Raw genomic sequence first — 57,671 nt, 5'->3', positions numbered from 1 at the left:
GACCCGAATCGGTGGCCCCGGGCGAGCAACAGGGCGCGCAGCTCGACGTGGTTGAAGATCTCGCCGTTGCACACCATCGTGACGCTGCCGTCCTCGTTGGACATCGGCTGCCCGCCGCCGGCGAGGTCGACCAGACTCAGTCGGCGGCAGGCCAGCGCCACGCCGTCCCGGATCAGGGTGCCCGCCGCGTCCGGGCCGCGGTGCGTCAACGTATCGCTCATCCGCTCCAGTACCTCGGCCGTCGTCGGTCGAGCGTTGTGCAGGACCATGGACCCGGTGATGCCGCACATGTCAGATCCGCTCCTTGATCGCCGGCGACAGGGGCATCGTCGATCGCAACGCCCGGGCGAGGACCGGTCCGATCACGCGCAGCGCCGCGGGGCGCATCATCCGCAGGTGCTCGCTGTCCACCGGCACCACCGCGATGTCCCCGCCGATGCAGGACCGCCACCGTTGCCCGGCCTGCGTTCCTCGGCCGCCGGGCGCGGCCTCGAAGAGCAGCAGCGAGCCGTCGAAGAACTCCGGGACGATCCCCGGATCCTGCAGGAGGCGGATGTTGTTGCCGGTGGCCCGCAGCAGCGCGGCCACCGACTCCTCGTCCAGGGCCGCCATCGCCTCCCCGCCGTCGAAGGCCACCAGCCGGACGTCGGAGGGCTCTTCGGTGTCGCGATCGGTACGGGCGCCCGCCGGCCAGGCGTCGATGGCGGCGAGCAGAGCGACCGCATGCCCCGACGCGCGCAGTCGGACCGCGACGGCATGGGCCGCGGCTCCGCCGAAGGACCAACCGGCGAGCAGATACGGCCCGTTCGGTTGGATGTCGACGATCCGCGCGCAGTAGTCCCGGACGAGCTCGGGGAAACTGCCGGCCAGGGCGGTGGAGCCGTCGAGGCCGCGCGCCTGGAGGGCGTACACCGGGTGTCGGGCCGGAATGTACGGCAGCAGGCCCGCGTAACTCCAGCCCAGGCCACTCCCCGGATGGATGCACCACAGCGGCCGACCCGTTCCGCCGCGTAGGCGGATCAGCGGGCCGAGCAGGTCCGCCGTCGCGGGCTGGTCCCGGAGCAGCTGCGCCACGGTGGGTCGCACGAACAACTGCTTCAGGGTCAGTTCCAGCCCCAGGGCCTCCTTGGCCCGGGTGAGCAACCGCGGCATGAGCAGCGAGTGCCCGCCCAACTCGAAGAATCCGTCGTCGATGCCGACCGTGTCGACGCCGATCACCTCGGCGAACACCTGGCACAGCGACGCCTCCGCCGGGGTACGCGGCGCCCGCCGGTCACCGACCGGTGCGTCGGTCTCCGGCGGCGGAAGAGCGGCGCGGTCGAGCTTGCCGTGTGGCGTGACCGGCAGTTGGGCAAGGACCACGACGGCCGAGGGGACCATCGGCGCGGGCAGTGCGTCGGCGAGGGCCGCCCGGACGGCTGCCGGGCTCACGCTCGCGACCGGACCGGTCGGGACGACATACCCGATCAGGCGTCTGTCGTCGGAAGAACGCTCGTGGACCACGACCGCGCACCGGGAGATCCCGGGCAGGGCCAGCAGCGCGGCCTCCACTTCGCCCGGCTCGATGCGGTGGCCGCGCAATTTGATCTGGTGGTCCGCCCGCCCGACGTATTCGAGTTCGCCGTCGGAGCGCAGGCGGACCAGATCACCGGTGCGATACATCCGGGTACCGGCCCGGCCGAACGGATCCGCCACGAAACGCTCGGCCGTCAGCGCGAACCGGCCCAGATAGCCTCGCGCGAGGGCCGGACCCGCCACGTACAGTTCGCCCGCAACGCCGCTCGGCACCGGGCGCAGCCGCTCGTCCAGGACGTACATGCTCAGGCCCTCGTGGGGGCCGCCGATGGGAACCGGTCCGGGCGGTGTGGGCTCGCCCGGGTCGAGCCGGAACCGGGCGCAGTCCACGGTCGCCTCGGTGGGGCCGTAGAGGTTGTGGACCACGACGTCCGGGTGTTGCTCCCGCCACCTGGCCAGCGACTCCCCGCGCAACGCCTCACCGCCGATCAACAGGCATCGGGTCGGCGACGGATCCACCGGCATCGCCGCCATCAGGTCGAGATGGCTCGGCGTGACGTCCAAGAGGGAGTGGCGGAGCGGGCCGGTGTGGGGCCCGGCCAACTCGTCCAACCGCGCGTGCCCGCCGCTCACCAGCGGGGTGTACAGGGCGGTCACCGTCAGGTCGAAGGACAGCGAGGTATGGACCAGGCTCGACCCGGCCGCGCTCGGATACGCCGCCCGTGCCTGTTCCACATAGGCGGCCAGGGAACGGTGTTCCACCACCACGCCTTTGGGGCGGCCGGTGGAACCGGAGGTGTAGATCACATAGGCGGCGTTCGCCTCGTGCGGCACACCGGCCCGCGGGCTGCGGGTCGGTCCCGCTTCGGGCGGCACATCCGCCGCCTCGTGCTGCCAGGCGGCGATGTCCAGAACGGGGACGGTGCCCGCCCCGGCCGGGCCGGCCGCGCACCCCGTGGTGATGAGCAGCGTGGGCGCCGAGTCCGTGAGCATGAAGGCGATCCGGGCGGCCGGGTAATCCGGGTCCACGGGCAGGTACGCGGCGCCGGCCTTGAGCACGCCGAGCATGGCGACGACCGCTTCGATGGAGCGGGGCAGCAGCAGCGCCACGATGTCCTCGGCGCCGATACCCCGGCCGGTCAGCCATCGGGCCAGCCGGTCGGCCCGCGCGTTCAGTTCCCGGTAGGTCGTCCGTGCCTGTCCGGCAATCAGTGCCGTCGCCTCCGGAGTACGCGCCACCTGCGCCTCGAAGAGCCCGGGGAGCAACTGCTCCCGGGTTCGAGCCGGGGCCGGGCGGCACGCGCCGAGGAGGGCGCCGCGCTCACCGGGCCGGAGAATCTCCACGTCGCCGATGGAGCGGTCCGGGTCCGCAGCCATGGCCGCGAGCACCGACTCCAGCCGTTCGACCATGTGTTCGGCGGTGATCGAGTCGAACAGATCGCGGGCGAACTCCAGGCCGCCTTCCAGGCCGTCGGGGCTGCCGTCGTCGGTCTGTCGCTCCCGGAGATGGAGCGACAGGTCGAATTTCGAGTCCGGGTTGTCGATCGGTTCCTCGGTGGCCGGCAGGCCCGGGAGGTAGGGGAGGTTGGTGGTGCGGTCCTCCAGGACGAGCATGACCTGGAACAGCGGGTTCCACGCCGCCGAACGGGAGGGGGCGAGCACGTCGACGAGCCGTTCGAACGGCACGTCCTGACGTGCGTACGCCGCCAGATCCGTCTCCCGTACCCGGGCCAGGAGTTGCCGGAACGACGGATTACCGCCGGTGTCGGTGCGCAGCACCAGCGTGTTGACGCACATCCCCACCAGATCGTCCATCGCCTCGTCGGACCGGCCGGCGACGGCCGAGCCGATGGGGATGTCGGTGCCGGCGCCCAGCCGGGTCAACAGGGCGGCGAGCCCGGCCTGCAACACCATGAAGAGACTGACCCGCTCCTGTCTGGCCAGCTCGATCAGGGCCAGGTGCGTTCGCGGTGCGATCAGCATCGGGATCGTCTCGCCGCGATGGGAGGCCGCGGCCGGCCGCGGCCGGTCCACGGGCAGCGACAGATTCTCCGGGATGCCGGCCAAGGCGCCGCGCCAGTAGGCCAGTTGCTCGCTGATCAGACTGTTCGGATCAGCCTCGTCGCCGAGCAGTTCACGCTGCCACAGGGTGTAGTCGATGTACTGGACCGGCAGCGGATCCCAGCCCGGCGCCCGCCCCGCGCACCGCGCCCCATAGGCGGTCGCCAGGTCGCGCAGGAGTGGTTCTCGCGACCAGCCGTCCGCCGCTATGTGGTGCAGGAGGATCAGCAGGACGTGCTCGTCCGGTCCGAGCGAGAGCAGGGTGAACCGCACGGGCGCTTCGGTGGTGAGGTCGAAGACGTGCGCTCCCGCGGCTCGAAGGACCGCGGGCAGTTCCGGCGGCCGAATTCGTTCGACCGCCAGGACGGGCCAGGCCGCGGAGTCCTCCAGGACCACCTGGCGGGGGGTGCCGTCGGCCTCGGGAAAGACCGTGCGCAGGCTCTCGTGTCTGGCCAGGACGTCGGTGAACGCGGCCCGCAGCGCCGCCACGTCCGGCTCCCCGACGAGTCGATACACCAACGGGATGCGGTAGCCCGTCCCGTCGTCCAGCTTGTTGAGGAACCAGATCCGGTGTTGCGCGTACGACAGCGGAATCATCAGCGGTACCCCATGTGGGTGCGGTCCGAGTGGATCACGAGCCGTCGCTCCGTTCTTCGGCCGCGGGCCCCGGGCGGGGCATCCGCCGCAACGCCGGCCGGCGCGAACGTTTCGTGCCCTTGATCCGGGCGGCCAGCGCCGCCGGCGTCGGCGCCTCGAACACCGCGCCCACCTCGACGTCGATGCCCAGCACGGTGCGGATCCGGCTCGTCAGTCGGGTGGCCAGGAGCGAATGACCGCCGAAGTCGAAGAAGGAGTCGTCCGGTCCGACCCGCTCCAATCGCAGTACGTCCGCGAACAGCGCACACAGGGCCTCCTCTTCCGGCGTATCCGGTGTCCGGGTCGAGGCGAACTGCGTGAAGTCCGGGGCGGGCAGCGCCCTGCGATGGACCTTGCCGCTCACGGTCAGCGGCAGGTCGGCCAGGATCAGCACCGCGGTGGGCACCAGGAAGTCCGGCACCGACTCGGCCACGAAGCGGCGCAGCGCGACCGGATCCGGACGGGTGCCCGCGGCCGGTACGACGTAGGCGACCAGCCGCTTCTCTCCCGCCTGGTCCTCGCGCACGACGACCGCGACCCGGTCGACATCCGGGTGCCGGGCGAGCACCACCTCCACCTCGCCGGGCTCGATCCGAAACCCGCGCACCTTGACCTGATCGTCGACGCGGCCCACATAGTCCAACCGGCCGTCGCCGGACCAACGCACCAGGTCGCCGGTGCGGTACATGCGCTGGCCGGGGCCGTCGAAGGGGTTCGGCACGAACCGGTCGGCGGTCAGGCCGGGACGATTCCAGTACCCGCGGGCCAGGGCCGCGCCGGCGATGTACAACTCACCGGTCACGCCCGGCGGAACCGGCCGCAGGGTCCGATCCAGCACGTACATCCGGGTGTTCCAGATCGGCGCTCCCAACGGCGCGGTCGAGGACTCCCAGTGCGTCAGGTCCGCCGGCAGCGAGAAGGCGGTCACCAGATGCGTCTCGGTGGGGCCGTAGAGATTGTGCAGCCGCACCTTCGGCCGCGCGGACAGGAACTCCCGGACCCCGGGGGTCAGTCGCAGCACCTCGCCGCCCTGTCCGATGTCGCGCAGTGCCGGCAGTGCCAACCCCTGGGCCAGGGCCGCCTCGCACACCGCCTCCACCATCACGTTCGGCGCGCAGAACTGCTCCACCTCGTGCTTGTCCAGCCATCTGGTGAACGCCGCCGGGTCGCGCCGGACCTCGTCGTCGGGGACGACCAGGTGCCTGCCGGAGGTGAGGGTCTCGATGATCTCCCAGGCCGAGACGTCGAAGCTGATCGCCGCGAACTGCGCCACCGGACCGCCGATGCCCGTCCGCTCCCGCCGGACCCACCGGGCGTGCGCCTGCACCAGGTTCACCATCGCACCCGTACCCATGGTGACGCCCTTGGGCCTGCCGGTCGAGCCGGACGTGTGGATCACATACGCCGGGTGCAGCGCCGACAACGGCCCGGTCCGTTCGTCGTCGCGCAGGTCGTCGGCCGACTCGGCGGCCGCCGCGGCGCCGGTCCGCGGCTCGTCCAGGAGCAGGCGCGGGACGCCGGGCGGCAGTTCCGCACTCGTGCGCACGGTGGTCAGCAGCAGGGCCGGCCGGACGTCGTCGAGGAGGAAGGCGATCCGCTCGGCCGGATACTGTGGATCCAGCGGCAGGTACGCCGCACCCGCCTTGAGCACCGCCCACACCGCAGCCACCAGGTCGAGCGAGCGCGGCACGGCCAGGGCGACCACGGATTCGGGCCCCACCCCGGCGGCCACCAGCAGCCTCGCCAGCCGGTTCACCCGGGCGTTGAACTCGCGGTACGTCATGCTCCCATCGGGCGCGGTGACCGCCGTGCGCTCGGGGCCCTGCTCGACCCGGGACTCGAACAGGGCCGGCAGCGTGGTCTCGACGACCGGGTGATCCGTGTCGTTCCAGTCCCGCACCACCCGCTCGCGCTCGCCGGGCGCCCACAGTTCGAACGCGCCGATCCGGCGGGTGGGCTCGCTCACCACCTGTGCGATCAGGCGCCGCAGCCGGTCCGCGATGGACAACGCGGTGCTCCGGTCGAACAGGTCGGTGCCGAAGAGCAGGGCGCCGCTCAGTCCGGTGGGGCCCTGCGACCCGGCGGACTCGTCGTCGAACTCCACCACCAGGTCGAACGGGGACATGCCGGTCCACACCGACTCGGAGTGCACCTCGATGCCGGGCAGCACCAGTTCGCCCGAGCGAGTGTTGCGCAGCACGAGCGCCACCTGGAACAGGGGATGCCGGGCCAGGGAACGCTCCACCGCCAGGTCGCCGACCAGCAGTTCGAAGGGGACATCCTGGTGGGCGTAGGCGTCCAGGCAGGTTTCCCGCACCCGGGCGAGCAACTCGGTGAAGGTCGGATCTCCCGACAGGTCCGTACGCACCACGAGGGTGTTGGTGAAGAACCCCACCAGGTCCTCCAGCGCGTCGTCCAGACGTCCGGCCACCGGCGCACCGATGGGGACGTCGTCGCCGGCTCCGAGCTTGGACAACAGCACGGCCAGCACGGCCTGGAGCACCATGAACGTGCTCGCGTCGTGTGCCCGGGCCAGGTTCACCAGCCCCAGGTGCACGTGCGCCGGGATCTCCAGCGGAACCGAGTCGCCCGCGTAGGAGGGCAGGGCGGGCCTGGGCCGGTCCGACGGGAGGCTGATCTCCTGCGGCAGCTCGGCCAGGGCCCGCCGCCAGTAGGCCAGTTGTTTGGCGTGGACACTGTCCGGATCCGCCGCCGAGCCGAGCCGGTCCCGCTGCCACAGGGTGTAGTCGGCGTACTGGACCGGGAGCGGCGCCCAGCCGGGTTCCCGTCCTGCGGCGCGCTCGGTGTATGCCCGGCCCAGATCAGCCAACAGCGGACGCAACGACCAGGCGTCGCCGGCGATGTGGTGCATCACCAGCAACAGGACGTGTTCCCTGGGCGACAGGGCGACCAACCGCGCGCGCAGCGGGATCTCCGACTCCAGGTCGAACGCCCGCCGGGTGGCCCGGGCCAGGTCCTGTGCCAGGTCGGCCGGGTCGATCGGCACCACGGGCAGGTCGAGGTCGACCGAGTCGGCGCAGAGCACATGCTGATACGGATGGCCGTCGTCGGCCGGGAACACGGTGCGCAGTACCTCGTGCCGGCCCACCAGGTCGCGCAGCGCGGCGCGCAGGGCGGCGACGTCCAAGGCACCGAGCAGACGCAGCCCCATGCCCTCGTTGTACGTGGCGACCGGCCCCTGGAATTGTCGAAGGAACCACAGTCGGGACTGGGCGAACGACAGCGGGATCCGGTCGGGCCGCACCGCCGGGACCAGTGCGGGCCGGGCCGGGCCGGCCGTGCCGAGCCGGGCGGCCAGCGCCGCGACGGTCGGTGCCTCGTACACGGTCCGAATGCCCGTCTCCCGGCCGAGCACGGTCCGGATCCGGGTGAGCAGGCGCGTCGCCGACAGGGAGTGGCCGCCCAGCGCGAAGAAGCTGTCGTCGACGCCGACCGAGGTCAGGCCCAGCACCTCGGCGAAGATCGCGCACAGCGCCTTCTCCGCGGGTGTGCCGGGCTCGCGTCCGCCGCTCGGGGCCTGGCGGGAAGGTGCAGGCAGGGCGCGCTCGTCCACCTTCCCCGCGGTGGTCAACGGCAGCGCGTCCAGCACGACGAAGGCGGCGGGCACCATGTAGTCGGGCAGGAAGCCGGCCACCTGCGCACGGATCGCCGCGATGTCCGGCCGCGCTCCCGCCGCGGGCACCAGGTAGCCGACCAGGCGCTTGTCGGTGCCGGGGTCCTCGCGCACCACGGCGAGCGCGGCGGCGACGCCGGCGCACCGGGCCAGGGCGGCCTGCACCTCGCCCGGCTCGATCCGGAAGCCGCGGATCTTGACCTGGCGGTCCGCCCGCCCGACGAAGTCCAGATCGCCATCCGACGTCCAGCGCACCAGGTCCCCGGTACGGTACATCCGCGATCCGGGCGCACCGAAGGGGTTCGGGACGAAGCGCTCGGCGGTGAGACCGGGGCGCCGCAGATAGCCCCGGGCCAGGCCGGGTCCGGCGATGTAGAGCTCGCCGACGGCGCCCGGGGGCAGCAGGTGCAGACCGGCGTCCAGCACGTACGCCGTGGCGTGGGTGACCGGTGGGCCGATCGGCGGCGATCGGCCGTCGGAGGGCGCGACACACAGTTTCTGCGCGGCGTCGACGGTGGTCTCGGTGGGTCCGTATCCGTTCCAGAACTTTCGTCCGTCCGCGGCCCACTGGTCCACGAGCGTTGCCGGCACGCGCTCGCCACCGGCGGACACCGTGCGCAGCGCGGGCAGTTCGTCGGGCCGCAGCAGATGCATCAGGGCCGGGGACAGATGCGCGACGGTGACCCGGTGGGCGGCCATCAGCCGTTGCAGGGCTTCGGCGTCGAGCCGTTGGTCGTCGTCGGCCAGCACGATCTGCGCCCCGACGGCCAGGGAGACCCACAGTTCGAGCATGGAACCGTCGAAGGTGAAGGCGTACGCCGCCAGGACACGGTCCTGCTCGCCCACGCCGTACGCCTGGACGGCGTGCGCCACGTACCGGGCGATCGACCGGTGTTCGATCACCACCCCCTTGGGACGTCCCGTCGACCCCGAGGTGTAGATCACGTACGCCGGATGCGCCGGGAGGAGGTCGGGCGCGGGTGCGTCGCGTGACTCGGCGAGGGGCGTCTGGTCGGCGGCGCCGGTGACCTCGTCCACCACCAGACACCGTGGCCCGGTCCAGCCGGGTGGAAGTCCCCGCGCCAGGTCCGCCGTCGTCACCACCAGAGCCGGTCGCGCGTCGTCGAGCATGTACGCGATGCGCTCCGGCGGGTACCCGGGATCGATCGGCACGTAGGCGCCTCCGGCGGTGAGCGTGGCCAGGAAGGCCACCACGCCCGCCGGGGAGCGGGGCAGCAGTACGGCCACGAACCGCTCGGGTCCGACGCCCCGCTCGGTGAGCACGCGGGCCAGCCGCCCCGCCCGGGCCCGGAGTTCGGCATACGTCAAGGAGGTGTCCCCGTACACCAGCGCGGTCCGCTCCGGGGTGCGCAGGGCCTGCTCGGCGAGCAGCTCGGACAGGGTGCGCGGGGGGAGCGGTGCGGACGGCGGGTTCCACCGGGTCAGGAGCAACCGCCGAACGGCGGCCGGCAGCACGTCGATTCGGCCCACCGGGGTGTTGCCGGGCGTGTCGACGACGCGGTCGAGCGCTTCGTCGAGCAGGCGCGCGCAGCCGGCGTGCGTGCGCTCGTCGAACCGGTCGGGGTCGGTGTCGACGGCCAGTTGCAGGCTGCCGTCGCGCGAGATGTCCCACAGGTTCAGGGAGATCTCCTCGAAGGGCCCGGTGGCGAGGTTGTGGGCGACGAAGGGCCGGCCGGCGAGGGTGACTCGGTAGTCGAACGGCATGACGTTCAGGGAGACCGCCCAGGGCACCTCCCCCGGGGCGAGGCCGAGGTCGTGGCGGATGTCCTCGTAGCGGTATCGCTGGTGGCGCATCGCCTCCAGGACCTGGACAAGGCTTCGGTCGACCAGGTCCGCCAAGGTCGTCTCGGGATGCACCGACAGGCGGATGGGGACCACGTTGGCCACGACTCCGGGAATCGTCTGCTCGATGCCGGGGCCGCGGCCGGGTACGGCGAAGCCGATGACCACGTCCGTCTCGCCCGTGGCCCGGGCGGCGAAGAGCGCGGTGGCCGCGACCGCGAGGCCGGCCAGGTTGGTTCCGAAGCCGCGGCAGGCGGACCGGAGTCGGTCGGCCGCCGCGGGGTCCAGGTTCCTCGTCTCGCGCCGGCGCGCGCGGGCCGGTCCTTGCACCGCCCCGCCGGCCAGGGACACCGGGCGGGGCCGGTCCGCCAGCAGGTCGAGCCAGTACCGGCGGTCCTCGTCGAACGCGGGGGAGGCGCGGTACGCCGCATCGGCGTCGACGAGGGCCTGCACGGACTCGAAGGGTTCGCCGTCGGCCGAGCCGCCCTCGAACAGGGCGGTGTAGAGCTCGGCGACGCGGGCGACCACCAGGGGAAAGCCGAATCCGTCGTTCACGATGTGGTGGCAGCCCTGGTACCAGTGGAAACGCCGATCGTGCAGCTTGAAGAGCGCGAACGTGACGAGCGGCCCGCGTTCGAGGTCGCGCGGGCGGGCCAGATCGGCGCTCATCCACTCCAGCGCGGATCGGTGCGGGTCCCGGTCCGCGCTCACGTCGACGACGTGCAGGCGATGTTCGAGGTCCGGGGCGACCTCCTGGCGGAGCCCGTCCTCGTCCTCGAAGAATCTCAGCCGCAGGGTCTCCGCCTCGGACACGGTCTGCCGCAATGCCTCCTCGAACAGGCCGATGTCGAGGGAGCCGTCGATGTCGAGATACTCGCCCTCGTTGAGGATCGGGCTCTCGGGGTCGAATCGATGGGCGTACCACAGGCCCCGCTGCCCTGCCATGAGCTCGATACGTCCGGCGCTGCGGTCCGACATCTCACACTCCAGATCGAGACGACGCTTGGCGAGGTGCTCCCTGCGGTGGGTCAGCCGGGGTGGTCGAGATAGGAGTCGAGTCCGCCGCTGCGTCGCACGTCGAGGGTGGCGCAGTGGAAGGAGCCACCGAAACTGTTGAAGTTGCGGAAGCTGCACGGAATGGGGGTGAAGCCCCACTCCTTCATCGCGGAGATCATCGGCTCGTCGTCGCGTTCGACCACGACGCGGTTCTCGTCCAGCATCAGGACGTTCATGTTGATCCACTTGCTGGTCAGGTAGAGCGGGTGACTGTCGGGAATCACCGGCCGGGGGGCGCGCATCACGTCCCAGCCCTTGAAGATCGCGGGTACCTTCGACACCCGCTCGGGGTGCACGAGCAGCTTCCCGGGAGCCAGCGGGGCCAGCGTGGCGTCGATGTGCATGGGGTGCGTGTCGTCGAACTCGAGGACGTGGATCCGGTATCGATCACCGAGATGGCGGCGCAGCCAGTCGATGCCGAACTCGTTCGTGACGTTGCTCTTCTGCGCGACGATGTCGCGCCCGAGCCGCAGGAAGTCGGCCGCGTCGAAGGTCGGCTCGAACTCGGTCACGATCAGCCGGGTCGGCATCCCCTCGGCCGGCTCGGTCCAGGTCAAGTCGTATTGTTCGTCGGTGAGTTCGGGCTTGGGTCCGGCGCTCCACCGGGCGCCGGTCCGGAAGTACTCCTTCAGGAGCGGCCGGTAGGCGAGGGTTTCGTAGTACCGGGAGCGCCAGGCCATCGGGCACTCGATGACGTCCTCGCCCACCACCAGGAGGCAGTCCCGCGGCATGGCCGCGTACAGACCGGTGCTGGTCCAGTCGCGCGTGGCGTAGGGCGTTCGCTGCGCGACCGGCTCGGGGCGTCGGACCGTCACCCCCTCGGCTTCGAGGATGTGCACGAACTCGTCGAGTTCCTTGCGGGCCGCGGCGATCAGCTCCGCGGGAAACGGTTGCCCGCCGCGGCGGCGGAAGGTCTCGTGCTGGTGCGCCGGAATGACCGGTTCCAGCGACGCGTGCCACGGGGGAAACGTGGCGTCGTCAACTATCCCGACAATCACTTCTTCGAGTGGATCCCACTCGGTATATGACGAGACGGAAGAATTTCCTGATAAGTGTATGTCTGCTGACGAATCGGACAACGTGAACTCCAGTCACTCTGCCGCATTCCGGTCCGACGGTCGCGCCAAGCCCTATCCAGGGAGGCCGCAAGGCAGGCGGGGTGACATGAATCCAAGCCGCCGTCCCGGCGTGCCGAGTGGTCGGCGGCCCTGGTCGTCCAGGTGGGTCATGGTGAACCTGCCGTCGGTGCGGTCGCCCTGTCAACACGAGGCCGATGTGACGCACGTCACTTGCGTTATCCGATCGTGATCATGGATATTAAATGTCGCCTGTCGTAAATTTTTGTTTCTCACCATTTTGCGTGAGAGGGGTGGATGTGACGCCGGGGGACAGCGAAAGAGCGATAACCCACATATACAATTCTGCGGTGGCGGCTTCGGCCATCGGGGCCGCCTGGGAACTCGGTATGTTTGACGAGTTACACACGCAGGGAATGCTCGACGTGCAGAGTTTCGCGGCCGAACGGGGACTCGACACCGTTTCCGTTCTCGGCCTCTTTCGGGCACTGTCGGCGGTCGAGATCGTCGAGCGCGAAGAGTTCAAGATATTACCGGGCGTCCACTTCTCCGAGGCATACCGAAACAAATCGTTCTTTCACTGGCTCACCAGGGGGAGTGCCGATCTGTTCCGGCGGGCGCCCGAGGTCGTGCGCACCGAGAACCGGGTGGGAAATTTCTGCCCGCGCGACAGCGCCGCCATCGCCTTCGCGTGCCGGGAGATCAGCGAGTTCTGCTACGACCCCTGGTTCTGGCAGACGGTGCAGGGCCTGGACTTCGACTTTCACGTCGTCGCCGACCTGGGCTGCGGCAGCGGCGAGCGGCTCATGCAACTCCTCGGCCGCCATCCGGGTACCCGGGCCGTGGGCATCGACATCGCCCAGCCGGCCGTACGGATGGCAACCGCCGCGGCGGCCGCGGCCGGCCTTGCCGACCGGATGACGTTCGTGCAGGCCGACGTGCTGACGATGGCCCCGGTTCCGGCGTTCGAAGAGGTCGAACTCCTGACCTGTTTCATGATGGGGCACGACTTCTGGCCCCGGCAACGGTGCATCGAAAACCTTCGGCGGCTGCGCACCCTGTTCCCGCGGGCGCGCAGATTCCTGCTGGGTGACGCCACCCGCAGCGAGGGAGTCGCCGACCGTGACCTGCCGATCTTCGCGCTGGGATTCGAGGTCGCGCACGACATGATGGGCACCTTCATTCCGACCGTGCGCGACTGGGAATCCGTTTTCGAGGAAGGCGGTTGGCGGCTCAGGAGCAAAAATTCGATCGACATCGCCGTCGGCGAGGTCATCTTCGAACTCGAAAGGCTCTGAGCCGCGCAGGATGTCGGAACCGGGCCGACGCAGGCCGCCGGCCACCGGAGAGGATTCGTATGCCCGATCTCGAATCGGTGCCCGTTCTGCACCACATCGCGGTGCAGACGGACAACCTCGACAACTCGATTTCATGGTACGAGGACTTCTTCGGCGGCCGGCTGACCTGGGCGACGGACATATTCTCGGACCTGACCGTATCCCGCCTGCCCGGCGTCGTGCGGATGGCCGAACTGGCCGTCGGGGCCGCGCACTTCCATCTCTTCGAACGCGGCACTCCCGCCGAGCGCCGGGCCGCGCCGGACGCACCTTGTTTCCAACACGTGTGCCTGAGCGTCGAAACGCCCGCCGAACTGCGTACCTGGCGCAGCCGTTGGTTGGAACTCTCCGGTTCGCACCGCTACGCGTTCGTCGACCCGGAGCAACCCACCGAGATCGTGACCGACGCGCAGGGCACCCAAAGTTTCTACTGTCTCGACGTGAACGGCCTGGAATTCGAGTTCACCTGCATCGGGGGAGCAGTGGGGGAAAACGCATGAGGCGCCCGTCGGCCGTCGCCGCACTCTCCCTGCCCGGCACCAACGGCTGGGACTTCGGCGACTACCCCTACGGCCTGGAACCGCTGACGATGCCGGCGCCGAACAGCGCCGCGCCCGACGGCGGCAGTCGCGACGAAGCCGACCTCGACGACGCGTGCCTGGGCTTTCTGGCCCGGGCCAAGGAGGGCTTCGGGATCACCCCACCCGTCGACGACAGCCGCCTGGGGCAACTGTTCTGGTTTCGCTGGATCATCGGCCATCACGTCTCCTTCGTGATCTGGCGCCTGCTGGCGGACGAACTGTCGCGACTGTCCTCGAACCCGAAGGACCGCGAGGCCGCCTCGGTCGCCGTGACGGAATACGTGCGGGCGTACTGCGGGATGCTGCTGTACACGGGCTCGTGCAACAGCGCCATCTACAACGCGGACATCCGACCGAGCATGCATCGGCTGCACAGCACCTTCAGCGGTACCTGGGCGCCGGACTACCCGCCGGTACGAAGCCTGTTCCGAGGCCGGAAACTGCCACCCGTGGTCGACTCCGAGCGGGAACGGCTGGTCCGACAGGTCGAGTTGAGCCACCGCATCCACCTGGGGGTCGCGGCCAAGCTGGTGGAAGGCGGCAGGTCGCTGCTCCAGCAGTCGGTCGCGCAACGCGACGCCAACCAGCCCCGCATGTGGGAGGGGATCTTCGACTGCTACTTCCTGACCCTGCGGGCGCCGACCACGCGGCAGGAGATCCTGGCGCAATTGCTGCGGCGCAACAAGGCCATCGTGATGGACCTCGCCACGAACGGCCTGTACCCGGGGTCGCCGGAGAGCCGGGACGAGACATTGGCGGAGATGCGACACCCCGACATCGTGGAGTGCGAGGAGGATCTGACCCCCTCGCTCTTTCGCGTCGCCGGTCTGGCCGCCGGCTTCTCCGCGGCCCGGGTGGCCAAGGAGATGACCGCCTCGTGAGCCCCATGCGGCACGGGGTGATCCTGCTGCCCGAGCAGCGCTGGTCGCACGCGCGGCGACTGTGGACGCGCGCCGAGGAACTCGGCTTCGACCACGCGTGGACCTACGACCACCTGATGTGGCGATGGTTGCGCGAAAAGCCCTGGTTCGGCGCCGTCCCCACGCTGGCGGCCGCGGCCGAGGCCACCTCCCGGATCGGACTCGGGACGATGGTCGCCGGCGCGTCCTACCGGCACCCGGTGACCTTCGCCAAGGAATTGATGACCCTCGACGACATCTCGGACGGCCGGCTGATCTGCGGACTCGGCGCCGGCGCCGGAGGCCACGACGACCGGGTGCTGGGCCACACACCCCCGTCGCCGGCCGAACGCCACGACCGTTTCGCGGAGTTCGTCGAAATGACCGACCTGCTGCTGCGCCGACGGGTGACCGACCACCGGGGTGCCTGGTTCGAAGCCCACGGCGCCTTCATGGTGCCGGGCTGCGTCCAGCGCCCGCGCCTGCCCCTGGCCATCGCCGCGACCGGCCCCCGAGGCATCCGGCTGGCGGCTCGCCACGCCGACACCTGGGTGACGGCCGGCGATCCCGGCTGGGGTGAACCGAGCGGCTACGCACCGGCGATCGCGAAGCTTCGCGCACAGGCGCACGCCCTCGACGCGGCGTGCGCGGACATCGGCCGCGACCCCTCGACGGTGCGCCGCCTGGTCGTCACCGGCGCGATGATCACCGGCGTGATCGATTCGGTGGACGCCTACGAGGACGCCTGCGGCCTGTTCGCGGACATCGGCTTCACCGACCTGGTCGTCCATTGGCCCCGAGCCGACTTCCCCTACCAGGGCAGCCCCGAGGTCGTGGAGCGGATCGCCGGCAAGCTCTTCACGTCGACGGGCACACGATGATCGCCTACGAGCTCGTCAACATGTTCACCGACCGTCCCTTCACGGGCAGCGCCCTGGCCGTGGTCCCCGACGCGACGGGACTGTCGTCCGCCGTGATGCAGTGCGTCGCGGCGGAACTCGGCGCCGCGGAAACCGCCTTCGTCCTCCCCGCGACCTCGCCCGACGCGTCGTACCGGGTACGCGTCTTCGGTCCGGACGCCGAATCACCGCACGGCGCGCATTCCGGCGTGGGGACCGCCGCCACGCTGGCTCGGTTGGGCCGCGTTCCCACCGGCCACCTGGTGCAGGAATGTGGCACCGGACGCCAGGTGCTCGCGGCGCGGGCCGACCGCGCCACCCTGCACGCGACCGGGCCGGTGCGCGGCGAGCCGCTGGATCGGCAACCACTGCTCGACGCGGTGGGGCTGACCGAGGCCGACCTCGCCGATGCGGACGGCGACGGCGGGCCGCGACTGGCGGGCTTCGGCGGGGGCTTCGCGGTGCTCCCGGTCCGCGCCGGCGCGATCGCCCGGGCCCGACCCGACTACGCGCACATGCGCGACGTCGCGCTGCCGGCTCTGTGCCTGTTCACCTGGGACCCGGCCGATCGCCTCGCCCGGGCCCGGCTGTTCGCCCCCGGCTTCGGCATCCCCGAGGACCCCGCCTGCGGACCGGTGGCCATGGCCCTGGGCGGGTGGCTGATCGTCGCCGGCCGACTGCCCGCCACGAACGGCGAGCACGGATACACGGTCCACCAGGGAGCCGAGGCGGGCCGCCCCGCACTGCTCGAGTGCACGGTGACGGTCGAGAACGGCCTGGTGGTGCGAGGCAGCGTGACCGGCCGGGTGACACCGGTCGCCTCCGGACACCTCGCGGACCCCGTCGAATCCCCTTGACCGACCCCTCGGAAGGACGTCTCGTGCTGCATCGTCCGGAACTGCACGGCACCGCGTGCGCGGTCTCCTCCACGCACTGGCTCGCTTCGGCGGCGGGCGTGGCGATGTTCGACCGCGGCGGGAACGCGTTCGACGCCGCCACCGCCGCGGCCCTGGTCATCCAGGTGGTGGAGCCGCATCTCAACGGACCCGGCGGAGACGTCCCGATCATGGTCTACGACGCGGCGACCGGGTCCACCCAGATCGTCTGCGGACAGGGTCCGATGCCGCGGCAGGCGACGCCCGAGGCGTTTCGCCGGCGCGGGCTGGCGGTGATACCCGGCTCCGGACTGCTGGCGGCCACCGTGCCCGGGGCCTTCGGCGCCTGGATGCGCCTGCTGCGCGACTTCGGCCGGCTGACGGTACAGGACGTGCTGGAGCCCGCGATCGGCTACGCCGAGGACGGATATCCGCTGCTGCCCAAAACCGCCGCGATGATCGAGGTGATGGCGCCGCTCTTCCGCGACGAGTGGACCGAGTCCGGCCGTACCTATCTGCACCACGGCGCGGCTCCCGCGCCCGGCGCCCGGATGCGCAATCCGGCGCTGGCCCGGACGTATCGCCGCATCCTCGCCGAGGCCACGGCGGGCGGACGAACGCGCGAGGCACAGGCGGACGCCGCGATCTCGGCCTTCTACGAGGGATTCGTCGCCGAGGCCGTCGACCGGTTCATGGCGACCGAGGAGCCGATCGACTCCACCGGCCGGCACAACGGCGGCTTGCTCACCGGTGACGACCTGGCCGGCTGGCGGGTACCCGTCGAGGCCACCGTGGCCCTCGACTACCGCGGTCACAGCGTGCACAAGGCGGGTCCCTGGTCCCAAGGCCCGGTCTTCCTCCAGCAACTGGCCCTGCTGGAGGGCTTCGACATCAACGCGATGGGCTTCGGGAGCGCGGACCACGTGCACACCGTGATCGAGTCCGCCAAGTTGGCCTTCGCGGACCGGGAGGCGTGGTACGGCGACCCGGAGCACGCCGACGTGCCGCTGGCCGGCCTCCTCGACCCCGTCTACGCGGCGGCCCGCCGGACCCTGATCGGATCCGAGGCGTCCGATGTCCTGCGCCCCGGCTCCCCCGACGGTCGAAAGCCGTGGATTCCCCCGGTACTGGACGTGTCCGCCTCCTCCGGCGACCCGGACTGGCTGCGGCAGTTGGCCGACGGCATCCCGACCGTCGTGCAGCGGACGGCGGCGAAGGGCGACACGTGTTGCGTGAGTGCGACCGATCGCGACGGCAACATGGTGGTCGCCACCCCCAGTGGCGGGTGGCTCAAGAGCTCCCCGGTGGTCCCCGGTCTCGGATTTCCGCTGGGCACCCGAGGCCAGATGGCCTGGTTGGACGAGGGGCACAACAACTCCGTCGCTCCCGGCAAACGGCCCCGTACGACGCTCAGTCCGACCTTGGCGCTCCGGGACGGCGCGCCCTACCTGGCCTTCGGTACGCCCGGGGGCGACCAACAGGACCAGTGGACCCTGAACTTCTTCGTCAACCACGTCGACTTCGGCATGAGCCCCCAGCAGGCGGTGGAAGCGGCGACCTTCCACACCGATCACGTACCGAGCTCGTTCACGCCCCGTCGGGCGCGGCCGCTGGCCGCGGTCGTGGAGCAGGACGGGTTCGATCCGACCGTCCTGACCGAGCTTCGCCGGCGCGGCCACGAGGTGCAGACGGTCGCGCCGATGACCCTGGGCAAGGTGTGTGCCACGGGCCCGGACTCGCACGGCGGCGTGCTGGCGGCGGCGAGTCCGCGTGGGCAACAGGCGTACGCGGTCGTTCGGTGACCGTGGCCGGGCGCGGTGGGAGCCGCGCCCGGCCTTGCGGAAAGCGGTGCCCGGTCACCGGGGGAGCGTCGGATCGTCGACCGGATCCGGATCCGGATCCGGATCGGCTGCGCCGTCGAGTCCGGCGGGTCGGCTTCGAACCGCCTCGAGACTCGCCAACCTGGGGACGACGACGAGGGACGCGAGCAGGACGACACCGCCGAGAACGGCGGGGGTGCGCACGGAGAACGCGGAACCGAGCCAGCCGCTGAGCCCGGCGCCGACCAAGATCCCCAGACGGCTCAGCAACAGGTAGCAGCTGTTGACCCGACCGAGAAGCCGACGCGGTACGACCCGTTGCCTGAGGGAGACCACCTGCACGTTCCAGGTCACCACACCGAAACTGGCCACGGCATACAGGACGGCCGCCAAGGCCACGGAGGAGCCGACCCCCAGACCCAGCAGTGAGGCTCCCATCAGGAAGAAGGACAGACCGATTCTGGACGTCAGGCCGAGGCGGTTGCGCAGCCGGCCCGAGGTGACGCCGGCCAACGCTCCGCCGACGGCACCCGAGGCCAACACCATGCCGTACGCCACGGGCGACGCCCCCAGGGTCTTCGTCAACAGCAGCACCAGCATGGTGACCGCCAGATAGAAGGCCATCGACGCCACCGCTGCCACGATGGCCAGCAGCCGGATCCCGCGGTGCGTCCAGGTCCAGCGAACGCCCTCGCGGATGTCCGCCGCCACCGGGCGACGAGGTGACGGCGTGCTCGCGCTCGACCGACCCAACGCGGCCACCAGGGCGGCGGCCAGGACGAAGGAGACGCCGTCCACGGCGAACGGGTACCCCGCGCCGACAACGAACAGGGCGGAGCCCAGCAGCGGGCCGACGAAGTGTCCGCCGACGATGAGACCGCCCTCCAGACGACCGTTGGCGGCCTCGAGTTGCTCGGGCCGCACCACATCCGGCAGGGCGGACGTGGACGCGTTGACGAAGACCGTCTCGCCGCATCCGAGCACGAAGGCCAGCAGGACCGGCACCACCAACGGCGGGCTCGCGACCAGCACCCACGCGGCGAAGCCCAGGACCACCACGGCGCGCACCAGGTCGACCTGCCACATCAGGCGCCGCCGGTCGAACCGGTCGGCCAGGACACCCCCCACCAGGGACATCACCAGCCAGGGCAGCGTTCCGGCCACCGTCACCAACGCCACGGCGCTCGGTGACGACGACACCGTGGCGGCCAACAAGGGCAGGGCCGCGTCCCGCATGCCGTCACCCACGGCGGAGACCGACGAGGCCGACCACAGCAGCGTGAACTTCCTGCCCAGCCTCGACGCCGGAAGCCCCTGCGATGCCGCCGATTTCGCCGTAGTCACCGCCCCAGTCTGGCAGCCGGCCGGCCCCGACGAACGGGAGACGAGAGGGATGGCGCCCGGCAGGCACCAACACGTCGACGGCGCATTCGACCCGTCCGCCCGATTCGTGGTGAGCACCCGGATCCGGGTGAGGACGTTGCCCGCGTCGGTAGCCGTCGAGCAGTCCGCGGGTACCGAACTCCGCGGCGACCGAAGACGAAGATCAAGTGCGATCAACCCTCCTCGCGGCCATCCGCAGCATGGGCTGCGATGTGCTGTCCACGACGACGCACACAGGCGAGCCCGTCTGGGACTGATCGGTGATCGCTACTCAGGCAGCCGGCCCGTAGTCCGGATAATCGTCCGCCATCGCCTTGAACGCCACGTCCGGACGCCGCAGCAACCCCGTCGCGGCTTCGGCCGCAACCTGCTCGTCGCGCGTCAACTACGGACACCCGTCCCCTCCCACCCGGCCCGCGGGTGTCCACCCCACCCCTGGACACCGCGGCGGACACGGATCCCGGCCGGGGCGTGAACTCTAGTGTTCACCGGCCCACTTCGGCTCGCGGTGTGTCCCATCCGCCGCGGACTCCTGTGGGACGACCGCCCGGACAGCCGGCGTCGACCCCGTTCGCACGGCCCGCCCCGGGGCCGCCGCCACCACCGTGGGGAGTTCACACGATGAGCCCGCTGCAGATCCTGTCCCTGCTGCTCGCCCTGTCCACCGCCCTCAACCTCGCCATCGCCACGGGCCTGCTCGTCCACCGATCCGGCGTCGGCATCCCCAAGGCGATCCTCACCGGCGCGGGCGCCGCGGCCACCGGCTTGGCCATCTACTTCGCCGCCGTCGCCGCCTACACATGACCACGTCCCCACCGGCGCCCTGTACGTCCACGGACCAACTCGCGCCGGTCCGGAACGGTCTCGTGCGCACGACTCCGAACTCCCGTGCGCACGACTTCGGAAAACGACAGTAGCTCTCTGTAGCTGATTCCCGGCTGTTTCATGGGTGCGTTTTGGACGTCGGACCGTTTGCCACGACCCATGAAACTGCGGATGCGCAGGCCGACCGTGAGGTGCCGGCGCGTTGCACAGGCGAACACCTATGAAACACGATCCACGGCGGGGATTGCCGCAGGGTCATCGGTGCCGATCGGGCACCCTGACCCAGCGGTCGGGGTGCCCGACGACCGGCGCGGCCGTGGACAGCCGGACACCGGCCGTGGCGGCGAGGTAGGCCAGCTTCCGGGCTCCGAGATCCGCGGTGTGATCCCACAGCCGGTGCAGCCATTCCCCGGGTTCGTCCGGGTGGAATACGTACAGGCCGAGGTCGTTCTCCCAGACCTTCGCACCGTTTCGGGAAAAGGCGGCGTAGTCGTAGGTGATCGGATTGAGGTACACGCCGGCAGCGGTCGTCCCGTGCGTCAACCGACTCAAAAACTCGGCGTTTCCGCACAGGTGTCCATGCCGTTGGATCAGGACACAACCCCCTTCGACGCCGGTCACGCCCACCCACCGCACACTTTCGTCCGCGTCGTGCGGATCGAAGCCCCCGGGGCCGGTGCCGTGGGGTCCGGGATCGCGGGCGAGATCGAGCCGGGGGCAGGCAGCCGGGTCCAGGCCGAGCCGACGCAGGGTCTCGGCCTCGTCGATGCCCGCGACGAACGCCGCGCCCAGTCCGTAGAGTTCCGTCCCCTCGAACACCGAGATCAGCCGGTCCGCCGCGTCCTGTTCCGCACGCTCGGCCGCCGTCGGCGGGACATGGCCGGGCCGCTGCGCGAACAGCGCGGCCATCGGCGTGCGCCAGCCCAGATCCGCGGCCGAACGCCCGCCGTGGATGGGCCGATACGGGTCGGCCCCCGCAGCCAACAGCACCGCGACGGAGGCCTCGTTGCCGTGGATGAGCGCGGTCCACAGTGGTGTCTCCTGCCGCCCGTCCAGGGGGTCCAGGTCGGTTGCGGCGTGTGCGAGCAGCGCGAGGGCTTCGGCCGCGCCGCCGCGCGCGGCGAAGTGCAGGGGGGAACCCTCGTCGTTCACGGCTTCGGACGGATTCGCCCCCGCAGCCAGGCGGGCCCGGACCACCTCAAGGTCTCCGAAGCCCTGGACACCCTCCCAATCCGGTCGGGGGGCGAGGCGATCGGGCAGCGCGTGGGCGGTCACGTGCGCGGCAGACGAGGCCGAGAGCGGCGGGAGCGCGCCGGGGGCACGACGTGGACGCGGTGCTGGGCGGGGACGCGAGCCCGGGGCAGGGCGGGGCGCTCCTTCGGGGAACGGTCGAGGAGGCCCGGGCGGCGGGTACGCGCCTGACGCGGTCGGAACCGGCGGCCGACCGGATCGCAAAGTGGCAGGGCCCTTCCCGACCGCGAAGTCCGGTGACTCCCGATCGGGTTCGCGGGGCGGTGATTCCCGCATCCCGGGCCACAGTTCGACGACATCCGCGGCCGCCGCCCGGATTGCACCCGTGTCGATCTCGACGCGTGTCTCCGCGATGCCCTCTTCGGGCCACTCGACCACGAGTGTCATCGTCCCCTCGGGTGGAAGGGGTTCGAGGTAGAGGGCGGGGCGGGTGACGAATGGGCCGCCCATTCCGCCGTATCCGTGCTGACGGCGCAGTGTCACCCTCCCGGTGTCGGGAAGCGGCGGCCGGATCTCGGGGTCGAGCGTCGTCCCGATCCTGCCGTCGGCGAGGATGACGCCCACCCGGAGTTCCTCGGTGATGCCACCCACGGCGAGCAGAATGGCCCGTTGGCCGACCGGACCGTTTCCGATCCGCCGTCGGGCCACGGCCAGTTCGAGTGTGACGCCGCTGGGCCACACGGAGAAGCCGGTGAGCAGCACTTTGGCGAACTCGCCCGCACCGAGCAGCCGCCTGTCGGGCACCACGGCGGGCAGGTACCAGTCACTCGGCACCGAGCCCGGATCGTGTTCCGTCACCGGTCCGAGTTCCCGGAACTCCGGCCCAGGTTCGGGCGGCGGCTCCGGCGGTCTCAAGAGCGCGTCGAAGAAGCCCATCGTGTCTCCCAGGGTGGACGTCGTCCCGGAGCGTTCCGTCGGGCCGTACCCGACGGTTGCACGGTAGATCCGAGGTCTGACGTCCGACCGCATGCCCGTGGTCGAACGGCCCCCGCCGACAGGGTGGTTGTCGGCATCCGGGCGGCCGCGCCGCAAGCCCGACGGCGGTTCACCGTCGCTGCCGGGGACGGCGAGGACCGTACCCGAACCGAACACACCTCGTCGAGCTCGCCCACGTCGGTGCGCCCGGTCGCTGCCTTCTGCGTCTCACGGACGCCGAACACGATCAGGCCTCCGCCGCTGTTGGCCATGGCCGCGACGTCCTTGGGGAAGTCCGTCTGCGGGAGACCTTTCGCCGGGGGCAGCTCCGACTTCCAGTCCAGGTCGTCGGTCTCCGTCACGCCGGCCGCGACGGCCGCGTCCAGCATGTCGTTTGTCAACGGGCCCGGTGGACGACCGAGAACGCGATGCAATGCGGTGAAGACCATGCCCGGATCCTACGAAGTGCAGGTGCATGGTGCGTCGCCACCCACCGCATGCCGGGGACTGGAGCCAGGGCGCGAGGGACCCCGATCCGGACCTCGGATTCACCATCGATCCCACCGCACCCGTCTCCGCCGCCGAACACGCACAGCGGCTCTCGCTGCGCGACTTGCCTACACGAGCCCCCGCTTCCCGGCCGACGTGCGCGACGACTCCGCCCGCGCCGCACACACCCACCCCGACGTCGTGATCCTGCCCACCACCTTCGGCGCGGTGGAACGCACACCCACCGGATGGACACCCGTGTGGGGTGGCTTCGCCACCCCACACGGCGTCCGCCGCAGCCTGCACATCGCCCTCACACAGGGGTGGCCGCTGCTCCACGACCTCGACGAAGACGCCCGCGCCGCCTACGCCCGCGTCGCCGGCGAATTCCGCGCGGCCGCCCGAGCGAACGAATTGCGCGTCCGGGACCGGCATCTGCTCGTGGTGCGGATCTGCCGGATGCTGCGCGTGGGCCCGGACGGTCCCGAACTGCGAGGTCGTTGGCGGGATGCCGGTACGCGAGTTCCGATTGTCCGCGGGGCGGCGGCACTACTCGGGCTGGTACTGGGCGGCGACGAACCGCGGTTTGGTGGCCTATGAGAGCCGCTTGGAACTCGCGAGGATCTTGCCGGCCGACTTCGATCCGTCGGTGACGGCGATCGCAGCTCGGTCTCTCCAACTGGTTCGCCCCGATGGGGACAGCGCCGCGAGGTCGATCAGCGGGCAGGGCACGTACGCGAGGTCCTGAGCGGTTTCCGCAGCGGTTTTGCCGAGGCGGCGGCCGACGGCGAGCCTCGCCCGCAGTTCTCCTTGGTGTTGAAGCTGTCCGAACGCGTCGAGGCGAAGGCCGCGGCGGGGCTCGGTCTGGCCGGAGCGGTCGGGTTCTACGGGCCTCCACGGTTCTTCGGCGACCGCGCGGCGGCGCTGGATGCTCCGCTGCTGATGCTGCCGGCCGGCGACGACGTGACCACCACACCTGCCGAATTTCGAGGCTTTGACCGACGAGTTCGACCGTGCGGGCAAGCCGTACGACGTGCACGTCTACCCGGACGCGCCGCATTCGTTCTTCGACGCGGCTTTCGCGGAGTGGGAGAACGCGTGCGCGGACGCTTGGCACCGGGTCCTGGCTTTCCTCGACCGCCACTCCGTCGGTGTGGACGGGCGGCGTGGCCGCCGCGGGCGAGCCGGGGGCGGCAGACGGCGCCGAGGGGGGCACGCGGTACGCACGAGGGCTCGCACGCCAGGCGGAACTCGGCGCCGCAGAGGGGGATCCACGAGCCCGCGCGTACGCCGCACTCGCCGACGTCGCGCCGACCTGCCTCGCCTGGCCGTCGAGTTCGCGTACGGTGACATCCACTCCCGCTCCGGCCTCGACGCAGCCTGTCGCGAACCGGTCGTCCTCGGCGGACTGATCGCCCTCGGTGACACTGAACGGCAGCTCGATCGAGGCCCACCTCGTGGCGGCGCTCCACGCCGGGCCGACCGCGCACGAGCTGGTCGAGGCGATCATGCAGGCGCTGCCGTACGCCGGGTTCCCGCGCGTGCTGTCGGCGATGTGGTTGGCACGCCGGGTCTTCGCGGCCCGGGACCTGCTGCCACCGTCCTGACTCGCCCTGACGCCGACCGTCCTGGCGCGCGCGACGTCAGGACGAGAAGGGCCTGCGGCGAAGTCCACGAAAAAGTCCTGCGAAAAAAATTCTGCGGAACCTGAGAGATTCCCCCGCCTCCCGCCACGTCCCCCGTGAACCGGCCGCACCCCGCGGCCGCCGTGCAGAACGGGACGCCCATGAACAGAAGACTGCCTGAAGCAAGTTCGACCCCTGACGCGGTCAGCGTGACAACCTCGCCCGTGCCCCACACGCGCTACGGGAGCACAGCAACCGGCCGTCGGCGCAGTGCGCCGCGCCGGCTGGTCGCGATCTGGGCGCTCACGCTGCTCGCGGCGCTGCTGTCGCCCGTGCCGTCCGCCCGCGCGTGGAGCGGGGTGGACTTCGCGCTGCCGGGCGCCGCCACCGCCGAGAACAGCACCATCACGTCGGTCGCGCGCGGATCCGGCCGGCTCGACGTGTTCTGGATCTCCTCCGACGGCGCCGTCAACACCGCCGCGTGGACCGACAGGACGTACCGCTGGGGCGGCGGCCAGGTCGCTCCGCCCGGCTCGGCCTCGCCCGGCACGTCGGCCGGTGGCTTGGCCGCCGTCGCCCGCAACCCCCAGCACCTCGACGTGTTCTGGATCCGCCCGGACGGCGGCGTCTCGACGTCCGCATGGGACGAGGCCGCACCCGCCTGGACCATGGCCCGGTCCATCGCGCCGTCCCGCGCCGCCCTTCCCGGCACGCTCGCCGCGGTCTCCCGCAACACCGATCAACTCGACGTCTTCTGGATCGGCCCGGACCGCGCCATCGGCACCACCGCCAAGCACTCCACCCAAGACTGGCTCAACCCGTGGCCCCTCACCGCACCCGCCACCGCGCAGTACCCGGCGGGCGCGCTGAGCGTGGTGTCCCGGGCGCGCGACCACCTGGACCTGTTCTGGGTCCGTCCCGACGGGGGTGTGTCCACCATGTGGTGGAACCCCAACGCGAACTGGCCGTCGCGGTCGATCGCCCCGGCGGGCCACGTCCGGATCAGCGACCGTACGACCGTCCGCCGCGCCGCATTGACGGCGGTCTCCCGTCGCCCCGACCACCTCGACGTGTTCTGGATCGGCCCGGACGGCGGCATCGGCACCACCGCGTGGAACCCCGGCGCCAACTGGCCCGCACCCTGGCCGATCGCCTGGCCCGGCGCCGCGCAATCCGGGTCGCTGGCGGCCGCCAGCCGCTCCCCGGGCCGGCTCGACGTCGCGTGGCTGGCCGCGGACAACCGCGTCCAGTCCCTCGGGTACGACGAACGCGTGCCCGGCGGCTGGGGTTTGACCGACGCCACCCCCGCGCAGCGCGCGCTGCCCGGCGCGTTGACCATGGTCTCGCGGCGCGCCGATGTGCTGGACGTGTTCTGGGTCAAGCCGGACCGCACGATCGGCACCACGTGGCGTACCACCGAACGCATTCGCGTCCACGTCAAGGCCGTCAACGTGCCGCTCGACCACGAGCTGGTCCGCAGCCAGATCGCGGACATGGCGTTCCTCTACGGCCGGGTCGAGATCGGCGTCGAGCTGGTCAGCACCGAGCAGATCACCATCCCGGGCCTGAACACCGTGAAGGTCGGCCTCTGCAACGAAACCCTGGCACCGGCCACGCCAGACCAGAACACCCTGGCGAACCACCGCACAGGTGCCGGTCCCAAGGACATCGTCATCTACATCGTCCCCCAGATCGAACACGACGAGCTGGGCCACATCGACGGATGCGGCACCCACCCGGTCGGCAAGCCGGGCGCGGTCGTCGCGCCGTACAACATGCGCTGGCTGCACGCCCACGAAGTCGGACACGTGCTCGACCTGCAACACCCCGCCCCGCGCGACGACGACAAGACGACGCTGATGACCGGGCTCGGACTGATCGATCTGTGGAAGAACCCGCCCGACATCACCGCCCGCGAGAAGGCGACCATGTTCGCCGGCCCGCTGACGATCCTCTGACCGACCCCCACCACATCCTCCGACCACCCGAGACCGGAACGTACGGGCGCGCCCGGCCTGCCACTTGCAGCCGGCCGGGCGCGGCGTCCGAACCGCCCTTTATTGCCCGCGTTCTCGGGCAGATCGTCCGGCTGCTCTCATCACGCAGCTCAAGCGCCTCGAAACCGACATCGGCAGCGCGCTCGTCAACCGCCAACAAAAACGCAAGAACAGCACGCCGATGACCCCGACCGCACGGGGCACCGCACTCCTCACGGGCCTGGCCCTCGACCTCGACCGGGAACACCAGGCCCAGCGGCAGCGCGCCGAACGGCATCGCCAACAACAGCAACAGTGGCATCGGCGGCCGCCGACGCTCGCCGAACCGGACCGGGGACGCGGGTTCTCCCTGTAGGGGGCGAGGGGCCGCCGTCCCCGGACGACATCCGCAGGGGGAAGTAGTGCGCGCCGCCGACGCCCCTCCCGACGGTGCGTTTGTCCTGGTCACAGGCCCGGAAGAGGCCTCGTCGGCCGCCTGGGCCAAGCAGCACGAAAAGCAACAGGTACGGCAACAGGAAACGCCACAGGGAACGCCACAGGTACGGCAACAGGAAAGGCAACCCCGCCGCCGCAGCGATGAAAACGAGGCACCCCTATACAGGCTGCGCGCCCTGGAGCGTGCACAAAGCGCGCCGGCCTGCGGTCCGGCCGGTGGCAGGGGCGTCGTTTCCCAGCACGATGGGGCAGGCGACACCCCAGGCGACGGGGGGAACGATGCCCCGCCCGACACCGGCCCGGCCGCACGGCGGCATGGCCGGCCGGGTGTTCGGGTACTGGGGGCGGGGTCCGGGTCGCGGGCGTCTTCGCGCGGCTTCGCCCCAGCCGGCGCGAGCGGGTGGCGTACCCGACCCGGACCACGAACACGGTGATGATGTCGACGCGTTGCGAAACGTGGTCGTCGCCGCAGCCGGAGCGGAGCGCAGGCGAGGCCCGGAGCCTGGACCGGTGGTCGCCGGCTTCGAGGGCGGTTCCGGACGGACCCGGACGCGGAGGATCTGTTCGGCGTGGATCGGTTCGGTCCGACGACGATGACCCTCCTGGCCGGGTCGCCCGCATAGTGGGTGCGGTCCGTGCGTCCGGCCTCGTGCGCTGCACGCCGTGAGGTCGCCGGACGACGCCCCGCCCGGCTCCCGCCCCGTTACACCTGGCCGGGCATGCGCCGGGTGCCCTCGGCGACACCCGCCTTCCACACCTGACGGCGGTCGTTCGTGGCGCAAACGGGTGGTCGCGGGACCGTTGCCGTGCTCTTCGCCGCCCTCGAGGGAATGCTTCCTGTGCGAGGCGAACGCTGGGCCCCCTGCCGGACCATGGTCTCCTCGCAGCGGGCCGCCCCCCACCCGGCCGAAAGGCCGGACAGGGGGCGGCGCACCACCGGAGGGGCGGTCCCGTAGGGCGGGACCGGCCGTCAGTCCTTCGCGATGGCGATACCGAGGAAGATCCCCACCAGCAGCGCGACACTGCCGGCGGTCATCACCGCCCACGTCCCGCTCTGCGTCGCGGCGAACGTCGACGTCATCCCCGCCTGCGCCGCCGCCTGCGTGGACTGGGCCCCGGCCATGGCCGCCTCCTGAACGGCCAGACCCGTCTCCAACGTCTGGATCCTGCTCTCCAGCTCCGACTGCTCCATCGTTCGATACCTCTCTCACGGTGCGCCGGCCGATCCGACACCACCGTTCCCCGGTTCCCCGCCACGCCGCCACTGCCGCACCGGGCGCGGTCGGTGCACCCGTTTGCCGGTGATCTCCGCCCGTCTGGGGCCGGCCGCCGGACCCGATAAGCTCCCCCACTCCGAGGCGACGGCTACAGCTCGATGTCCTCGGCCGAGGCTTATCCCGCGCCGGCTCATCCGCCCGATCCGCGAGTACCACCACGACCGTCTCCGGGACGACGCCACCATCCTGCTCCTGCAATGGCACAGCGCCGGCACCTGACCGCCCCTGACCGGGGAGCACCCCGCTTTCGGCAGGTGTGCCCGCTGCGCGGGATCAGACCGCGGCGAGGACGTCCACCAGCATCAGACGCGAACCCCCGCGCCCCACCCGCCGCACGTACCGCGTCGCCGCCGGCTCCCACCCGCGCGCCGACGAGCACAACGCGCCGACCCGCCGCCGCACCCACACCTGCGATCGAGGCGGTCGGGCTCCTCGGCGGGCCGCAGCCAAGCCCGCCCGGCGTCCGCGATGAAAGACCGCACGAATCGAGGCGGTCGCGGATCGGGCGCGCACCGGCACCGGGGCGCCCGCCCTCGCCGGGGCGGGGCCGTCGATCTCGGCCCAGACGGTCTTGCCGCCCCGATGCTTCCTGACGCCCCAGCCAGTGGTGAGCGTGTCGAGGATGTGCAGGCCGAAGCCGCCCTCGTGTTCGGCGCCGGTGTCGCGCCGGGTCGGCATGCGGGGATCGGTGTCGGTGACCGACAACCGCGCCCCGCGCCGGGTCCTGCGCACGGACAGGACCATGTCTCCGTCGGTGTGCAGTTGTGCGTTGGTCAACAGTTCCGACAGGACCAGGACGGCCGCGGCCACGCGGTCCTCGTCCCAACCCCAGTCGGCGAGGGTGGCTCCCACAGCCGTGCGGGCTCGGGCGGAAGCCCCGGTTCGTCGTGGCACGCGCCACCGGACGAGGGAACGACGACGTCGAGGCATGACCTTCCTCACAGGCACGTGGACGGACGGCGGACGGTATCGCGCGGCGACCTCGGCACACGGGCACGGGCACGGAACGACTCGCCCGCGTCCTCGTCCGGACGGTCCACCGGCCCGGGATCGGAGCGGCAGACCACGAATCCACCACAGGGGCCGTGACCTGCCCATTCGTACACCACGGGCGGTCCTTTCCCGAGGCCGACGCCGCCGTGCCCGCACACCTGCCCAACGACCCGCGCCTCAAGCGTCACCGATCGAGTGATCGGCGCTCGGCGCCGTGAACGCCGCACCGGATGCCGACCCCGACGGGACGAGGTACGCGTCACTGCCGGAGGCGCGGAATCCGCCCCCGAACGGGTGTACATCCCGCGGCATGGGGCACAATGCTGCGGCCCACAGCCGGCCCGAAAGCAGGAGGACGCCGACATGAACCGCACCGCCGCGACCGCCTTCCCGGCCCCCGACGCGACCGCGACCGCCGCCGAGGGCGGCGGGCTCGCCGATCTGCCGATCGTCGACGACCCGGGCAGTGTCTCGGCGACCGACGCGCGGGCGATGTCGAAGGTCCTGTTCGACCGGCTGCGGGTGCTGGAGGAGGGCACGCACGAGTACCAGTACGTGCGCAACACCCTGATCGAACTCAACATCCCCCTGGTTCGCTTCGTCGCGGGACGCTTCCGCTCGCGCCCGGAGACCACCGAGGAGATGGTCCAGGTCGGCACCATCGGCCTGATCAAGGCCATCGACCGCTTCGACCCCACCTTCGACGTCGAGTTCCCCACCTTCGCCGTCCCCACCATCTCCGGCGAGATCAAGCGCTTCTTCCGCGACACCTCCTGGGCGGTGCACGTCCCGCGCCGCCTGCAGGAACTGCGCCTGGAACTGGCCAGGGCCCGCGACGCGTTCACCACCGAACACGACCGCGAACCCACCCCCGCCGAACTCGCCCACAGGCTCGGCATCGACGTCGAGGAAGTCGTCGAAGGCCTCACCGCCGCCGCCGGCTACACGGCCGCCTCGCTCGACGCCCCGGCCACAGACGACGGCCCCACCGAGGTCCACGCCTCGCGCGCCTCGTTCGTCGACCCCGGATACGACCTCGCCGAGAACCTGCACGCCCTCAAGCCCCTGATCGCGGCCCTGCCGCAGCGCGAACGCGACATCCTGTCCATGCGCTTCGGCCAGGACCTGACCCAGTCCCAGATCGGCGAGCGTCTGGGCATCTCCCAGATGCACGTCTCCCGCCTCCTGGCCCGCACCCTGACCGGACTGCGCACCCAACTCCTCGCCGACTGAACCCGATCGAGGAACGAGGACACCCGGGGAACGACCGCGTCACCTCGTTCGCGACCGCGCGTGGCGGACCCTCCCACGCAACGCATCGGCCGAGTCGTTCCGATGAATTTGGGCACCACCGCCCCGCTGCTGATCTGTCCGCGGATGACCGACGCGCTCGCCATCCCAACCGTCGGAAGGTGCCGCATGAGCACTCGGGAGAGCACGGAACACGCCGACGGCACCGACACGACGGCCCGGGGCGATGTGCAGGCCCGCAAGCAGCGCCTGCGTCGGCGACTGGAGCGCCTGCTCGGCATGGCGGCCACCGAAGGCAACGAACTCGTACCGCTGCGCAACGGTGATGCGATCTTCCCCGCCATGCTCGACGCGATACGCGGCGCCGAGCACACCATCGACATGATGACCTTCGTCTACTGGCGAGGTCGGATCGCCCGCGACTTCGCCGCCGCGCTCGCCGACCGGGCAAGGGCCGGCGTGCGAGTGAGACTGCTCCTCGACGGCTTCGGCGCCAAGGAGATCGAGCGGGATCTCCTCGACGTCATGGACGACGCCGGTGTCCAAGTGGCCTGGTTCCGCAAACCGTTGTGGCTGTCGCCGTTCAAACAGAACCACCGCTGCCACCGCAAGGCCCTCGTCGTCGACGAGCACACCGCCTTCACCGGCGGCGTCGGCATCGCCCAGGAGTGGTGCGGCGACGCCCGCAACCCCGACGAGTGGCGCGACACCCACGTCAAGGTCCGCGGCCCGGCCGTGGACGGGATCGCCGCCGCGTTCGCACAGAACTGGGCCGAATGCCACGACGAACTCTTCGACGACCGTGACCGCTTCACCGGACACGACCAGGTCGGGACCTCGATCGTCCAGGTCGTGCGCGGCTCGGCCGGCGTCGGATGGCAGGACATGCAGACCCTGATCCGCGTCATGCTCACCTCCGCCGAGCAACGTTTTCGCCTGGCCACCGCCTACTTCGCCCCGGACACCTACTTCATCGAATTGTTGTGCGCCACCGCCCGCCGCGGCGTCACGGTGGAAATCCTGCTCCCCGGCCCCCACACCGACCAACGTGCCTGTCAACTCGCCGGCCAGCACCACTACACCCGACTCCTCGAAGCGGGCGTGTCCATCCGCCAATACCAGCCGACCATGATGCACGCGAAGATCATGACCGTGGACGGGGTGGCGTCACTGATCGGCTCGACCAACTTCAACCGCCGCTCCATGGACCACGACGAGGAAGTCATGCTCGCCGTCCTGGACGAGGCATTCACCGCGGAACTCGACCGGGACTACGACGCGGACCTCCAACGCAGCGTGACCATCGACCCGGACCGCTGGCGGCATCGGGCCACCGGGCAACGCCTGCGGGAGGCGGCGGTCCTCCCCATCAGACGGTTCCTGTAGCCCCGGGTGGTTCGGCGAGGGTGAAGGGATGCGGGTGCCGGGTGCGTGGTGGGGGTCGACGGTGATGGTGCCGTTGTCGGTGAGCGCGAACCGCCACATCACGCCTCCATCGTCGTCCGGGTCGCCCCGCCGCCCGTCCGCCCGGTCACGGGCGGGCGGCGGCTGGACCGGCTCAGCCGCACGTTGGTGGTGGTCAGCGTCGTGGTGGCCGCCGCGATCGGTGTACTCGGCGCGGTGATCACCCTCGCGCCGCTGAGGCACACCGCCGGCGCGACCTCGGGCCCGGCCGTGTCGAGTTCCCGTCCACGGGCGGGCTCATGGGCTGTCGGCCGATGTCGAATGGCACCGCCGTCACGTTGGAGGCGATACAGCCACGGGTCCACGCGCGGTCACGTGGTCGCCGGCCACCTGGGCCCGGTGTCGGGGTCGTAGGCCCACACGAACTGCGTGTCGCGCGTGACGGTCATCCCGTGGTCGAACAATGCCGGGGCACCGGCGGCGATCCATCGGTCCCAGGCCGTCTCCAGCTCGTCGCCCAGCCGGCGCGAGCCGCCCTGGTACAGCGTCGTTGTGCCGTCGGCGGACGCGGAATACACGGCCCAGGAGGCGTCTCCGTCGTGGATCCACGCGTTCACGCCGTCGGCGTCGCGGGCGGCGTGCACCCGCACCTCGGGCAGCGCGACACGCAATGCGAACAACAGATGCGCGTCGTCGCACAACGACGCGAGATCCCGAACGACGCCGCGATCCTCCCCGGCCGCCGCGTCGCCGCGCACATCGGCGAACCGGCGCTCACCCGGGGTACCGCGGGCGGGCATGAACGTGGCAAGCCCCTGGACCCACCCGCTCGCCGAACATCCGTCCTCGGCGACGGTCAACGCGACATGACCCAACCGCCCCCACGGCGTGACCACGCGAGCCCCGGGGCGGGCCTGCGCGATCCACGCCCACGGCACCCGCTCCACCGCGTAGGTCGAGATCACCCGGTCCCACCGCTTCGAGGCCGCGGCACACCGGCGACTCCGACCCCGAGAGCGTGCCCGCCCGCTCCGGCGGTCGCCGGACCGCGGTGGAGTCGACCGGTGTCGAATTGGGCGAAACGCTGCCGACGGCCCGGTCGGGTGAGCACACTGGTTCGTAGCGGCTCGACGGTTGGGGGAACCGACATGGCTGGTGTGCTGTACGGGTTGGTGGTCCTGGTGCTCGGTGGCGCGGCCTTCGGCGCTTGGGTGCTGAGCCGCACGCATCGGCGGGTCCGGTCGGAGGACCAGCGCTGGCGGCAGGCCGACGCAGTCGCCGTCGGTCTGCGGACGCTCGACGAGGTCGATGCGATGACCGGCGCGCAGTTCGAGGAACTGGTCGCCGGGCTGTGCCGCCGGGACGGGTTCACCGAGGTACGCCGGGTCGGCGGCGCCGGCGACAACGGAGCGGACGTGCTGTGCCGCTTTCCCGACGGCCGCACAGCGGTGATCCAGTGCAAGCGCTACACCACCAAGAGCCGGATCCCCCCGCGAGAAATGCGTGATCTGTTGGGCGCGAAGGCGCACTTCGGGGCCGACGTCGCGGTCTTCGTGACCACCACCGGGTTCACCAAACAGTCGACCGAGTTCGCTGTCGCCAACGGCATCCTGGCCATCCACCGCGACTTCTTCGGGCTGTGGAACAAGGGCACCCCGCTCGAATCGATCGCTGGCCTCAACGGCTTTGGCCAGGGCCCCACGCGCAAACCCCGCCCCAAGCCCCCGACCACGCACTGACGCCCACCGTCGTACGCCTCCGGCGGTGCGGCCGCCTCCGCCGGCGACAGCGGCTCCCGGACACAGGGCTCGCTGTGTGCTGCGGAACGTCGTCCGGCCCCTGGACCAGCGGGTCATCCAGGCGGGAGGCCTCCTCTGCGGCGTTCGCGGGCGATGGAGCTGAAGGATGAAGCTGAACTCGTGTGTGAGGGCGCATGCTGTGGCGAGGTCGTCGCACAACCCGCAGGAGCTCCGGGACGCGGGCACCGAGCTCGTGCGCCTGCGTGCCGAGGCACACCGCGAGAACGCCGGCGAGTGACCTGCCCCGGCACCCGGTATGCGGCGCCCGCGCATTGAGGGCGAACAGGGCCCGGTGTGGAACCCCACCCGCCGCCGGCCCGGGATCTGGGAACGCACCGAACTCGTCGCCGGCGTCCCGGCCCCGGTCTGCGTGGACCTGCTCGTCCCGGCCGGCCTCGCCGGCCGCAAAGGCAACGGCGCCAACGTCGCGGGCCACGGCCGCTGGGCGGCCCACCAAGTCCCCGGCCAGGAACCGGTCCTCGTCGACAACGACCCGATGACCGTCACCAGCCACACCCCGGCACCGACCCCCGTTGCATCCCGGTCAAGGTTGCCGGCCCCGCCGCCCTGCTCTGCTCCAAAGCCACCAAGATCGCCGAACGCCTCGCCACCCCCGACCGGCTCCGCGACAAGGACGCCGGCGACATTGTCCAACTCATGGTCGCAACCGACCCCGACGACGTGGCCGCCCGCTGCAAGCGCATCCTCGAACACCCCGACAGCGCCGACGCCGCCCGCACCGGACTGGCCCACCTGCGCACGCTGTTTGCGGCCCCTCGTAGCCCCGGAGTGGAAATGGCCGTCGCCGCCCTCGCCGGCTCCATGCCCGCCACGCGCATCCGCGCCACCGCGACCGCCTTCACCGCCGAACTCCCCACCCCCGGCTGAACGGCCCAGGGCACCACCGCCAAGGACGGCCGCTCGGCGACCGGATGGCTCCACGGCCTCGCCCAATTCATGAATGCCCGCGACACCCCTACCCACCGCCAGGTCCGGGCCGACCGCGACCCTGGCCACGAACACCCCCTCACCCACTGCACATTCGCACCTGGGATCAGGTGGGAACCAGGGCGCTCGCGGCGTAGTCGATGCCGTAGTACCGCGCGTACAGCGACCCTTCGAGCAGTGCCGCGGCGGCCGGGGCAGGCGGGGCAGGCGGTGCTGCTCGTCCAGGCGTCACCGCGAGGTCGGGCTCTCGATCCGGTCTACTCGACCGGGGCGGGCGGCCCTGTCTTCCGCCGCCGAGCGCGCAGGTCGACGCTTTCGGCCAGGACGCGGACGTTGCTGAGGATGCGGTCCTGCTCGGGCAGGCACATCGCCGCGCGCGCTCGACCCGACCTTGCGGGACACCGGGCCCGCACCGCCGCGACGAGGGCCGAACGCTTTCTCGCCTCGATCGGCCGGTCCGCGTTGGCCGCAGTCCTGATCGCCTACCGTCGCGCCGGAACAACGACTAATATCGACAGCGACATCGCGTGTCGGTCACCGACTGGGTGAGGCATGGAGGTGTTGGGAGGTGCCCTCGGAGGCATTCCTTGTCAGTCGAGTTGAACCACACGATCGTCCATGCCCGGGACAACCGGGAGTCTGCCGAGTTCTTCGCGGACCTGCTGGGCCTCGAGATCACCGCAGAGTGGGGCCCCTTCATCGCGGTCGACCTGAGTAATGGCGTCACGCTGGACTTCGCCACGATCCCCGCAGACGAAATCGCTCCGCAGCACTACGCTTTCCTGGTCTCCGAGGCGGAGTTCGATGCGGCATACCAGCGGATCACACAGCGCGGTATCGAGCACTACGCCGACCCGCACCGGCAACACCCCGGCGCGATCAATCACAACGACGGCGGTCGCGGCGTGTACTTCATGGACCCGGTTGGCCACGCCATGGAACTCATCACCGTGCCGTACGGCGGCCGGCCGTCGTAGGCACATGCGCTGAGGGCTGCACCCTGTGTCGGGTGGCAGCCCTCAACTGCTGCTTGGGCCGAGGAACCAGCACCTGCTGCATCGGCGGAGACCCCGACCGGGTCTTGACGCCTACTCCTTCCGGACGATCGGGAGACCATCGCCCATGTCCACGATGGAAAAGTCGGCAAAGGCCGAGGGGGCATCCTGCCGGACGGCGCGAAGTACGGCCGCACTTACCTTTCGCATCTCGCTGTCCCCGGTGATCGATCCCCTGACTTCCAGGAAGTGGCGGAGCGCACGGGCGTTGGCGGAGACCATGATCGCCGTTTCCTCGCTCTCGGGCAGAACGCTTCGCCCGGCCGACCGGATAGCTCGCAGCCGTTCGCGACGGCCTACGGTCCTTTCGGTATCCGCGGCGGTCAAAGCGTCTACGATCTCGCCGTAGACGGCCTTGGAGTGGGTTACAGCCGACTCCCACTTCGCCAGCAGTTCGGGATGGTCCTTGAGTTCCTCGGGTACCAGGGCGCGGGCCAGACGCTCATCGTGATACTGCTGGGACAACTGGCTGTACGACCATCCCGGCCGATGCCGGACGAGCTGATGCGTGAAGGCCCGTGTCACCCCCGTGAGCAGCAGAGTCCAGGCGGCGTGCTCGAGGACGCTTTCGTGCCCCTGCGCAATCAGATTGGCGATGTACTCCTCGTTGGTTTTTGGAGATTGCCGGTCGCCGAAGGACATGTAGCAGATCCGGCCGGCGAGTTCGACGAGGGAGTCGCCCGAGGCCTGCGTGGACCGACGCCATGAGGATGCCTCGGCTTCGAGGAAGCGGAGGACCTCCCCGTGGTCGAGCGAGGGCCGGGCGATGACGTAGACCCTGGGGCCACCAGCGTCAGCGGGCACCGGGGGCTCCTTGCGTCGAAGTGGGTTGCGGCAGCAGGCGTTGCAGGTCGTTCAGCTGCTGTTGCACGACCGCTACCTCGCGTTTGAGGTCCGTGACCTGTTTCGCGTGGTCCCACTTGGTTTGGAAGTAGTTGGAAGCGACAACGCCGCAGACGGTGACCAGGACCAGAAGCCCCGTGACCACGAACGTCGCCTTGGCCAACGTCTTTCGAGCTTCTGCGCGGGCACGTTTCTTTACGTCGAGGAAGTCTGCCGACAGGCGGCTGATCGCCTCCGACTCGGTCGCGGGCTGTGCGAGACCGTCGGTGGTGACCTTCTGGGGATTGCGGCGTCGCCAGGAACCGAGGCTTCGCTGTGTCAGGCGCATGAGCAACAGGGTGGCGAGGTTGTCGCCTGCGCTGAGGTCGACCGACTCCCGGCCCATGTTGATGACGGCAACTTCCAGATGCCCTTCGTATCCGGGGTCGACGTGACCAGGGTTGAGCAACATGACACCGATCGCGGCGATGCGGTTGACCGGCAGGAGCACGCCCCCGAGATCGTCGGGAAGTGCGATGCGTTCTGCGAGCCGGATCACGGCAGTCTCCCCGGTCTTGAGGATCTTGGATCCCAGGGGTTGGCCCGGGTTCAATCTCCCCACCGAGACCCACCCCCGATTGCGTGCAGGGACGAAGATCTGTCCAACGGTCATGTCGACCGACGCGGCTTGGATAGCGGAGTTCTTGCTGTCCGGGGCGAAGACCGCTGGCCGGCTGGTGTCCCAGAGACTGTCGTCGGCACCGTAAATCCGCAGGGATCCGCCATCAATCCGAGTCTTGATCTCCCCATCGGACAGCATCACGTCCAGTACTCCCTGGTCTGCGTGGCCAAAGGTGACGCGAGCATCCCAAAAAGATATCCAAAATGGGATGATAGACCCACTTTGCCGCCTTCGTTCATCCGTTCGGCCGAGAACGGCCCTTCCAAGATTTTCGTAGTGGGTGATCGAGTACGTCGAATGGTGAGACGCGACAGCACCGTTGGTAGAGCGGTCCTGCGACGTAGGCCGCCTCGATGAGTACGACAGCAGGTTCGGGATCACCGCCGAGCTGCCCCTCTCGGAATGGGAAGGCCACGACGCCGAACAACTCACCTCCGAGGAGTTCGAGGAAGTCTGGGGCCCTGCCCGCCGGCAGATCGCATCCCGGCCCAGCTGACCTCTCGGCCCCGCGGGGACTTCTTGGCATCATCGCGACATGACCCCGAGCCTTCCCCGCACTGTCCGAGCCGTCGACACCGCTCAGTTCTTGGGCCTGGGCCAGGAGGCCGCCATGCACAGCTTCAGCCGGCGTCTCCCGGTCGACATCCACGGGGTATTTCGGGCTCTGGAAGCAGACATGCGTCGGAGCGGCGGCAATTATGCCGATACCGCAGTGGCTCTCGCTGACGTTGTTGAAAACAGGCCGCCGGACCGGCCGCGCTCGAAGACGGCCGAGTCCGGGCAACGGCACCCGATGCGCCTCGAGCGACGCCGAGTCGGACGGTCGGTCGCCGGGTCAGGGGCGGGCGGGAGTTCCCCGGCGGATGGTGTCGACCATGGCGCGTACCGTCGGGATGTCGGCGTCCTCGGCGTCGACGTTGACAAGGTGGTGGTCGTCGGCCCACCGGCACGACGCGTGGGCACGCCGCGGCGCGAGGCCCGGCTCGCGGGGAGGACCGTCGGGCGAGGAGTCGCACAGGATGCGGCCGCCGTCGGCAGCCTGTGCCAGGCGCTCGTCGCCCGGTTCGACCCGGTCCTCGTCTTGGGACCGTTTCTTTTCGAGGATTCGGGAGACCCAGGCCGCGGGCGAGGACTTGCCGGGCTCCGCGGTGATCGCCACGACGTACCTCGGCCCGGCCGGGCCCGCCGGGCCGTGGTAGTAACCGCCCTGCCGGTCCCGGAAGTCGGTGTAGCCCAGGAATTCCATGCTTTCTCCCAGGTGCGTCACGGGCGGCGTCGAGTCGCCGGGGGTTCCCCGGTGCCGCCGCCGTCCGGGCGCCGATGATCGGCGCCCCGCCCGTCCGCCACGATCCGCACGGCCGACCCCAACGTCGGCGGGAGGTCCGCGAGTGGACGCGACCCTCCCATGTCCCCGGCCCCCGCGCAGCCGGACACGACCAGTGCGACCGCCACGACACCGAGGGGACCGACCTTCGGGGACCACCGCACGTCCGAACCTCCGGGAAAGGTCGGGGACTTCTCTCTCTGGTTCCCTCACCGTAGGCGCGGGCCGACGGCCGGCGCCCGAGTACCCGTACTCATGTGGACAGGGCCGGCGTGCCGGTGCCGGATCGGACTGCGGTGAGGACGCCCGTCGGCATCGGACACGAGCCCCGCCGCGGGCGCCTCGGCCGCCGCACGTACCGCGTCAACGCCCGCGTCCACGCGCGCATCGACGAAGTGGCCTCGCCGACCCGACGCCCCGCCGACACCACCGGTCGAGACGATCGGGCTCCTCGACGGGCCGCAGCCAGGAGAGCCGTTGCCGTTCGGCGTCCGTGGTGAAGGGGGTTGCGTTTGCTCGCCGTCGTCGGCGGTTCGGCCGTCGGTGTCGTCGAGGTCGATCGCCCGCGCCCAGGTTTTGGGTCCGCTGGGGGCGGGTGTGGCGAGCATGTCCAGGACGCGGGCGTCGTGCGCGGCCAGGGCGTGGAGGGTGCCCACGAGGGAGTGGTAGCTGGAGACGATTTGCGGGCTCGGTGTCGGAGAGTGGCGTCCTGTGGCGCTGTCCGGGCCTCTCGTGGTGGCCGTGGAGGGCCGGTTCGATGCGCCTGCGGTGCTTCGAGTCGAGGTCAGATCGCGAACCACGCGGGCCCGCTGTAACGGGGTACGACTGCGTTCGCCTCGAATTTGCCGGTGATCTCGTTGCCGAGAGTGCGGTGCTCGGGGCCCAGGGTCACCTCGACACGGTTTTCCATGACGTCGACGTACGCACCGTAAGTGGCATCACCGTATGCCTCCCGGACGGCCTGTTCGATGGCGTTCAACCGGGCGAGGGTGAACCGACACGCGACGATCCGAAGGCGGTTCGGATCCCCGACGAGCGCCGCGACCTCCGGCTCCGTCGCGACGTGACGGCCCGTCAGGCCCAGGACGACCCTCGCGACCACGGCCGGGCTCTCCTCGGTCGGCACCTCGTGCCACACGCCCGCGTAGATGTCCGCATGATCCGTCCCCCAGGCCTCCAACGCGTCGTACGCGTCGTCCAGCATCTGCTCCATCGCGGCTTCGTCCCCGAGCGAACCGTCACGGCAACGACAGGATTCTCCATGCCGACGCATCACACTTCTCCCTCTCCGGTTCCACTCGACGGCGTCCGCATCCGAGGTTCGCCGATGCCCGACCGCAGGGCCGGCAACGCTTCGGTGGTCGTGCGGAGTCGGACCATACAAGAATGCCGTTTCCGAACCCGGTGGTCACGCGAAACCTCGCGGAACCGGGGCGGGTAGCGCAGCTGACCGATTCCCGTCGGCGGTCGGCGCCACGTCGCGGGGGGACCGCTGTCACGGTGACGGGCGCGGTGGGCCTGCCCCCTGTCGGGTACGTCGTCTCGAGAGGCTGTCGCGGTGGTACGTTCACCGCGGTCGGCCACGCACGTGACCGACGAGTGCTATGAGTCGGTGACCATCGACGCGATCCTGTCCATCGACGGTCCGGGAGCCCGGATCGAGGGCAACTTTTCAGGCTTCCGGCGAAGACCGGCGAACAGGCTCGCATGACGGCTGCGCCCCGGAGTTCCTGCTCGGTTTTCCTGCCGGGCGCGTCGAAGCTCGGGGTACGGGTTACCGCTTCGGGTGATCCGCTTCCCCGGGACGGCACGGCCCGGCAAGGAAGGGCCGTCCCGGGGAACCGAGACATCGACCTAGGCCGTGTCCGGTGGATCTTGGTGGATGAGGTCGCGTCGTCTGGTGCCGTGGCTCGGCGTGCCGGAGAAGCAGCCGCATAGTGGTTCTATTCGGCTGTTTCTCCGGTGCGGCGAGACGCGGTACCAGGCGGCGCGGCCCCGCCAAGATCCGCCGGACACGGCCTAGAGCGTGTCCTGCGGATCATCTGATCGTTGTACTAATCGTGGATGGTCGGGGTGATTTGACGGATGAGGAGTGGGAGTGGCTGCGGCCGCTCCTGCCCGAGGTGGGTCGTCGGGGTGGTCGGTGGCGTGATCACCGGCAGGTGATCGACGGTGTGCTGTTCCGGACTCGGACGGGGACGCAGTGGCGTGATCTGCCGGAGCGGTTCGGGCCGTGGAAGACGGTGCACGAGCGGCATCGCCGCTGGTCCGCGGACGGCACGTGGGAGCGATTGCTGAGCGCGATCCAGACGAGGGCCGATGCGGCGGGCGGCATCGACTGGGACGTCTCGGTCGACTCCTCGACGGTGCGCGCGCACCCCCATGCGGCGGGTGCGCGGGTCGCCCCGCCGCCGATCCCGGCCAAAAAGGGGGCCCGGAATCGGACCGGGCGGGACGCGTCGGTGTTGCGGGGCCTGGCCGACCGCCTGGCGGAGGTGGTGAGGCGGGCGAGCAACTGGGCCGGTCCCGAGGCGGGTTCACCACCAAGGTCCATCTGTGCGCCGACGGGAGATGCCGTCTGCTGTCCGTCGTCCTGACACCCGGCCAATGGGGCGACAGTCCGCAGTTCGAGGCCGTGTTGGAAGGTGTCCGGGTACCGCGGGTCGGGCCGGGCAGGCCCCGTACCCGACCCGACAGCGTCAGCGCCGACAAGGCCCACAGTTCCCGGGACATCCGCCGCCACCTGCGGCGACGCAGGATTCGGCACACCATCCCCGAACCCGACGACCAGATCGCCAACCGTCGCAGGCGCGGCTCCGCCGGAGGACGACCCACCGGATTCGACGAGGAACGCTACAGGAAACGCAACGTCGTCGAGCGCGCCATCGGCCGCCTGAAACAGTTCCGCGGCGTGGCGACCCGCTATGACAAACGCGGCTACGTCTTCCATGGCACCGTCATCTTCGCGGCCCTGATCATCTGGCTCCGCACATGATCCGCAGGACAGGGCCTAGCGGCGCTCCGTGGCGAGACCGGTGTTCAGCAGGCGCACGCCGGGGTCGGCCAGGAGTTGGATGTAGTCCTTGTCGGTGGTCATGATGTCGACCGCGCTGCCGTCGGTGCGGGCGACGGTGGCCAGGGTGGCGATGACGTCGTCCGCCTCGCGGTCGTCCTGTTCGATCCACCGGACGCCGCTGTTGTCGAGGGCGTTCTTGATCAGGGAGAGGGATTCGATCAGGCCGGGCTCGGGGGCGGACCTACGGCGTTCGGGGCCGAAGTGGAGTTTCCTATTTTCAGGTTCGACTCCTCGTTGATTCAACTCTTGAGTCCCCTCCGGCCCGCGGAGACACCGGCGGGAGGGGACTGTTGCCTTTGCCGTCGACCAGTTGGCGCGAGCGGTGATGGCCGACGCACGTTCGGGGCTCGGTGCGCGTCAACTTTTCCGGCGGAAGCGGCAGGAGCGGCTGTCAGGTGATGGAGAGGGTGACCGTGCCGGCGGCGTTCTGCAGGCCCGGAGGGGCCAGGCATCGCGTCACGTCGGGCTGGACGTAGGCGAGGACGACGACGACGGACCTGCCATCGAATGCACCGCTGGTGACCGTGCCGCGGCCCGTGATGACGAGCTGCCCGAGCACGGTCGTGACGGTGAAGTTCAGGTTGAACGTGCTGGTCTCACCGGTGTTCCAGGTGATCACGTAGTCCGGGACGTTGCCGGCCAGGAACGGGTCGAGGCAGGACGTGGTATGGGTGTTCGGCCCGTCCTGGGCGGTGCCGGTGGTGATGTCCGGGCGGCTGATGGAGAGGCAGTTCGTGTAGTTCTGCACCACGGAGTTCGAGACCGGCGCCGGGGACAGCAGAAGTCCGGGGGTGAAGGTGACCGTGGAACTTCCGGCAGGGCAGGTGATGTCTGTGCCCGGTGCCGCCGCCGCTGCCTTGTCAGGGGTGACGCAGAACGAGATCACTGCCAGGCAGACCGCCACGAGTAGCAGCCTGAGCCTGGCGGACGTCGGAGGTGCGGAGGAAGAGGATAAGGTCGTTCGGATCGATATGGCGCCGTGGCTCATGCGGATCCCGCCCTTCGTCAGAACCGATGACCCGCACACCGTAAACGCCGGCAGCTCACCCATATCGCCTGGTTTACCAGATCCTGACTAAATCTTCACAGTTTACCGGCAACCGGATGCGTCGTTCGTTAAGTATGACTAGCTCATTATCAGTTTTCCTGCCATCCCAAGGATCATCTGCCGGGCGAGGTGCCACCCGGTGTCGACCTGGCGGATCAGCCAGTTCCCCTTGGTGGTAGCCGGTTGAACCCGCCGCGTCGCGATGATGCCCCAGTTCCATCGGGCCTTATCGTGACGAAAATGGCCTGATCACGAGTAGAAGGAACCGGCCCATCGGCGGAATGGCATGATGGGCCCATCCTCCGGATTGAGTTTCGGGTGCGGCAGATACGCCTTGTGCGCCCAAATCCGGTAGTCCATTTTGAGCTGCCGGTGCATGAATGCGAAAATCGGATACACGACGACAGGGGACAGTACGGGTAGTTTCACGGAGACCGTGAACCGGACGTCCAGGCGGGCATCATCGATTGGTGTCGCCAGCGTCCACACTCTGACAGCGAGACGAAGCTGCGGCTGAGTGATGAGAACGCGTAGGATCCCTAACCCGTCGAGCTCGAAATCATTGCCGAAGACGACGTGCCCAAAGCCGGGCAGAGTGTGGCGGGTGTCGACGCGGAAGGTACAGCGATGGCCGTCGAATACGAGGTTTTGGATATTTCCGTGGTTGCTAAATCCGTGGACGGTGGCCAGGTGCCCCGAATCGACGACGTTCTCCATACCGTCCTGCAAGAGTGCCGTGATGGTTTCTCTGCCCGTCACGTAATGGGAATACCCATCTCGGGAAACGGCAGCAGGTGGACTCCAGGCCGCGGAGGCTCCTCTTCCATGGTGCCAGGCCAGGACGAGACGGTTGGCCTCGGCAGTTGTCACAGTGTCGAGACGGGCACGCGGTGGAGTGCCATAGGGAGATGCGACACAGGATCCGTCGAGACCGAAGGAGAAACCATGGAAGGGGCAGACAATGTTCTCCCCCGCCACCCTTCCGCCGTATCCGAGGTGTGCTCCCAGATGGGGGCAGTGTGGTCGGGAGGCGCCAATCTTCCCGCTCCTTGTGCGCCACAGCACGAGGTCCTCGCCCATGAATTTCCGACGCAGTACGCCTCCGGGCTTGAGATCAGTACTGCAGGCCACCGCAAACCAGCCGTTCGGGTAGCCGAGCTCCTTCGGTATGGTCACAAGGACTCCAGTTTTTCGCGCCATTCCTGGCACATCGGGACCTCCGAAACGAGCGCTCCCGACTGATCGCGCATCGCAGGGCAGCGTCCGTACGTTCCAGGGCCGGGGGAATCCGCCGGCGACTGAGTCCGGGCGGTCGAATATCATGACCACTGTGCTCGCCAGTCGGGCACGCGGCGCTATTCACAGGTGCTCCGCCAACCGAGGTTGGCGGCCTGAGCATCCGGTCCTTCTTCCGCGTCGTGGCGGAAAAGCCACAGGAACTGGTTGGCCTCAACGGCAAGGTGCGCATCGCGCTGCTCCTGGGCGATGCCGTCGCCCTGGTGGAGGACGGCGGCCTGGCTTCGTGCTGCGCGCTGCACGGAATCGGTCCGTGGCCGACGGCGTGTCTCATAGCGGCGGAGAGCTGCGGGGACGGTGACGGTATTCGCGGTGCTCAGACACCGGGCGAGAACGGCTGCGTCTTCAATGGCCTGGTTGGCTCCTTGGGCAAGGGTGGGGAGCATGGGATGGGCCGCGTCGCCGAGAAGAGTAAGGCGGTCCAGACCGGTCCAGAAGGTGGGGTCTCGGTCGTGCAGTGGCCGGCAGTCGATGTCAGGGGCGGAGGCGAGGAGCGTGCGCACGTCCTCGTGCCAGCCTTCATAGGCGTGGGCGAGGTTTTCGGCGTCGGCCGAAGCGGGCCATGATTCAAGGGATCCGCCGTTGCAGGGAATCGTGGCGGAAAAGCTGATCCACGTTCCGCGGCGCACCGGGTAGGAGACGCAGTGCCGGCCGGGACCGAGCCAGGTGTTGATCTCCTGCCAGTCACACGAGCCGCTGGGCAGTGCATGGGCCGGTACGAGGCCTCGGCAGATTACGGATCCAGCGGGACGCAATGCGTCGCGAACGATGAGCGGGCGAGCCACTGAGTGGACACCGTCGGCGGCGACAAGCACATCGGCTCGGGCGTGGCGGCCGTCGTCGAATCCGATGCCCATGGTGTCGGCTGCGACATCGATCGCCTCACACCGTGCTGCCATCTGAAGGGTGCCAGGCAGGAGCAGGGCGATGAGCAGTTCGTGAAGATCTGCCCGGTGCAGTGTGTAGTACGGGGCACCGAACATGTTTCGGCACACCTCACGGATGGGGGTCCTGGCGAGCAGGGTGCCGTCCTGCCAGCGCCGCCGGTTCAGCGCGGCCGGTTCGGATGCGGTCTGCCGCAGTTGGTCGCCGGCACCCCATCGTGCCAGCAGGCGCGTCGCGTTGGGAGACAGTTGGATTCCCGCGCCGACTGGTCGGAAGGCGGCGGCTTGTTCATAGACACGGCACCGCGTGCCGGAGGCGGCAAGCGCGAGAGCGAGGGACAGGCCTCCGATCCCGCCTCCCAGCACGGCGATCCTCGGTTTCACGAGATGGCCTTGGCGACGGTGATAGCGGCGAAAACGAGCCCGCCGAATTGCCAGTTGCATGTGAAGACGGCGCCGCAGTCCGCTGGACGGTCGACCCTGACCCTGGTGACCTGCCATACCAGGTGAAGGAGCGCTGGCAATAGGAGCGCCAGGTACCAGAGGGTGAGATTCGCGAGCAGCCCCGCGGTGCCGAGCGTCAGCAGGGCGAGCGTGTAGAACAGGCTGATCCAGAGCCGTACACGGGATCCGAAGAGCACAGCGGTCGATTTGATCCCTGCTCGCTCGTCGTCGTCGCGGTCCTGGATCGCGTACACCGTGTCGTAGCCCAGGGTCCAGAAGATGCCGCCGAGGTACAGGGCGATGGCGGGTGCGGTGATGTCGTCCTCGGCCGCCAGCCAGGCCGCCGGCGCGAACCAGTTGATGAAAAGCGCCAACCACATCTGGGGCCAGTATGTGATGCGCTTCAGCCACGGGTACACGATCACGAGGGGAATGGCTGCCGAGGTGAACAGCATGGTGCTGACGTCGACAAGTGCCAGGAGCAACAGGAAGCCCAGAATCTGGAGCGCGGCGAAGACGGCTGCGCCTGACGGGGTCACCGCACCGGCTGCGAGGGGGCGGTTTGCCGTACGGGCCACCTGGGAGTCGAGTGAACGGTCGATCATGTCGTTGACGGTGCAGCCGGCCCCCCGGATGAGTACGGCGCCGACCGCGAAGACCGCCAGAAGGGTCGGGTCGGGTACGTCCGGCGCCGCGAGCGCAAGGGCCCACCAGCCGGGAAGCAGGCACAGCCCGATTCCGATGGGGGCGTGCAGCCTGGCGAGTTTGACGTAGGGCATGCAGGACAGTGCACTGCGGCGGACAAAGAACGCAGTCATGAGGCCCGGCCTGAGCGCAGCGCGGCCAGCGCAGACAGTTGAAACCGCTCTTGTATTGCGGCGAGCGTCACACCTTCACGTATTAAGTGGAGGTTGACGATCGTTGACTTTGCGGCTTTCACCTGGGTACGGGGGCCGAGGCGTGCGGCGCCGCCCACGAGGACGCGCTGGATTCCGTAGGCGTGCAGCACACGCCCGAGGCCTTGATCGGTGGCCTGCAGCGCGTGTTGTTCGTGGGGGGCGAGTCTGTCCAGGGCGACGAGCGATGTCGCACAGACCAGGGGATGTTCTTCCGCGCACAGGTGAACGGTGCGCAGTTGGACCATGCCGTTCGCTCCGATGCACGGAGTGTCCGGCGGTCCGTGCTGTTCGAGCAACCGTCCGTAGGGGCCCTCGGCCCGATGCACGACCTCCACGGTGATCTCACGGCCGCACCACTTGCGCAGAGCGTCGACAAGGAGCTGTCCCGGCCCGATCGTGTCGGTGAAGAGCTGTCGCCAGTCGGACTCCCCGCAGTGATGCGCAGCGGGGACCTGGATGGTGGGGGCCAGGTGACTCGCACAGTTGTCGGGGATGGCGCCGAATGCGGCCGGAGCTCGTTGAAGAAGCGGTTCTCGCGGGTCCCGGTCTGCTCCAAGGGCTCCACGTATGGGACGTTGTGCCTCTGCCCGCGGATTACGGCGGAGGCCCTCAGGGGGCGAGCAGGCAATGGGCTCACTCGCGGAATCGATGCTCTCCACCACTGCGCAGCCGCGCTGCGGCAGCCGCCGCAGGGGCGGCGCGTTGCCTGCCACCGGCCACTCCCCGTAAGCGGTGGGGACGTCGAACGTGCTGCTCATAGGCTGCTCCTGCAAATATGAGGCAGTGGAGAAACCGGCCCTGCCCCGGCCGTGGACGGCAGTCGGGTCACGTAAAGGACATTCGTACCAGGGGGCAGGGCGAATCCGCCCCGGGGCAGTGGGCGTGAGCCCCGTTGTGAAGAGGCACTTATTCCGCGGGAAAGTGCGCGGGCGTGCCGGCCGTACCGCTTTCTCCGCGGCGGCGCATCAAGGCCTTCTACACGCCCCCGCCTCCGTGTGTCCACAGGGCCGGCTGAGGGCAGACGTCCCCATGACAGTGGGGGAGACGCTCTCTTCCCAAGAATCCTGGGCATGCGTTCGACGTTCGTCGGCTTCCGTCAAGCCGATTCTCCGGAGAACACCCGCTCTGTCGAGGTCGCCGGCCACCGCGACAGGGATCGACCCTGCGTCCCGTTTCGCGCTCCGCCACAAAGGGAGACAAGATGAATATCTCATTCCCCACCGCCAAGCCGTGGGTGGCGCGGGACATCGGGGACTGGGCGGTCGGTGTTCCGGAGGCGGGCTCTCGGGCGACTCCGCTCGACCCACGGAAAACGGCGGAGCCGTGACAGCAGATGCCTCGGCCGACGCGGCCGCGCCGACACCGATACCCACCGCACCGCGAGCCTTGCCGCTTCTCGGTCACCTCGTCCCGCTGTTGCGTGACCCGCTGGTCTTCCTCAACTCTCTCTCCGGGAAGGGCGATCTGGTACGCGTCCGTATCGGTCCCATGCCGGTGGTCGTCGTGTGCGACGCGGACCTGACCCAGCGGGTACTGCGGGACGACCGCACCTTCGACAAGGGCGGACCGCTCGTCGACCGGGCCCGCGAAGTGGTGGGCAACAGCCTCGTCAACTGCCCGCACAGCGACCACCGAAGGATGCGCCGACTGGTCCAGCCGTACTTTCACTCCGAAAAGATCCGTGATTACGCGCCTGCCATGACCGCCCACATCCGCGAAGTGACCGATTCCTGGTGCAACGGTCAGGTCCTCGACGTGCTCACCGAGATGGGCAAGTTCGTCACCCGGACTCTGATCGGAACTTTGTTCGGCGACACGCTACCGGCGTCGGAACGGCAGCGGATGCACGAGGACGTCAGTACCTGCATCGCACACGTCCACTGGCGCATGCTCTGGCCCGAGTGGCTGTCCTGGTTGCCGGTCCCCGCCAACAAACGCTATGAGCAGGCGCGCGCCCGGCTTCACCGAGCCTGCACCACGGCTTTCGCCACACACCACGCCGGTGATGGCGGTCTGCTGTCCGTGCTACGTCCCGCAGACAAGGCGGACGGCGGCGAAGGAACCGATGGGTCCCTGTCCCGCGCCGAATGCGTGGACAACGCCGTAATGTTCTTCATCACCGGGATCGACACCACCGCCGACACTCTGGCCTGGTCCCTGCTGCTGCTCGCACGCCACCCTGAGGTTGCCGCGAGTGTGCGAGCCGAGGTCGACACGGTAGTCGGCGACCGCCCGGCCACCCACGGCGACCTCCCCCGCCTCGAGCTGACACAGCGTGTACTCACCGAAACCCTGCGGCTGTATCCGGGCGTCTGGCTCGTCACCCGCACCGTCGCCCACGACACCCTCCTGGGACGCCATCGCCTGCCGGCCGGCACACCGATCCTCTGCAGCCCTTACGTGATCCACCACCGGCCGGACATATACCCGGACCCGGAATGCTTCGATCCCGACCGCTGGAAGCCTCCACACACCGCAGCCATCCGCAACGGAATGATCCCCTTCGGCGGCGGCGCCCGTAAATGCCTGGGCGACACCTACGCCTTCACGGAATCCGTCCTGGCCCTGGCCACGATCACCAAGCGGTGGCGCCTGGAACTGCTCCCCGGCGCACGCCCCTTCAACCCGACAGTGAGGGGAGCCACCCTGCCCCCGCGCAACCTCCGACTGCGCGCCGTGGCACGGCCCTGAGACCGGTGCGGCGGCCCCGGGGGATGTGGGAGTCAGGCACACCTCGTCGCATCCGTGAGATGCCGCCACAGCGCCCGGGGATGCTCCCGAGCCGAGTACTTCCCGGATGTCTTCCCGGACGGAGACGACGCGACCGTGCGGCTACCGCGGACCCGGCCCCGACTACGGTGGCGCCGTCTCAGCTCAGTCTCCGGGCGAAGGACGTCGGGCGGCGATGTGAAGACGGAGCCTGCTCGGGGTCAACGTGAGACCGAGCGAGGGACGTACCGGGCGGTCGTCGGCCCGCGTGAAGTGCCAGCGGCCGAGAAGGGCGGCCAAAAACAGCGTGGTCTCGATCAAGGCGAATTGGTCGCCGATGCATTTTCGGGCGCCACCGCCGAAGGGGATGTAGGCGGTGCGCTCGGGGCTGGTGTCACGCCAGCGGTCGGGGTGGAAGCCGTGCGGGTCCTCGTAGAGGTCAGGTCGGTGATGGATGAGGTAGGGGCTGTACCCGACGGAGGTCCCGCACGGCAGGCTCATACCGCCGAGCTGAGTATCACGTGTGACGGTGCGGGTGGACAGCCATGTCGGGGGGTAGAGCCGAAGGGTCTCAGTGATCACACGATTGATCAGTTCGAGTTTTGGCACGTGGTGGTGAGCCGGAGGTGCTCCCCGTAGAACGTCGTCGATCTCCTCGTGCGCCTGCCGTTGGATCTCGGAGTGCCCGGCCAGCAGGTACAGCGCCCAGCAGATGGTGGAGGTCGTGTTCTCGGCCCCCGCGATGAGAAACGTGACGACCTGGTCGCACGCCTCGTCGTCGGTGAGCCTCTGGCCTGCCGCGCCGTCTTCGGTATGGGTAACGCTCAGCAGTGAGGACAGCAGGTCACCGCAGTCGGTCGAGCTGACCCGACGCTGGGCGATGATGTCCCCAACCGACTGCCTCATGCGGCTGCGGGCCTGGAGGTAGCGGCGATTGCCAGGAGTGGGGAATGCGGCCAGCACTGGCGGCAGCACAGCACGGACGTACATGGCCCTGAGCAGAGTGGCCAAATCCCTGGGGAAGAGGTTCTCATAGACATCAGGAACCCCTGTGGAGAACAGAGTGCGAACTGCTGCTTGCGAGACATGTCTCATGACATCGCCGTGTACGTCCACGACCTGATCGTCGCGCCAGTGCCTGGCGGCTGCTTCAGCCACGACGGCTAGCACCGGGCCATAGGACTGGTACCGGTCGGGATGGAAAGAAGGTTGGCACAATCGCCGCAGACGGCGGTGTTTGCTGTGAGGACACGAAGCCACACCGTCTCCACCGACTTCTCGGGTGCGGTCCGAGATCTGACCGCCTTTGTCGAAGGTGCGGTCATCACGCAGGAGTTGCCAGGTCAACTCTGGGGAGCAGGCCAGCAGCATCGACTGGAGTCCGAGGCGAATGCGCACCAGATCACCCTGCGCGGGCAAATCCGCGAGGAATCCGAGGGCGTCGCGAAAGAGCGCGGGCGCGTGGCCGATCAACGGCAGAGCGCCACGGGCGGTGGGGACGACGGCCGAGTTGCTCATGGCATGCTCCTGGAAAATGCGGAGGGCACGTGAACGGCGGCTTCGACGCCCGCACATGGCGGACGGCTTCCACGGAAGCGTCGCGGCGTACGACGTCTCATCAATGACGTTACCGGATTCCCTCACACGGTCGATGCGGTTCTCGCAGAGTGGCCCCCGTCTCAAGAAGACGAATAGAGTACGGAGGAACGGAATTTGTGAGGCAGGAGCCCAGATCCGCGCCGTCCCGCTCCGGCCGTCCCTTTATACGATCTCCTGCCCAGGACCTGAACCGTCCGAAGCCGTTCCCGGCAAGGTCGACAGCTTCGGCTTCCCGACACAGGTGCCGGCCGAAGACCAGGAGCGCTGGGTGGATCGCCTTCGCTCATCGCGACGGCGGAAGCGACCCGGGACGCAGCCACCGGCCGTACCCGGGAACGAGCCCAAGCGGCCGTCTCTCGTTCCTACGTGCTTGCCACCGAACTCGCCGTCAAGCAACACTCCGAAGCCGCCTGGGCCACCGCCGACCGCGCGCTCATCGCTGCACGGGCCGGCGGCGACCCGCGGCCCCTCAGCGACGCCGCGCGGGTCCTGACCATCACTATGCGCCGCGCGGGCCGCAGCTCCGCCGCAGTCGACTTCGTCGCCCGGACCGCGACCTCACTGACCGCGGAAACGGGCGACCCGCAGGCCGACACCCTTGCCGCCCGTGTCTGCCTCCGGCGCCGCCAGGTTCCGCGGTGGGCGCCATGTCAACGTCGGGGCCGGCCTTCGAGCGGCGTCAAAGGGCTCGGGATGCTCACGGACGTCGGTGCCCGGGAACGAGTTGCCGACATGGCGGAAGGAGTGCCGTTGGCCTCGCCACCGCCGACATCAATCGGAGACGTTGGGGGATCTCGGTCAAGTCGTTGAAGGGGAGGGGGCCTTGGGCGAGACAGCATTCGGGAGCCTTCACCCTGATACCGTCATCGACAAGTGGCAACACGCGGGAACCGTCCGCAGAATCCCCGAGTTCCTTCATTCTCGGCCCGCCCCAACTCCAGGCGATCGCCGACCACCTCGTCCGCATTGGCCGCTACGACCGGATCGACGGCCGCAGCCCGCCACGCCGCCGATCGGGGACCGACCGGGGAACCCGTCGAACACGACGCAGGCCACGCCTCGGAAGAATGAGAAGAAGCGAGCGGGGACGGCGCGTGGTGCGGACGATTCAGTGGCCGCGCCTGGAATCGACGCTCACCGGCCGCTCCCGTCGAGCTGGGCGGGGACGCGGGAGGTCCGCAGTTCCTTGAGGTCGGGGATGTGGTTGTAGAGCGTGCCCACGGAGACGCCGAGCAGGGCCGCGATGCTCTCGATGCTGTTCTCCGGGTTGGGCAGCATGTCGCGGGCGGCGCGCAGCAGGTTGTCGTTGACGACGGTGGGCCGGCCGCCGACGCGGCCGCGGGCCCGCGCGGCGGCCAGGCCCTCGTTGGTGCCTTGCACGATCAGCTCCCGGATGAACTCCGCGAGGGCGGCGAAGACGTGGAGGATCAGGCGGCCGCCCGGCGTCATGGTGTCGAGCTTCTCGTGCAGGGAGGTGAAGCCGATCTGCCGCTTGCGCAGCTCGGCGACCATGTTCACCAGGTCCTGGAGGCTGCGGCCGTACCGGTCCAGGGAGGGGACGACGAGGGTGTCCCCGCTCTGGAGGAAGGCGTGGCACGCCTTCAGCTCGGGGCGCAGGTCGTTCTTGCCGGTCTTCTTCTCAGGGAAGATGCGCCGGCAGCCCGCGAGGGTGAGGGCGTCGATCTGCCGGTCGAGCTTCTGCCCGCCGGTGGAGACCCGGGCGTAGCCGATGCGGATCTCGGTCGGGTGGAGGGGGAACGTGCCCAGGGGGTCGTTGTCCCCTGTGATGAGGGCACTGGCGAGGCTGTCCACGTGTCGATCGTGCCCTGTCTTGACGCTGCGGTGGCCGCCTTTGCCCGGCGGCCACCGCAGGGGGTTAGGCGGTGGCCGTGTCTGGGCTGCGGGTGTGCGCGACGAGGGCGTGGGCGGCGGTGGGGTGGGCGGGCAGCAGGGCGTTGAGGCCGGTGAGGTCCAGCAGTCGCTCAAGGCGGTCGGGGACGGCGGCGAGGACCAGGGTGCCGCCCACCGTCTTGGCGCAGCGGAAGATACCGACCAGGGCGTTGAAGCCGGAGGAGTCGCAGAAGGTGACTCCTCCGAGGTCCAGGATCAGGTGGCGATGGCCTTGTTCGATCAGAGCCAGTGCCTGCGTGCGCAGGTGGGGGGCGGTGTCGATGTCGAGTTCCCCGGCGACGTGGGCCACGGCGAGGTCGCCGTCGGTGTGCTGTGCGGTGAGGCGGTAGTCGGTCACGGTCGTCTCTCCGGCGTCTCGCCGGCGGGGGCGATGGTGTGGGCGGTGGCGGTGGCGGTGAGGCCGTCCGCGGCGTCGGCGAGGGGGACGGACAGGGCCAGCAGGGCGACGTCGTCACCAGCGCCATGGGGCATGGCGTCGAGGAGGTCGACGGTGTCGCCTATGACCGCCGCCGCACTGACGGGCCCGGTGCGAGCGGAGAGGAAACGGGTCAGGCCCTGTTCTCCGATCATTTCTCCGCCCAGGGTGCGGGCCTCTGTGAGCCCGTCGGTGTAGAGGAGCAGTCCTTCGCCAGGCGCGAGGTGGAGGGTGCGGGAGGCGAAGCGTGCCTCGGCGAGGGCGCCGATGAGCATGCCGCCCTGGGGGCGCACCTCTTCCACCGTCCCCTGCCCGCGCAGGTGGTAGGTCGGGGGGTGCCCGCCGGTGGCCAGTGTGACGGTGAACCCGTCCTTCTCGTGGGGTTCCAGGATGCCGAAGACGGCGGTGCAGAACCGGGTACCGACGGCCGGGTCGAGGAGCAGCGCCATGTTCAGGGAGGTGAGGACCTTGTCGGGGTCCGGGTCGATCAGGGCCGCGGCGCGCAGGGTGTAGCGGGTCAGGGAGGTGACGGCGGCGGCTTCGGGGCCCTTGCCGCACACGTCTCCGAGGAAGAACGCCCACCTCGTGCCGTCGAGGGGGAAGACGTCGTAGAAGTCACCGCCGACATCCTGCGGGGAGGCGGTGGCGTAGTGGCAGGCCAGCTCCAGCCCCGGTACCACCGGCAGGGCCGGTGGCAGCAGGGTGCGCTGGAGGGTGGAGGCGAACGACTGGATGGCGGCCATGTCGCGCTCCGCGCGCTCGCGGGCCTCCTCCTGCTCCCGGCGCCGCTCCTGCTCGGTGCGCAGGACGTTCAAGGCCGCCAGGCGCATTTCCAGCTCGTCGAGCACGATCGAGGCCAGGTCCGCGAGGGTGGCGGTGTCGTCCTCGGTGATCAGGCGGGGCTTGGTGTCGAGGATGTTGACGGTGCCCAGCCGGTGCCCGTCGCCGGTGATGATCGGCGCGGCGGCGTAGAAACGGACGCCCATCGGTCCGGTGACCAGGCCGTTGGCGAAGGCGACGGGGTCGGTGAGTGTGTCCGGGATCACCAGTGTTTCGTCGGCGAGGATCGCCGAGCCGCACAGGCCCGGCTCCCGGCCGATCTCGCTGACGCCTTCCAGACCGTGCGCGGCTTTGAACCAGATCCGGTCCTCGTCCACGATCGTCACGCTCGCCACCGGCACCTTGAACAGCCGGGCCGCCATCGCCGCCACCCGGTCGAACGCGCCGTCCGGCGGGGTGTCGAGGATGTCGTAGCGGCGCACGGCGTCCATCCGAGCCGCTTCTTCTACCGCACTGAGCGTTCGCCGGCCTGACGTTTCCGCCGGGCCGGTCGCGGGTCGCGCTTGCGGCATCGTTTGCCTTTCCTTGCCGCGTCGGCCTTGGTGGCCAACGACTGTCACAGCCTAGACCGGCCTCCCGGCGTCAAGTAGCCAACGTTTTCTGAGGATCGGCCGGCGATCACCGAAAGAGGCTTCCGGGCCTTCAACAACTCCTTCAAAAACCCCGGCCCCTCAGATTCCCCGCACCACTCTTTGATGAGGGAATCCGGGCCCCTCCGGCCGTGTCTGGATCATGTCGGGCCCGCGTAAGCCGGTTCGGTCAGGGTCCACCCGGACGTGTGGATGCGGGCGCATGTTCGGGGACGGTGGCGCCGACGCGACTGACATTTCAGTTCATGGGGAGGGTGACGGCGGAGAAGCGCCGGGCGGCCGTCGAACGGCTGTCCCGGCTGCGGGAGGACGAGGCGCTGACCGCCGCGCACGTCCGCACGGTCGCACCGCCGCCAGCGGACGCCTCGCCCTCATCCGGCTCCGCGCGATCCAGGCGTCCCTGCTCACCCGCGGCATCCTGCTGCGCCGGCAGTCCAGCGCACTCGGGCCGGCCGCCCCGGACAGCCTGACCACCTGGCTCACCCTCGGCATCTGCCGGGCCCTGCGGGCCACCGTCTCCACCCACGCGGCCGCTGCCACCGTGCTCTCCCTCCACCTGACCGCCGCCCCCGACCGATGACCACCCGCTTCCACCCGCCCCCGCGCTACAAGCCCTCGGGCTGGGGTCAGGAACTTCGCCGCCGCCTACACAACGCGGGGCTCTCCGCGTGGGAACTCGCCGACCTCCTCGGCGTCCACGAGAACGCCATCACCATAGACGCCCTGCCCAACCAGCCACTGCACGTCGTCCTCGAACCGGCCCGGCGCCTGGACCTGCACCCCGCCGGCCTCACCCCGTACGCCGAGGCCGTCTACCGCCTGCCCCGCTACCGTGACGCCGAGCACCCGCCCAGGACCCCGGCGCCGACGCGGTCGCGGCCGCCGTCCTCAACGCACTCGCCCACGCCTGGGCCCACCCCGAGCTCGGCGCCCCGTACGCCCTGCGCCGCGCGGCACCCCACCACTTCACCCTGAGCCCGCGCAACGACGTCCTCACCGACCAGCAGATGGACTGGTTCCACCCCGCCGACTACGGGCGGTCCTGGCGCACCCCCCACCGGCCCCCGGATCGCGACCTCCTCACCGACCTCGACGCCGCGGTGCTCTTCCACGCGCACCATGTCGGAAGCGTCTCCCCGCACGACCGGGACTCATCGGAATGGGCCACCGCCATCGCGGGGCTCATCGACTCCGGCCTCCTCGTGCACACCCACGGCAACACTGCCGTCCTCTCCGACGACGTCCAGTACGGCCTACGCCTCATCGACTCCGACGAAACCACTATCTACTGACACACCTCATGTCGGAACCACTGACATCACCTGTCGGAACCCACTGTCATCCCGAGGCTCCGGCACTGATCTTGTGATTCGGTCACCGAACGTCATGAGAACTGCCACGCTGCTCAGTGCGTGGACTTCAAGGCATTGATGCGCTGTTGCCTCATTTACGCGCGGTGCCGGCCGAACGCGTGGAACGAGTGGGCGGTGAGATTCGCCTGACGGCGAGATCCCGGACCGCCGGCGGCAGTTGCCCGACATGCGGAGGTGGTTCGTCACGCGTGCACGGACGGTACGAGCGTACGGTTCGCGACAACGCGATCGGTGGGCTTCCGGTCGTCATACGCCTTCGGATCCGCAGGTTTCGTTGCCTCGACGCGGTCTGTTCGGTGGTGACGTTCGCGGAACGGATACCGGGTCTCACCTCGCCACACGCGAGATACACCCCGCAGCGGACCCGGACGATGACCGCGATCGGAATGGAGCTCGCGGGACGCGCCGGTGCCAGGCTCGCCCTGGCAACGGGTGTCCCGGCGAACCGGATGACGCTGCTGCGACTGGTCCGCGCCGTGCGTGACCCGGGACTGATCGCGGCACCGACGGTACTGGGTGTGGACGACTTCGCCCTGCTCAAGGGCCACGTCTACGCGACCGTGCTGGTCGACCTGGACGGGCATCGCGCGATCGACATCCTGCCCGGACGGAGCCTTCGACGCACCCGGCCGCCGCCGGTGCCCGATCTCCCGCGCGTGCAAGGTCCGCGTCCGCGTGGTGGCGCCGGGGCCCTTGGGCTCCCCCGCCGCGTGGAACTCGGCCGGGGGTCTCGAACGCCTCGATACCCGTGTCCGGTGGGGCTGGTTGGCGTTGGGCCGGGCGGTGCGTGGTGGCGGTTGGTGAAGGGGCGCGTGCCGGGTCTTTCTTCCCCGAGGACCCGGCCCGCGCCCGAGGATTTCATACCCGGGCGTCGAGGGATTCATGGGTCGCCCGTTCCGGTGAACTCGGACGGGCCGCGTTCTCGCCGAACGGGTGGGGCGATCGGTGGACGTCACGGCGGCGGCCCGAGTTCCGTGAGTTCGGGTGGGCCGCTCGACCCGGTGGCTGTTGTTCGGGGGCGTCCGGAGCGTGGGCCGGGTACCGGGGTGGATCCGCCGGCGCCGGGTGGGCGGGGGCGCGGCCCGGGCCCGCTGCCGGCCTGGACGACGGTGGTTTCCCAGGGCAGTTCGCGTCCGGCCGCGATCCACTCGTTCGACAGGGCGTGGAACACCGGTGTGTCCTGCCGGTCTTCGGGGCACGGGGGACCGGGTCGTGCGTGGAGGCCGCTCACGGGCGGTCCAACGAGTGTGGTGCGTGGTGGGTTCGGCGCCGTCTTGCTCGGATCGCGCGAAGGCGGGACGTGGGGCGTCGCAGGCGGTCGGCGATCGCGTCGGCGATGGCGTCCGCGAACGTCCATCCCCGATCCGGGGGCGGCTGTGGGTTGTTCCACGATCGTGCCTGGGCGACCAGGGCCCACAGCGTCGGTGTCGACGTCGCCCTTCGGGGGGTCGTTGTGCCTTATCCCGGTGCCGTTGCCCGCGTAGTCGCGTCGTACGGCCTACGAACGATCACGGAAATGTCGCGTCAGGGTAACGGGGCGAACATTTTCGATCATGGATCGTCATTCTTCCGTCCTTGGCCTTGAGGTCTCGGCCCATGGCCGTGTCTTTGGCGCGAACGGCGGGGGTTCGTGCCGCCGGGCCCCGCGCGGCGTGATCGAGTCGGTCTTGCGCGAGTGGAACTCCCGCGCGCCGGTGCCTCTTTCGGGTGAGGGTCGGCGTGTCGTCGAGTGGTTGGTGACCCGGCCGGCTAGGTCCGCTTCGTCGGGTCCTCACAGTCACTCGCGATGTGCTGTGCGGGCTGTGCCCGGCGTCGTTAGGGGCCTCGGTCGCATCTTCCGACCGAGGCCCCGTACGTGTTCGCGGGTGGCTCACGCGCCGGGAATCCCGGGGGCGGTGTGTCGGCCCGGGTCGCCGGAGC

The 57,671-nt window shown here is 69.9% G+C and carries 48 protein-coding genes and 3 pseudogenes (1 of these 51 running past the window's edge); 24 read left to right on the top strand and 27 right to left on the bottom strand.

Going from position 1 to position 57,671, the window contains the following annotated elements:
• From asnB to ACZOOI_RS31155, 4 genes are all read right to left on the bottom strand, one after another.
• On the bottom strand, nt 1-290 hold the start of the coding sequence (gene asnB / locus ACZOOI_RS31170; protein WP_465282901.1) for an asparagine synthase (glutamine-hydrolyzing). Its footprint begins 1,570 nt before the window's first position; the window shows 290 of its 1,860 coding nt (coding positions 1-290); it begins with the start codon at nt 288-290; its stop codon lies beyond the left edge, outside the window.
• A 1-nt stretch (nt 291) separates the two neighbouring features.
• Nucleotides 292-4,173 carry a non-ribosomal peptide synthetase gene (locus ACZOOI_RS31165; RefSeq protein ID WP_465282900.1) on the bottom strand — a complete coding sequence of 1,294 codons (3,882 nt, stop codon included), beginning with the start codon at nt 4,171-4,173 and terminating at the stop codon, nt 292-294.
• A 34-nt stretch (nt 4,174-4,207) separates the two neighbouring features.
• On the bottom strand, nt 4,208-10,594 hold the full coding sequence (locus ACZOOI_RS31160) for an amino acid adenylation domain-containing protein (RefSeq protein WP_465282899.1): 6,387 nt from the start codon (nt 10,592-10,594) through the stop codon (nt 4,208-4,210).
• Nucleotides 10,595-10,677: 83 nt separating this feature from the next.
• Nucleotides 10,678-11,703, bottom strand: a complete 1,026-nt coding sequence (locus tag ACZOOI_RS31155) for an amidinotransferase (RefSeq protein WP_465282898.1) — start codon at nt 11,701-11,703, stop codon at nt 10,678-10,680.
• Between the two features lie 428 nt (nt 11,704-12,131).
• Between ACZOOI_RS31155 and ACZOOI_RS31150 the strand changes: the two genes are divergently transcribed.
• Genes ACZOOI_RS31150 through ACZOOI_RS31125 form a run of 6 tightly spaced genes read left to right on the top strand, consistent with a single transcriptional unit; the run spans nt 12,132 to nt 18,174 of the window.
• Nucleotides 12,132-13,079 (top strand): class I SAM-dependent methyltransferase, encoded by a 948-nt coding sequence (locus tag ACZOOI_RS31150; protein ID WP_465282897.1) that lies wholly within the window; start codon nt 12,132-12,134, stop codon nt 13,077-13,079.
• Between the two features lie 59 nt (nt 13,080-13,138).
• Nucleotides 13,139-13,618, top strand: coding sequence for a VOC family protein (locus ACZOOI_RS31145; RefSeq protein ID WP_465282896.1), 480 nt, complete (start codon nt 13,139-13,141; stop codon nt 13,616-13,618).
• Complete coding sequence (locus ACZOOI_RS31140) at nt 13,615-14,580, top strand: hypothetical protein (RefSeq protein WP_391587943.1); 966 nt, start codon at nt 13,615-13,617, stop codon at nt 14,578-14,580. Before ACZOOI_RS31145 ends, ACZOOI_RS31140 begins: the two co-directional genes overlap by 4 nt.
• Before the next feature lie 5 nt (nt 14,581-14,585).
• Nucleotides 14,586-15,479: an LLM class flavin-dependent oxidoreductase gene (locus ACZOOI_RS31135; RefSeq protein WP_465284188.1), complete on the top strand. Its 894-nt coding sequence runs from the start codon at nt 14,586-14,588 to the stop codon at nt 15,477-15,479.
• Complete coding sequence (locus ACZOOI_RS31130; RefSeq protein ID WP_465282895.1) at nt 15,476-16,354, top strand: PhzF family phenazine biosynthesis protein; 879 nt, start codon at nt 15,476-15,478, stop codon at nt 16,352-16,354. Before ACZOOI_RS31135 ends, ACZOOI_RS31130 begins: the two co-directional genes overlap by 4 nt.
• Nucleotides 16,355-16,377: 23 nt before the next feature.
• Nucleotides 16,378-18,174, top strand: a complete 1,797-nt coding sequence (locus ACZOOI_RS31125; RefSeq protein WP_465282894.1) for a gamma-glutamyltransferase family protein — start codon at nt 16,378-16,380, stop codon at nt 18,172-18,174.
• Between the two features lie 54 nt (nt 18,175-18,228).
• Here ACZOOI_RS31125 and ACZOOI_RS31120 read toward each other — a convergent pair whose 3' ends face one another.
• Complete coding sequence (locus tag ACZOOI_RS31120) at nt 18,229-19,536, bottom strand: MFS transporter (protein WP_465282893.1); 1,308 nt, start codon at nt 19,534-19,536, stop codon at nt 18,229-18,231.
• A 337-nt stretch (nt 19,537-19,873) separates the two neighbouring features.
• Nucleotides 19,874-19,957 (bottom strand): annotated as a pseudogene (locus tag ACZOOI_RS31115) (DUF6192 family protein); the annotation flags it as partial.
• A 239-nt stretch (nt 19,958-20,196) separates the two neighbouring features.
• Here ACZOOI_RS31115 and ACZOOI_RS31110 point away from each other — a divergent pair.
• Entirely contained in the window at nt 20,197-20,379 is a 183-nt protein-coding gene (locus ACZOOI_RS31110; protein ID WP_465282892.1) for a hypothetical protein, read from the top strand.
• 276 nt (nt 20,380-20,655) lie between these two features.
• Here ACZOOI_RS31110 and ACZOOI_RS31105 read toward each other — a convergent pair whose 3' ends face one another.
• Entirely contained in the window at nt 20,656-22,449 is a 1,794-nt protein-coding gene (locus ACZOOI_RS31105) for an ankyrin repeat domain-containing protein (protein WP_465282891.1), read from the bottom strand.
• A 53-nt stretch (nt 22,450-22,502) separates the two neighbouring features.
• On the bottom strand, nt 22,503-22,955 hold the full coding sequence (locus ACZOOI_RS31100; protein ID WP_465282890.1) for an AlbA family DNA-binding domain-containing protein: 453 nt from the start codon (nt 22,953-22,955) through the stop codon (nt 22,503-22,505).
• Between ACZOOI_RS31100 and ACZOOI_RS31095 the strand changes: the two genes are divergently transcribed.
• Nucleotides 22,837-23,655: a DUF5954 family protein gene (locus tag ACZOOI_RS31095; RefSeq protein ID WP_465282889.1), complete on the top strand. Its 819-nt coding sequence runs from the start codon at nt 22,837-22,839 to the stop codon at nt 23,653-23,655. The two genes, ACZOOI_RS31100 and ACZOOI_RS31095, sit on opposite strands and share 119 nt — an antisense overlap.
• Here ACZOOI_RS31095 and ACZOOI_RS31090 read toward each other — a convergent pair.
• Nucleotides 23,650-24,078 (bottom strand): hypothetical protein, encoded by a 429-nt coding sequence (locus tag ACZOOI_RS31090; protein WP_465282888.1) that lies wholly within the window; start codon nt 24,076-24,078, stop codon nt 23,650-23,652. The genes ACZOOI_RS31095 and ACZOOI_RS31090 overlap by 6 nt on opposite strands.
• Before the next feature lie 10 nt (nt 24,079-24,088).
• Between ACZOOI_RS31090 and ACZOOI_RS31085 the strand changes: the two are divergent.
• The 4 genes and pseudogenes from ACZOOI_RS31085 to ACZOOI_RS31070 form a co-directional block, all read left to right on the top strand.
• Nucleotides 24,089-24,139: pseudogene (locus ACZOOI_RS31085) on the top strand (hypothetical protein); the annotation flags it as partial.
• A 337-nt stretch (nt 24,140-24,476) separates the two neighbouring features.
• Complete coding sequence (locus ACZOOI_RS31080; protein ID WP_465282887.1) at nt 24,477-24,662, top strand: carboxymuconolactone decarboxylase family protein; 186 nt, start codon at nt 24,477-24,479, stop codon at nt 24,660-24,662.
• A gap of 242 nt (nt 24,663-24,904) precedes the next feature.
• Nucleotides 24,905-26,638, top strand: a complete 1,734-nt coding sequence (locus ACZOOI_RS31075; protein ID WP_465282886.1) for a PLL family lectin — start codon at nt 24,905-24,907, stop codon at nt 26,636-26,638.
• Nucleotides 26,639-26,858: 220 nt separating this feature from the next.
• Nucleotides 26,859-27,032 (top strand): hypothetical protein, encoded by a 174-nt coding sequence (locus tag ACZOOI_RS31070; protein ID WP_465282885.1) that lies wholly within the window; start codon nt 26,859-26,861, stop codon nt 27,030-27,032.
• A 1,050-nt stretch (nt 27,033-28,082) separates the two neighbouring features.
• Here ACZOOI_RS31070 and ACZOOI_RS31065 read toward each other — a convergent pair.
• Both ACZOOI_RS31065 and ACZOOI_RS31060 read right to left on the bottom strand, forming a co-directional pair.
• On the bottom strand, nt 28,083-28,304 hold the full coding sequence (locus ACZOOI_RS31065; protein ID WP_465278790.1) for a hypothetical protein: 222 nt from the start codon (nt 28,302-28,304) through the stop codon (nt 28,083-28,085).
• Nucleotides 28,305-28,662: 358 nt separating this feature from the next.
• Complete coding sequence (locus ACZOOI_RS31060) at nt 28,663-29,319, bottom strand: ATP-binding protein (RefSeq protein WP_465282884.1); 657 nt, start codon at nt 29,317-29,319, stop codon at nt 28,663-28,665.
• A gap of 426 nt (nt 29,320-29,745) precedes the next feature.
• Between ACZOOI_RS31060 and ACZOOI_RS31055 the strand changes: the two genes are divergently transcribed.
• Both ACZOOI_RS31055 and ACZOOI_RS31050 read left to right on the top strand, forming a co-directional pair.
• Nucleotides 29,746-30,615: an RNA polymerase sigma factor SigF gene (locus tag ACZOOI_RS31055; RefSeq protein WP_465282883.1), complete on the top strand. Its 870-nt coding sequence runs from the start codon at nt 29,746-29,748 to the stop codon at nt 30,613-30,615.
• Between the two features lie 186 nt (nt 30,616-30,801).
• Nucleotides 30,802-32,019, top strand: a complete 1,218-nt coding sequence (locus tag ACZOOI_RS31050; protein WP_465282882.1) for a phospholipase D-like domain-containing protein — start codon at nt 30,802-30,804, stop codon at nt 32,017-32,019.
• Between the two features lie 389 nt (nt 32,020-32,408).
• Here the strand turns inward: ACZOOI_RS31050 and ACZOOI_RS31045 are convergent, their stop codons facing one another.
• Nucleotides 32,409-33,002, bottom strand: a complete 594-nt coding sequence (locus ACZOOI_RS31045; RefSeq protein ID WP_465282881.1) for a methyltransferase domain-containing protein — start codon at nt 33,000-33,002, stop codon at nt 32,409-32,411.
• 183 nt (nt 33,003-33,185) lie between these two features.
• On the opposite strand from ACZOOI_RS31045, the gene ACZOOI_RS31040 reads away from it, so the two are divergent.
• Both ACZOOI_RS31040 and ACZOOI_RS31035 read left to right on the top strand, forming a co-directional pair.
• Nucleotides 33,186-33,776 carry a restriction endonuclease gene (locus tag ACZOOI_RS31040; RefSeq protein WP_331773022.1) on the top strand — a complete coding sequence of 197 codons (591 nt, stop codon included), beginning with the start codon at nt 33,186-33,188 and terminating at the stop codon, nt 33,774-33,776.
• 717 nt (nt 33,777-34,493) lie between these two features.
• Entirely contained in the window at nt 34,494-34,724 is a 231-nt protein-coding gene (locus ACZOOI_RS31035; RefSeq protein WP_465282880.1) for a hypothetical protein, read from the top strand.
• A gap of 166 nt (nt 34,725-34,890) precedes the next feature.
• Here ACZOOI_RS31035 and ACZOOI_RS31030 read toward each other — a convergent pair whose 3' ends face one another.
• Nucleotides 34,891-35,016, bottom strand: a complete 126-nt coding sequence (locus tag ACZOOI_RS31030) for a hypothetical protein (RefSeq protein ID WP_465282879.1) — start codon at nt 35,014-35,016, stop codon at nt 34,891-34,893.
• 355 nt (nt 35,017-35,371) lie between these two features.
• Between ACZOOI_RS31030 and ACZOOI_RS31025 the strand changes: the two genes are divergently transcribed.
• A complete protein-coding gene (locus ACZOOI_RS31025) occupies nt 35,372-35,761 on the top strand; it encodes a VOC family protein (RefSeq protein WP_391589631.1) in 390 nt (129 codons plus the stop codon).
• 111 nt (nt 35,762-35,872) lie between these two features.
• On the opposite strand, the gene thyX is transcribed toward ACZOOI_RS31025, so the two are convergent.
• Nucleotides 35,873-36,643, bottom strand: coding sequence for an FAD-dependent thymidylate synthase (gene thyX, locus ACZOOI_RS31020; protein WP_465282878.1), 771 nt, complete (start codon nt 36,641-36,643; stop codon nt 35,873-35,875).
• Nucleotides 36,633-37,481 (bottom strand): dCTP deaminase, encoded by an 849-nt coding sequence (locus ACZOOI_RS31015; RefSeq protein ID WP_465284187.1) that lies wholly within the window; start codon nt 37,479-37,481, stop codon nt 36,633-36,635. Before ACZOOI_RS31015 ends, thyX begins: the two co-directional genes overlap by 11 nt.
• Nucleotides 37,482-37,650: 169 nt before the next feature.
• On the opposite strand from ACZOOI_RS31015, the pseudogene ACZOOI_RS31010 reads away from it, so the two are divergent.
• Nucleotides 37,651-37,839, top strand: a pseudogene (locus tag ACZOOI_RS31010) (hypothetical protein); the annotation flags it as partial.
• Between the two features lie 339 nt (nt 37,840-38,178).
• Here ACZOOI_RS31010 and ACZOOI_RS31005 read toward each other — a convergent pair.
• Nucleotides 38,179-38,589: a hypothetical protein gene (locus ACZOOI_RS31005; protein WP_465284221.1), complete on the bottom strand. Its 411-nt coding sequence runs from the start codon at nt 38,587-38,589 to the stop codon at nt 38,179-38,181.
• A gap of 862 nt (nt 38,590-39,451) precedes the next feature.
• Nucleotides 39,452-39,880, bottom strand: coding sequence for a hypothetical protein (locus ACZOOI_RS31000; RefSeq protein WP_465282877.1), 429 nt, complete (start codon nt 39,878-39,880; stop codon nt 39,452-39,454).
• A gap of 847 nt (nt 39,881-40,727) precedes the next feature.
• Here ACZOOI_RS31000 and ACZOOI_RS30995 point away from each other — a divergent pair.
• A protein-coding gene (locus tag ACZOOI_RS30995) for an IS5 family transposase (protein ID WP_465284186.1) occupies nt 40,728-41,662 on the top strand; the annotation gives its coding sequence in 2 pieces (ribosomal slippage) (nt 40,728-41,097 and nt 41,097-41,662; 936 coding nt in all).
• 15 nt (nt 41,663-41,677) lie between these two features.
• Here the strand turns inward: ACZOOI_RS30995 and ACZOOI_RS30990 are convergent.
• The 6 genes from ACZOOI_RS30990 to ACZOOI_RS30965 all read right to left on the bottom strand — a co-directional run bounded on the left by ACZOOI_RS30990 (nt 41,678) and on the right by ACZOOI_RS30965 (nt 47,072).
• Complete coding sequence (locus ACZOOI_RS30990; RefSeq protein ID WP_465282876.1) at nt 41,678-41,986, bottom strand: hypothetical protein; 309 nt, start codon at nt 41,984-41,986, stop codon at nt 41,678-41,680.
• Nucleotides 41,987-42,134: 148 nt separating this feature from the next.
• On the bottom strand, nt 42,135-42,794 hold the full coding sequence (locus ACZOOI_RS30985) for a hypothetical protein (protein ID WP_465282875.1): 660 nt from the start codon (nt 42,792-42,794) through the stop codon (nt 42,135-42,137).
• 246 nt (nt 42,795-43,040) lie between these two features.
• On the bottom strand, nt 43,041-43,991 hold the full coding sequence (locus ACZOOI_RS30980; protein ID WP_465282874.1) for an aromatic ring-hydroxylating oxygenase subunit alpha: 951 nt from the start codon (nt 43,989-43,991) through the stop codon (nt 43,041-43,043).
• A gap of 155 nt (nt 43,992-44,146) precedes the next feature.
• Nucleotides 44,147-45,415, bottom strand: a complete 1,269-nt coding sequence (locus ACZOOI_RS30975) for an FAD-dependent monooxygenase (RefSeq protein ID WP_465282873.1) — start codon at nt 45,413-45,415, stop codon at nt 44,147-44,149.
• Nucleotides 45,352-46,194, bottom strand: coding sequence for a 4-hydroxybenzoate octaprenyltransferase (gene ubiA / locus ACZOOI_RS30970; protein WP_465282872.1), 843 nt, complete (start codon nt 46,192-46,194; stop codon nt 45,352-45,354). The genes ACZOOI_RS30975 and ubiA overlap by 64 nt, the downstream gene beginning before the upstream one ends.
• Nucleotides 46,195-46,229: 35 nt before the next feature.
• A complete protein-coding gene (locus ACZOOI_RS30965; RefSeq protein WP_465282871.1) occupies nt 46,230-47,072 on the bottom strand; it encodes a hypothetical protein in 843 nt (280 codons plus the stop codon).
• 565 nt (nt 47,073-47,637) lie between these two features.
• Here ACZOOI_RS30965 and ACZOOI_RS30960 point away from each other — a divergent pair.
• Entirely contained in the window at nt 47,638-49,005 is a 1,368-nt protein-coding gene (locus ACZOOI_RS30960; protein ID WP_465284185.1) for a cytochrome P450, read from the top strand.
• Between the two features lie 183 nt (nt 49,006-49,188).
• Here ACZOOI_RS30960 and ACZOOI_RS30955 read toward each other — a convergent pair whose 3' ends face one another.
• From ACZOOI_RS30955 to ACZOOI_RS30940, 4 genes are all read right to left on the bottom strand, one after another.
• Nucleotides 49,189-50,541 (bottom strand): cytochrome P450, encoded by a 1,353-nt coding sequence (locus ACZOOI_RS30955; protein ID WP_465282870.1) that lies wholly within the window; start codon nt 50,539-50,541, stop codon nt 49,189-49,191.
• Between the two features lie 1,215 nt (nt 50,542-51,756).
• Nucleotides 51,757-52,434, bottom strand: a complete 678-nt coding sequence (locus ACZOOI_RS30950) for a recombinase family protein (RefSeq protein WP_465282869.1) — start codon at nt 52,432-52,434, stop codon at nt 51,757-51,759.
• Nucleotides 52,435-52,498: 64 nt separating this feature from the next.
• A complete protein-coding gene (locus ACZOOI_RS30945) occupies nt 52,499-52,870 on the bottom strand; it encodes an STAS domain-containing protein (protein WP_465282868.1) in 372 nt (123 codons plus the stop codon).
• Complete coding sequence (locus tag ACZOOI_RS30940; RefSeq protein ID WP_465282867.1) at nt 52,867-54,219, bottom strand: PP2C family protein-serine/threonine phosphatase; 1,353 nt, start codon at nt 54,217-54,219, stop codon at nt 52,867-52,869. The genes ACZOOI_RS30945 and ACZOOI_RS30940 overlap by 4 nt, the downstream gene beginning before the upstream one ends.
• Before the next feature lie 361 nt (nt 54,220-54,580).
• Between ACZOOI_RS30940 and ACZOOI_RS30935 the strand changes: the two genes are divergently transcribed.
• From ACZOOI_RS30935 to ACZOOI_RS30920, 4 genes are all read left to right on the top strand, one after another.
• The gene (locus ACZOOI_RS30935; RefSeq protein WP_465282866.1) at nt 54,581-54,958 is read left to right on the top strand and encodes a hypothetical protein; all 378 of its coding nucleotides are present in this window, start codon (nt 54,581-54,583) and stop codon (nt 54,956-54,958) included.
• Nucleotides 54,955-55,353: a hypothetical protein gene (locus ACZOOI_RS30930; protein ID WP_465282865.1), complete on the top strand. Its 399-nt coding sequence runs from the start codon at nt 54,955-54,957 to the stop codon at nt 55,351-55,353. The genes ACZOOI_RS30935 and ACZOOI_RS30930 overlap by 4 nt, the downstream gene beginning before the upstream one ends.
• A 32-nt stretch (nt 55,354-55,385) precedes the next feature.
• Nucleotides 55,386-55,670, top strand: coding sequence for a hypothetical protein (locus tag ACZOOI_RS30925; protein ID WP_465282864.1), 285 nt, complete (start codon nt 55,386-55,388; stop codon nt 55,668-55,670).
• A gap of 116 nt (nt 55,671-55,786) precedes the next feature.
• Nucleotides 55,787-57,235 (top strand): transposase family protein, encoded by a 1,449-nt coding sequence (locus ACZOOI_RS30920; protein WP_465282863.1) that lies wholly within the window; start codon nt 55,787-55,789, stop codon nt 57,233-57,235.
• The last annotated feature ends 436 nt before the right edge of the window (nt 57,236-57,671 follow it).

This window comes from Embleya sp. L77 (assembly GCF_055557415.1).
Note: the sequence above shows the minus strand (reverse complement) of the source record. Positions and strands in the feature narration are given on the sequence as shown.

What these genes read in the sequence shown, in the direction of transcription:
- ACZOOI_RS31165 (WP_465282900.1), bottom strand. Translation starts at nt 4,173, where the DNA reads ATGATTCCGCTGTCGTACGCGCAACACCGGATCTGGTTCCTCAACAAG.
- ACZOOI_RS31160 (WP_465282899.1), bottom strand. Translation starts at nt 10,594, where the DNA reads ATGGCAGGGCAGCGGGGCCTGTGGTACGCCCATCGATTCGACCCCGAG.
- ACZOOI_RS31145 (WP_465282896.1), top strand. Translation starts at nt 13,139, where the DNA reads ATGCCCGATCTCGAATCGGTGCCCGTTCTGCACCACATCGCGGTGCAG.
- ACZOOI_RS31140 (WP_391587943.1), top strand. Translation starts at nt 13,615, where the DNA reads ATGAGGCGCCCGTCGGCCGTCGCCGCACTCTCCCTGCCCGGCACCAAC.
- ACZOOI_RS31135 (WP_465284188.1), top strand. Translation starts at nt 14,586, where the DNA reads ATGCGGCACGGGGTGATCCTGCTGCCCGAGCAGCGCTGGTCGCACGCG.
- ACZOOI_RS31130 (WP_465282895.1), top strand. Translation starts at nt 15,476, where the DNA reads ATGATCGCCTACGAGCTCGTCAACATGTTCACCGACCGTCCCTTCACG.
- ACZOOI_RS31110 (WP_465282892.1), top strand. Translation starts at nt 20,197, where the DNA reads ATGAGCCCGCTGCAGATCCTGTCCCTGCTGCTCGCCCTGTCCACCGCC.
- ACZOOI_RS31095 (WP_465282889.1), top strand. Translation starts at nt 22,837, where the DNA reads ATGGCCGCGACGTCCTTGGGGAAGTCCGTCTGCGGGAGACCTTTCGCC.
- ACZOOI_RS31100 (WP_465282890.1), bottom strand. Translation starts at nt 22,955, where the DNA reads ATGCTGGACGCGGCCGTCGCGGCCGGCGTGACGGAGACCGACGACCTG.
- ACZOOI_RS31070 (WP_465282885.1), top strand. Translation starts at nt 26,859, where the DNA reads ATGACCCCGACCGCACGGGGCACCGCACTCCTCACGGGCCTGGCCCTC.
- ACZOOI_RS31065 (WP_465278790.1), bottom strand. Translation starts at nt 28,304, where the DNA reads ATGGAGCAGTCGGAGCTGGAGAGCAGGATCCAGACGTTGGAGACGGGT.
- ACZOOI_RS31060 (WP_465282884.1), bottom strand. Translation starts at nt 29,319, where the DNA reads ATGCCTCGACGTCGTCGTTCCCTCGTCCGGTGGCGCGTGCCACGACGA.
- ACZOOI_RS31055 (WP_465282883.1), top strand. Translation starts at nt 29,746, where the DNA reads ATGAACCGCACCGCCGCGACCGCCTTCCCGGCCCCCGACGCGACCGCG.
- ACZOOI_RS31050 (WP_465282882.1), top strand. Translation starts at nt 30,802, where the DNA reads ATGAGCACTCGGGAGAGCACGGAACACGCCGACGGCACCGACACGACG.
- ACZOOI_RS31040 (WP_331773022.1), top strand. Translation starts at nt 33,186, where the DNA reads ATGGCTGGTGTGCTGTACGGGTTGGTGGTCCTGGTGCTCGGTGGCGCG.
- ACZOOI_RS31035 (WP_465282880.1), top strand. Translation starts at nt 34,494, where the DNA reads ATGGTCGCAACCGACCCCGACGACGTGGCCGCCCGCTGCAAGCGCATC.
- ACZOOI_RS31015 (WP_465284187.1), bottom strand. Translation starts at nt 37,481, where the DNA reads ATGCTGTCCGATGGGGAGATCAAGACTCGGATTGATGGCGGATCCCTG.
- ACZOOI_RS31005 (WP_465284221.1), bottom strand. Translation starts at nt 38,589, where the DNA reads ATGGAATTCCTGGGCTACACCGACTTCCGGGACCGGCAGGGCGGTTAC.
- ACZOOI_RS31000 (WP_465282877.1), bottom strand. Translation starts at nt 39,880, where the DNA reads ATGGAGCAGATGCTGGACGACGCGTACGACGCGTTGGAGGCCTGGGGG.
- ACZOOI_RS30985 (WP_465282875.1), bottom strand. Translation starts at nt 42,794, where the DNA reads ATGGGTGAGCTGCCGGCGTTTACGGTGTGCGGGTCATCGGTTCTGACG.
- ACZOOI_RS30980 (WP_465282874.1), bottom strand. Translation starts at nt 43,991, where the DNA reads ATGGCGCGAAAAACTGGAGTCCTTGTGACCATACCGAAGGAGCTCGGC.
- ACZOOI_RS30975 (WP_465282873.1), bottom strand. Translation starts at nt 45,415, where the DNA reads ATGCAACTGGCAATTCGGCGGGCTCGTTTTCGCCGCTATCACCGTCGC.
- ubiA (WP_465282872.1), bottom strand. Translation starts at nt 46,194, where the DNA reads ATGCCCTACGTCAAACTCGCCAGGCTGCACGCCCCCATCGGAATCGGG.
- ACZOOI_RS30965 (WP_465282871.1), bottom strand. Translation starts at nt 47,072, where the DNA reads ATGAGCAGCACGTTCGACGTCCCCACCGCTTACGGGGAGTGGCCGGTG.
- ACZOOI_RS30955 (WP_465282870.1), bottom strand. Translation starts at nt 50,541, where the DNA reads ATGAGCAACTCGGCCGTCGTCCCCACCGCCCGTGGCGCTCTGCCGTTG.
- ACZOOI_RS30940 (WP_465282867.1), bottom strand. Translation starts at nt 54,219, where the DNA reads ATGGACGCCGTGCGCCGCTACGACATCCTCGACACCCCGCCGGACGGC.
- ACZOOI_RS30935 (WP_465282866.1), top strand. Translation starts at nt 54,581, where the DNA reads ATGTTCGGGGACGGTGGCGCCGACGCGACTGACATTTCAGTTCATGGG.
- ACZOOI_RS30930 (WP_465282865.1), top strand. Translation starts at nt 54,955, where the DNA reads ATGACCACCCGCTTCCACCCGCCCCCGCGCTACAAGCCCTCGGGCTGG.
- ACZOOI_RS30925 (WP_465282864.1), top strand. Translation starts at nt 55,386, where the DNA reads ATGGACTGGTTCCACCCCGCCGACTACGGGCGGTCCTGGCGCACCCCC.